At 66.8% G+C, this 56930-nt stretch carries 52 protein-coding genes, 3 tRNA genes, 1 pseudogene and 1 riboswitch (1 of these 57 running past the window's edge); of the genes and pseudogenes, 8 read left to right on the top strand and 48 right to left on the bottom strand.

The annotated features are described in order from the left end of the window. Positions 1 to 5 precede the first annotated feature (5 nt). The 10 genes from HLA91_RS06290 to HLA91_RS06245 form a co-directional block, all read right to left on the bottom strand. A complete protein-coding gene (locus HLA91_RS06290; RefSeq protein WP_239557204.1) occupies positions 6 to 1703 on the bottom strand; it encodes a sodium:solute symporter family protein in 1698 nt (565 codons plus the stop codon). 336 nt (positions 1704 to 2039) lie between these two features. Beyond that, positions 2040 to 3221: a molybdopterin-synthase adenylyltransferase MoeB gene (gene moeB / locus HLA91_RS06285; protein WP_170273997.1), complete on the bottom strand. Its 1182-nt coding sequence runs from the start codon at positions 3219 to 3221 to the stop codon at positions 2040 to 2042. Then, positions 3218 to 4039, bottom strand: a complete 822-nt coding sequence (locus tag HLA91_RS06280; protein WP_170273996.1) for a thiazole synthase — start codon at positions 4037 to 4039, stop codon at positions 3218 to 3220. Before HLA91_RS06280 ends, moeB begins: the two co-directional genes overlap by 4 nt. Before the next feature lie 5 nt (positions 4040 to 4044). Further along, complete coding sequence (thiS, locus tag HLA91_RS06275) at positions 4045 to 4323, bottom strand: sulfur carrier protein ThiS (RefSeq protein ID WP_102159833.1); 279 nt, start codon at positions 4321 to 4323, stop codon at positions 4045 to 4047. Beyond that, positions 4320 to 5579: a glycine oxidase ThiO gene (thiO, locus tag HLA91_RS06270; RefSeq protein ID WP_170273995.1), complete on the bottom strand. Its 1260-nt coding sequence runs from the start codon at positions 5577 to 5579 to the stop codon at positions 4320 to 4322. Before thiO ends, thiS begins: the two co-directional genes overlap by 4 nt. After that, positions 5577 to 5678: riboswitch (TPP riboswitch) on the bottom strand. Its footprint overlaps the gene before it by 3 nt. A 101-nt stretch (positions 5679 to 5779) precedes the next feature. Further along, the gene (locus HLA91_RS06265) at positions 5780 to 6232 is read right to left on the bottom strand and encodes a GNAT family N-acetyltransferase (RefSeq protein WP_170273994.1); all 453 of its coding nucleotides are present in this window, start codon (positions 6230 to 6232) and stop codon (positions 5780 to 5782) included. Positions 6233 to 6358: 126 nt separating this feature from the next. Beyond that, complete coding sequence (locus tag HLA91_RS06260) at positions 6359 to 6742, bottom strand: hypothetical protein (RefSeq protein WP_204514190.1); 384 nt, start codon at positions 6740 to 6742, stop codon at positions 6359 to 6361. 293 nt (positions 6743 to 7035) lie between these two features. After that, positions 7036 to 7311 (bottom strand): type II toxin-antitoxin system RelE family toxin, encoded by a 276-nt coding sequence (locus HLA91_RS06255; protein ID WP_170273993.1) that lies wholly within the window; start codon positions 7309 to 7311, stop codon positions 7036 to 7038. Positions 7312 to 7320: 9 nt separating this feature from the next. Continuing rightward, positions 7321 to 7566 (bottom strand): type II toxin-antitoxin system prevent-host-death family antitoxin, encoded by a 246-nt coding sequence (locus tag HLA91_RS06250; RefSeq protein WP_170273992.1) that lies wholly within the window; start codon positions 7564 to 7566, stop codon positions 7321 to 7323. 98 nt (positions 7567 to 7664) lie between these two features. Beyond that, positions 7665 to 7737 (bottom strand) — tRNA-Ala (locus HLA91_RS06245). A gap of 165 nt (positions 7738 to 7902) precedes the next feature. Here HLA91_RS06245 and HLA91_RS06240 point away from each other — a divergent pair. Next, the gene (locus HLA91_RS06240; protein WP_239557047.1) at positions 7903 to 8823 is read left to right on the top strand and encodes an alpha/beta fold hydrolase; all 921 of its coding nucleotides are present in this window, start codon (positions 7903 to 7905) and stop codon (positions 8821 to 8823) included. A gap of 4 nt (positions 8824 to 8827) precedes the next feature. Here the strand turns inward: HLA91_RS06240 and HLA91_RS06235 are convergent, their stop codons facing one another. Genes HLA91_RS06235 through HLA91_RS06210 form a run of 6 tightly spaced genes read right to left on the bottom strand, consistent with a single transcriptional unit; the run spans position 8828 to position 14734 of the window. Next, the gene (locus HLA91_RS06235; protein WP_170273991.1) at positions 8828 to 9208 is read right to left on the bottom strand and encodes a cation:proton antiporter; all 381 of its coding nucleotides are present in this window, start codon (positions 9206 to 9208) and stop codon (positions 8828 to 8830) included. Beyond that, positions 9205 to 9465 (bottom strand): transporter, encoded by a 261-nt coding sequence (locus tag HLA91_RS06230; RefSeq protein ID WP_170273990.1) that lies wholly within the window; start codon positions 9463 to 9465, stop codon positions 9205 to 9207. Before HLA91_RS06230 ends, HLA91_RS06235 begins: the two co-directional genes overlap by 4 nt. After that, positions 9462 to 9848, bottom strand: coding sequence for a Na+/H+ antiporter subunit E (locus tag HLA91_RS06225; protein WP_170273989.1), 387 nt, complete (start codon positions 9846 to 9848; stop codon positions 9462 to 9464). Before HLA91_RS06225 ends, HLA91_RS06230 begins: the two co-directional genes overlap by 4 nt. Continuing rightward, complete coding sequence (locus HLA91_RS06220) at positions 9841 to 11361, bottom strand: proton-conducting transporter transmembrane domain-containing protein (RefSeq protein WP_170273988.1); 1521 nt, start codon at positions 11359 to 11361, stop codon at positions 9841 to 9843. The genes HLA91_RS06225 and HLA91_RS06220 overlap by 8 nt, the downstream gene beginning before the upstream one ends. Further along, positions 11358 to 11690, bottom strand: a complete 333-nt coding sequence (locus HLA91_RS06215; RefSeq protein WP_165883080.1) for a sodium:proton antiporter — start codon at positions 11688 to 11690, stop codon at positions 11358 to 11360. The genes HLA91_RS06220 and HLA91_RS06215 overlap by 4 nt, the downstream gene beginning before the upstream one ends. Next, the gene (locus tag HLA91_RS06210) at positions 11687 to 14734 is read right to left on the bottom strand and encodes a DUF4040 family protein (protein WP_170273987.1); all 3048 of its coding nucleotides are present in this window, start codon (positions 14732 to 14734) and stop codon (positions 11687 to 11689) included. Before HLA91_RS06210 ends, HLA91_RS06215 begins: the two co-directional genes overlap by 4 nt. Positions 14735 to 14934: 200 nt before the next feature. Between HLA91_RS06210 and HLA91_RS06205 the strand changes: the two genes are divergently transcribed. After that, a complete protein-coding gene (locus HLA91_RS06205; RefSeq protein WP_170273986.1) occupies positions 14935 to 16038 on the top strand; it encodes a glycosyltransferase family 4 protein in 1104 nt (367 codons plus the stop codon). A 29-nt stretch (positions 16039 to 16067) separates the two neighbouring features. Here HLA91_RS06205 and HLA91_RS06200 read toward each other — a convergent pair whose 3' ends face one another. The 14 genes from HLA91_RS06200 to HLA91_RS06135 form a co-directional block, all read right to left on the bottom strand. Then, positions 16068 to 16685, bottom strand: a complete 618-nt coding sequence (locus HLA91_RS06200) for a histidine phosphatase family protein (RefSeq protein WP_170273985.1) — start codon at positions 16683 to 16685, stop codon at positions 16068 to 16070. Beyond that, entirely contained in the window at positions 16685 to 17098 is a 414-nt protein-coding gene (rsfS, locus tag HLA91_RS06195) for a ribosome silencing factor (protein WP_170273984.1), read from the bottom strand. Before rsfS ends, HLA91_RS06200 begins: the two co-directional genes overlap by 1 nt. A 26-nt stretch (positions 17099 to 17124) precedes the next feature. After that, entirely contained in the window at positions 17125 to 18768 is a 1644-nt protein-coding gene (locus tag HLA91_RS06190; RefSeq protein WP_170273983.1) for a hypothetical protein, read from the bottom strand. Next, a complete protein-coding gene (gene nadD / locus HLA91_RS06185) occupies positions 18761 to 19360 on the bottom strand; it encodes a nicotinate-nucleotide adenylyltransferase (RefSeq protein ID WP_170273982.1) in 600 nt (199 codons plus the stop codon). The genes HLA91_RS06190 and nadD overlap by 8 nt, the downstream gene beginning before the upstream one ends. A 1-nt stretch (position 19361) precedes the next feature. Then, positions 19362 to 19520, bottom strand: a complete 159-nt coding sequence (locus tag HLA91_RS06180; RefSeq protein WP_170273905.1) for a hypothetical protein — start codon at positions 19518 to 19520, stop codon at positions 19362 to 19364. 117 nt (positions 19521 to 19637) lie between these two features. Next, on the bottom strand, positions 19638 to 20933 hold the full coding sequence (locus tag HLA91_RS06175) for a glutamate-5-semialdehyde dehydrogenase (protein ID WP_170273981.1): 1296 nt from the start codon (positions 20931 to 20933) through the stop codon (positions 19638 to 19640). 12 nt (positions 20934 to 20945) lie between these two features. Continuing rightward, positions 20946 to 22091 (bottom strand): glutamate 5-kinase, encoded by a 1146-nt coding sequence (gene proB / locus HLA91_RS06170; protein ID WP_170273980.1) that lies wholly within the window; start codon positions 22089 to 22091, stop codon positions 20946 to 20948. Next, entirely contained in the window at positions 22088 to 23635 is a 1548-nt protein-coding gene (obgE, locus tag HLA91_RS06165; RefSeq protein WP_170273979.1) for a GTPase ObgE, read from the bottom strand. The genes proB and obgE overlap by 4 nt, the downstream gene beginning before the upstream one ends. A gap of 229 nt (positions 23636 to 23864) precedes the next feature. Further along, a complete protein-coding gene (rpmA, locus tag HLA91_RS06160; protein ID WP_102159802.1) occupies positions 23865 to 24116 on the bottom strand; it encodes a 50S ribosomal protein L27 in 252 nt (83 codons plus the stop codon). Positions 24117 to 24146: 30 nt separating this feature from the next. After that, positions 24147 to 24455, bottom strand: a complete 309-nt coding sequence (gene rplU / locus HLA91_RS06155; RefSeq protein ID WP_102159800.1) for a 50S ribosomal protein L21 — start codon at positions 24453 to 24455, stop codon at positions 24147 to 24149. A gap of 258 nt (positions 24456 to 24713) precedes the next feature. Continuing rightward, positions 24714 to 25082: a chorismate mutase gene (locus HLA91_RS06150; RefSeq protein WP_102159798.1), complete on the bottom strand. Its 369-nt coding sequence runs from the start codon at positions 25080 to 25082 to the stop codon at positions 24714 to 24716. After that, positions 25079 to 27403, bottom strand: coding sequence for a 4-alpha-glucanotransferase (locus tag HLA91_RS06145; protein ID WP_170273978.1), 2325 nt, complete (start codon positions 27401 to 27403; stop codon positions 25079 to 25081). The genes HLA91_RS06150 and HLA91_RS06145 overlap by 4 nt, the downstream gene beginning before the upstream one ends. A 110-nt stretch (positions 27404 to 27513) precedes the next feature. Further along, a complete protein-coding gene (locus tag HLA91_RS06140; protein ID WP_170273977.1) occupies positions 27514 to 29088 on the bottom strand; it encodes an alanine/glycine:cation symporter family protein in 1575 nt (524 codons plus the stop codon). Between the two features lie 268 nt (positions 29089 to 29356). Further along, positions 29357 to 32356, bottom strand: coding sequence for an Rne/Rng family ribonuclease (locus HLA91_RS06135; RefSeq protein ID WP_170273976.1), 3000 nt, complete (start codon positions 32354 to 32356; stop codon positions 29357 to 29359). Between the two features lie 365 nt (positions 32357 to 32721). Between HLA91_RS06135 and HLA91_RS06130 the strand changes: the two genes are divergently transcribed. Beyond that, positions 32722 to 33393 (top strand): vitamin K epoxide reductase family protein, encoded by a 672-nt coding sequence (locus HLA91_RS06130; protein ID WP_259835427.1) that lies wholly within the window; start codon positions 32722 to 32724, stop codon positions 33391 to 33393. 75 nt (positions 33394 to 33468) lie between these two features. On the opposite strand, the gene ndk is transcribed toward HLA91_RS06130, so the two are convergent. From ndk to HLA91_RS06095, 7 genes are all read right to left on the bottom strand, one after another. After that, positions 33469 to 33906: a nucleoside-diphosphate kinase gene (ndk, locus tag HLA91_RS06125; protein WP_170273974.1), complete on the bottom strand. Its 438-nt coding sequence runs from the start codon at positions 33904 to 33906 to the stop codon at positions 33469 to 33471. Positions 33907 to 34006: 100 nt separating this feature from the next. Further along, positions 34007 to 34447: a DUF4233 domain-containing protein gene (locus HLA91_RS06120; RefSeq protein ID WP_259835425.1), complete on the bottom strand. Its 441-nt coding sequence runs from the start codon at positions 34445 to 34447 to the stop codon at positions 34007 to 34009. After that, positions 34444 to 36015, bottom strand: coding sequence for a bifunctional folylpolyglutamate synthase/dihydrofolate synthase (locus HLA91_RS06115; RefSeq protein ID WP_170273973.1), 1572 nt, complete (start codon positions 36013 to 36015; stop codon positions 34444 to 34446). Before HLA91_RS06115 ends, HLA91_RS06120 begins: the two co-directional genes overlap by 4 nt. Next, complete coding sequence (gene ileS, locus HLA91_RS06110; protein ID WP_170273972.1) at positions 36012 to 39281, bottom strand: isoleucine--tRNA ligase; 3270 nt, start codon at positions 39279 to 39281, stop codon at positions 36012 to 36014. Before ileS ends, HLA91_RS06115 begins: the two co-directional genes overlap by 4 nt. Before the next feature lie 315 nt (positions 39282 to 39596). Next, positions 39597 to 40058: a hypothetical protein gene (locus HLA91_RS06105; RefSeq protein WP_170273971.1), complete on the bottom strand. Its 462-nt coding sequence runs from the start codon at positions 40056 to 40058 to the stop codon at positions 39597 to 39599. Positions 40059 to 40173: 115 nt separating this feature from the next. Continuing rightward, positions 40174 to 40926 (bottom strand): SDR family oxidoreductase, encoded by a 753-nt coding sequence (locus HLA91_RS06100; RefSeq protein ID WP_165883097.1) that lies wholly within the window; start codon positions 40924 to 40926, stop codon positions 40174 to 40176. A gap of 178 nt (positions 40927 to 41104) precedes the next feature. Next, complete coding sequence (locus tag HLA91_RS06095; protein ID WP_338076737.1) at positions 41105 to 42181, bottom strand: acyltransferase; 1077 nt, start codon at positions 42179 to 42181, stop codon at positions 41105 to 41107. A gap of 75 nt (positions 42182 to 42256) precedes the next feature. Here HLA91_RS06095 and valS point away from each other — a divergent pair, with 75 nt between their 5' ends. Together valS and HLA91_RS06085 are read left to right on the top strand one after the other, a co-directional pair. Continuing rightward, complete coding sequence (gene valS / locus HLA91_RS06090; protein WP_170273970.1) at positions 42257 to 44896, top strand: valine--tRNA ligase; 2640 nt, start codon at positions 42257 to 42259, stop codon at positions 44894 to 44896. Between the two features lie 140 nt (positions 44897 to 45036). Continuing rightward, positions 45037 to 45705 (top strand): AIM24 family protein, encoded by a 669-nt coding sequence (locus HLA91_RS06085; protein WP_102159776.1) that lies wholly within the window; start codon positions 45037 to 45039, stop codon positions 45703 to 45705. A 540-nt stretch (positions 45706 to 46245) separates the two neighbouring features. Here HLA91_RS06085 and HLA91_RS06080 read toward each other — a convergent pair. The 5 genes from HLA91_RS06080 to tig form a co-directional block, all read right to left on the bottom strand. Then, the gene (locus HLA91_RS06080; RefSeq protein WP_170273969.1) at positions 46246 to 46395 is read right to left on the bottom strand and encodes a hypothetical protein; all 150 of its coding nucleotides are present in this window, start codon (positions 46393 to 46395) and stop codon (positions 46246 to 46248) included. Between the two features lie 146 nt (positions 46396 to 46541). Further along, positions 46542 to 47807 (bottom strand): ATP-dependent Clp protease ATP-binding subunit ClpX, encoded by a 1266-nt coding sequence (gene clpX / locus HLA91_RS06075; RefSeq protein ID WP_170273968.1) that lies wholly within the window; start codon positions 47805 to 47807, stop codon positions 46542 to 46544. A 264-nt stretch (positions 47808 to 48071) separates the two neighbouring features. Beyond that, positions 48072 to 48716, bottom strand: a complete 645-nt coding sequence (locus HLA91_RS06070) for an ATP-dependent Clp protease proteolytic subunit (protein ID WP_102159772.1) — start codon at positions 48714 to 48716, stop codon at positions 48072 to 48074. Positions 48717 to 48726: 10 nt separating this feature from the next. Beyond that, positions 48727 to 49359, bottom strand: coding sequence for an ATP-dependent Clp protease proteolytic subunit (locus HLA91_RS06065; protein WP_102159770.1), 633 nt, complete (start codon positions 49357 to 49359; stop codon positions 48727 to 48729). Between the two features lie 173 nt (positions 49360 to 49532). After that, positions 49533 to 50909: a trigger factor gene (tig, locus tag HLA91_RS06060; RefSeq protein WP_170273967.1), complete on the bottom strand. Its 1377-nt coding sequence runs from the start codon at positions 50907 to 50909 to the stop codon at positions 49533 to 49535. Positions 50910 to 51115: 206 nt separating this feature from the next. Here tig and HLA91_RS06055 point away from each other — a divergent pair. Next, a pseudogene (locus HLA91_RS06055) lies at positions 51116 to 51364 on the top strand (LLM class flavin-dependent oxidoreductase); the annotation flags it as partial. A gap of 151 nt (positions 51365 to 51515) precedes the next feature. Here the strand turns inward: HLA91_RS06055 and HLA91_RS06050 are convergent. The 4 genes from HLA91_RS06050 to HLA91_RS06035 all read right to left on the bottom strand — a co-directional run bounded on the left by HLA91_RS06050 (position 51516) and on the right by HLA91_RS06035 (position 54583). Beyond that, positions 51516 to 51818, bottom strand: coding sequence for a hypothetical protein (locus HLA91_RS06050; RefSeq protein ID WP_007321360.1), 303 nt, complete (start codon positions 51816 to 51818; stop codon positions 51516 to 51518). A 12-nt stretch (positions 51819 to 51830) separates the two neighbouring features. Further along, positions 51831 to 53795: a heavy metal translocating P-type ATPase gene (locus HLA91_RS06045; protein WP_170273966.1), complete on the bottom strand. Its 1965-nt coding sequence runs from the start codon at positions 53793 to 53795 to the stop codon at positions 51831 to 51833. Continuing rightward, a complete protein-coding gene (gene cmtR, locus HLA91_RS06040; protein ID WP_165883108.1) occupies positions 53792 to 54160 on the bottom strand; it encodes a Cd(II)/Pb(II)-sensing metalloregulatory transcriptional regulator CmtR in 369 nt (122 codons plus the stop codon). The genes HLA91_RS06045 and cmtR overlap by 4 nt, the downstream gene beginning before the upstream one ends. 349 nt (positions 54161 to 54509) lie before the next feature. Further along, positions 54510 to 54583 (bottom strand) — tRNA-Pro (locus tag HLA91_RS06035). Positions 54584 to 54761: 178 nt separating this feature from the next. On the opposite strand from HLA91_RS06035, the gene HLA91_RS06030 reads away from it, so the two are divergent. Both HLA91_RS06030 and HLA91_RS06025 read left to right on the top strand, forming a co-directional pair. Next, positions 54762 to 54832, top strand: a tRNA-Gly gene (locus HLA91_RS06030). Between the two features lie 100 nt (positions 54833 to 54932). After that, entirely contained in the window at positions 54933 to 55775 is an 843-nt protein-coding gene (locus tag HLA91_RS06025) for a CPBP family intramembrane glutamic endopeptidase (protein ID WP_170273965.1), read from the top strand. 98 nt (positions 55776 to 55873) lie between these two features. Here the strand turns inward: HLA91_RS06025 and HLA91_RS06020 are convergent, their stop codons facing one another. Together HLA91_RS06020 and HLA91_RS06015 are read right to left on the bottom strand one after the other, a co-directional pair. Continuing rightward, positions 55874 to 56341, bottom strand: a complete 468-nt coding sequence (locus tag HLA91_RS06020; protein WP_102159750.1) for a ribose-5-phosphate isomerase — start codon at positions 56339 to 56341, stop codon at positions 55874 to 55876. Between the two features lie 33 nt (positions 56342 to 56374). Continuing rightward, positions 56375 to 56930, bottom strand: the 3' portion of a protein-coding gene (locus HLA91_RS06015; RefSeq protein WP_170273964.1) for a mycothiol-dependent nitroreductase Rv2466c family protein. The gene runs 53 nt beyond the window's last position; only the last 556 of its 609 coding nucleotides appear in the window; its start codon lies off the right edge, out of view; the stop codon is at positions 56375 to 56377.

Below are 56930 nucleotides of genomic sequence, written 5' to 3'. Positions count from 1 at the left end.
TGTGATCACTTCCTCTGATCGGAGTCGTTGCGGGTGGTGCGGTGGCTGGAGGTCTCGAACGGGCCGTCATCGGCTGCCTTCTCGTCCTCGTCCTGGAGTTCGCGCAGCTCGGCGTCGAGATCAGCGTCCTCGGTCTCGTCGCTGGGGTCGAAGTCACCGGTGACGCGCTGGATGATGCCGAAGTCGAAGTCCTGGTTCGAGCGCACGGACATCGACCAGCACACGAGGAAGGACACTGCGTAGGCGACCAGGGATGCCGAGAGCACCGTGTAGTCGCGCAGGAACCCGAAGCCGACGAAACCCGTGGCGACAGTGGCGAGAGCACCGACGATGATCGCCGGGCGGAGTCCGAAGAACCCGAAGGCCATGATGCCGAGCACCACTCCGACGCCGATGATCGCCAGCGCCTCGACGATGATCGCCCACGCACCGGTGACCGGGATGAGTTCGAAGCGCACGGGGATGAAGACTGCCAGTGCCGCGAGCACGGAGACGGTGAAGGCGCGGTTGGTGACCTTCTTCCAGTAGAACGAGGCGATGACGGGGAAGACGAGGCAGCCCCACAGCGCACCGACGAAGACGAGCAGGTCGAGGATGTTGAACCGGGCTGTCGCGAAGTACAGCGCGGCACCGGTGGCGACGATCATCGTCACCCGGCCGATGAGCAGCATGGTGCGTGGGTCAGCGTTGCGGCGGCCGACGGATTGGCCGTAGATGTCGGTCATGACGATCGAGCTGAGCGCCGACAGATCGGAGTCGGCTGTCGAGGACAGTGAGCCGATGATCATGATGAACGCGACGGCGACGAGGATGGCCGGCAGGTAGGTGGCGGCCATCTGCGGGAGCAGGTTGTTGACGTCTCCATCGAGCGGCTGCACACCGAGGTAGAGGGCCATGACGCCGATCATGCCGATGCCGATGACCGAGGCGCCGTAGCCGATGGTGGCGGTGACGAAGGTCGGCTTGATGAGGTCCTCGCGCACGGCGAACAACCGCTGGGCGATCGTCTGGTTGCCGATCGCGTAGGCGAGGACGGCAGCGATGTAGGGCGCGCCCTGGTTCATGAACGCCTCAGAGGAGAAGAAGCTCTCCTGGGCGGCGGTGACGTTGCCGGCCGCACGGCCGGCTTCGAACATGTCCGGTCCGCCGGCGGCGAAGAACACGATCGGAATGATGATGACGGTCGCGCCGAGCATTGCGCACACCTGGGCGAAATCGGTCAGCACCGAAGCGCGGAAACCCGACCACAGGGTGTACAGCAGCACGCCTGCGGCGACGATGATGATGCCGCCGCCGAAGCTGATGGGTGACAGAAGCGAGATGATCGCACCGCCGGCGATGAAATTCGAGGTCAGCGAGATGACCGAGCCGAGAACGTTGGATCCGGCGAGCATGAGCTGCGAGGACCGGCCGTGGCGGGCGTACATCACCTCGGCCAGTGTGTGGGCGCGCGGGGCGACGGCGCGGATACGGCGGCCGAAGGGGTAGATGAACAGGATCATGAGCGCGCCCCACAGCCCGTAGTGGATCGGGCCCGAGACACCGTAGGTGTATCCGGCGGTGACCGAGGCGTACATCGACGAGGCCCAGATCCAGGTCGCGGTCATCGAAGCTGCGGAGATGCCGAAGCCGATCCGGTTGCCGGCGGTCATGTAATCGTCTGCGTTCTCCTTCCTCTTCGATATCGCCATCGACATCCACATGGTTCCGCCGTAGAACAGCAGAAGTAGCAGCACGAGGCCGGGGATGCCGAGTTGGACAAGGTGTGAAGTATCAGAAGACGGCGGCACAGATTCTCCGTTTCGCAGGCGACGAGGGCGGCGTCTGCGCCGGCGCATCCGATCACATCAGACGTTCTCGGCGCAGAACGGCGCCGAAGCCAGAACTTGACCTCGGCACGCATTCGATAAAAGCACAAAGAACGCTGAGATTCGAATCGACGGCGTCTGAGAACCGGTTTTCGATTCCGCTGCTTCCCTTATGCGCGTAGGGCAAGGCGCGGTCGGAAAGAAACCCGTATTCTCCCCTGTCAGACGCCCTCAGTAACGCGCCATCTGCCCGTCGACGGTCTCTGCCCACGCGTCGATCCCACCACCCAGATTCACGAGTTCCGGATCCGGCTGCTGATCCCCGGCTCGTGTGCGGAGGATATCGATCGCCTGCTGGGAACGCACCCCGGATTTGCAGCAGAACACGTATGTCGCTGCGGCTGCAGTGGGTGGCAGCGCGTCCCAGCCGCGCTGTTCGATCTCACCGAGGGGGACGGCCACAGACTGCGGGATGGCAGCGATCGCCCGCTCCCACGGTTCGCGCACGTCGACGGCCACGGTGGTGCCGTCGTCCAGGCGGGCGCTGAGCTCGCGGGGTGTCATGCTCTCCCCCGTGCCCGAGGCGGTGGGCGGCAGCGCCTGGCAGTTCGCCTCGGCGGCGGGCTCGCCGATCGAGGTGACCTCGCCCGCGTCGGGATCGGGGGCCAGAGCGAGTTCGCGCCAGCTCATCGTCAGTGCGTCGAAGAGCAGCACGCGGCCGAGCAGCGGCTGGCCGATGCCGGTGAGCAGCTTGATCGCCTCGGTGGCCATGACCGAGCCGATGGTGCTCGGCAGCACGCCGAGCACGCCGCCTTCAGCGCAGCTGGGGACTTCGCCAGGCGGCGGGGGTTCGGGGTGCAGGTCGCGATAGGTGGGACCGTGTCCCGCCCAGAAGACGCTGACCTGCCCGTTGAAGCGCAGGATCGAGCCCCACACGCACGGCACGCCGGCCAGCGTGCAGGCATCTGAGGCGACATAGCGGGTGGCGAAGTTGTCGGTGCCGTCGATGACGACATCCCAGCCGTCGACCAGGTCGGCGGCATTGTCGGGACTGAGCCGTTCGATGAACGTCTCGACGGTGACGTGCGGATTGAGGTTCGTGATCTTCTCTGCTGCCGATGTCGCCTTGGCACGGCCGATGTCGGCGGTGGTGTGGATGACCTGGCGCTGCAGATTGGTGACCTCGACGGTGTCGTCGTCGACGATGCCGATGGTGCCGACCCCGGCTGCTGCAAGGTAGAGCAGCACCGGTGAGCCCAGTCCACCGGCGCCGATGACGAGCACGCGAGCGCTCTTGAGCCGCAGCTGGGCGTCGATCCCGAACCCGGGCAGGCTCAGGTGGCGGCTGGCCCGGTGCGCCTCAGCCTGGGTCAACCCGTCGGCAGGGGCGGCGAGCGGTCCTATGCCGGTCATGAGGCCGCCTCGGTGATCGGTTCGGCAGTCCCGAGCGGGGTCATGATGCCCTCCTGCGGTGAGCTGGCGATGGCGTGCCGGCGGGCCGGGATGCGCCCGGCACGGGCAGCGAGGCCGCCGGCGGTGACGGCGTGGCGCATCGCGGTGGCCATCGCGACGGGGTCCTGGGCGCGGGTGACGGCTGAGGCCAGCAGCACGGCGTCACAGCCGAGCTCCATGGACAGGGCGGCTTCTGAGGCGGTGCCGATGCCGGCGTCGAGGATGATCGGTACCCGGGCGCGGGCGCAGATGAGTTCGATGTTGTGCGGATTGAGGATGCCCAGGCCGGAGCCGATGGGAGCGCCGAGCGGCATGACGGCAGCGGCTCCGGCGTCTTCGAGTCGGCGGGCGACGGCGGGGTCGTCGGAGGTGTAGGCGAAGACGGTGAACCCGCGGTTGGCCAGCTGTTCGGTCGTGTCGACGAGTTCGACGACATCGGGCAGCAGCGTGTCCTCATCGGCGATGAGCTCGAGTTTGACCCAGTGGGTCTCGAGCGCTTCGCGGCCGAGTTCGGCGGTGAGGATGGCGTCGCGGGCGGTGTAGCAGCCGGCGGTGTTGGGCAGGATGCGGATATCGTTGCGCTCAAGCAGGGTGAACAGGCTGTCGCCGGTCTGCGGGGTGTAGCGGCGCATGGCGACGGTGGTGAGTTCCGTGCCTGAGGCGATGAGCGCGTCTTCAAGGACGCTCAGGGAGCTCAGGCCTCCGGTGCCCATGATGAGGCGTGAGTTCAGTTCGACGCCGTCGATGCTCAGCGGCGGCAGTGCGGGTGTATGGGTCATCGGGCTCAGCCTCCCTGCATCGCAGTGATGATCTCGATGTTCTGTCCATCGCGCAGACCGGTGGACGACCACCGGCTGCGCGGGACCACGGCCGCGTCGACGGCGACGGCGATACCGAGACGCTGGCCGTCTGCCGCGGTTCCGTCTGCCTGGAGCTGCCGTCCGGTGGTCTCGGCGATGATGTCGCTTAACGTCGTGTCCGCGTGAGCCGTGCGGGTCTCTCCATTGATGGTGACCGTCACCTCTGACTCCGTCGGGGTCGCAGGGCTGTGGTTCGCTGTCATGGTCTTCCTCCTTGTGGCTGATTCTCTGCAGCGTGATGTGCGATGCGGCGCGGGTCCATCGTCTGCAGATGGTGGTAGTCCGTGTCTGCGGTCTCCGCACTGCCGCCTGGTCGGGGCACGGCCTGCGGGTCGAGTTCGTGCAGCACGAGCTGGGCCGCCAGCCGTGAGGCGAGCGGGGTGAGCAGGATGCCGTGCCGGTAGAACCCGTTGGCAACGATGAGTCCCCCGACAGTGTCGCCTTCAGCGGTGGGCAAGGCGCCGAGGTAGGGGGCGTCGTCGTGGGTGCCGGGCCGGGCGCGGGCGGTGACTTCGGTCAGTTCGCTCTCGCCGATGCCGGGCACCAGGCGCTGGGCGTCGCGCAGCAGCTGTGCGACGCCTTCGACGCTGGGGCCTTCCCGGTTGTCTTCGCGGCTGGTGGCACCGATGACGATCTCCCCATCGGCCCGCGGCACGAGGTAGATGGGACGGCCTGTGACGATGCCGCGGATGGTGCGCTCCAGCAGCGGCGGCGCACCGTCCGGCAGGCGGGTGCGCAGCACCTCACCGCGGATCGGGCGCAGCGGCAGCGAGCGCTCCCTTGGCAGCAGCGTGATCGTCTGCGCCACTCCGGTGGCGAGCACAGTGACCGGAGTTGTGAGGGTTCTGCCGTCGTCGAGGCGGACTCCGGTCACCAGTGGCCCGCTGCTGTTCTCAGCTCGGATGAGTTCGACGGCCATCTGCCGGATGATGGTGGGCAGCACGGTCTGCAGGGCAGCGGTGATGCGGCGCGGGTTGACCTGGTGGTCACCGGCTGAGCGGAACACCCCGGACAGCGAGGGGCTCAAGGCGGGTTCGAGACGCCGGGCGGTACGGCCGGTCAGCGCTTCGACTACTCCGCCGGCGGCCTGCTGGTACTGCTGCAGATCCGCCAGCGCCTGCCGGTCTGCGGGGTCGGCAGCGCAGACGAGTGTCTCGGTCTCGCGGTAGTCGACGTCTGCCTGTGCATCGTCTTCAAGGTCTGCGACGAATGCTGGATATTCGGAAGCGGAGTCGCGCATGAGGGCGAAGAGCCGTTCATGCTGATAGCTCATCTCAGAGACCGGGGCGATCATCCCTGCCGCGGCGAAGCTGGCACCGGTTCCCGGGCTCGGATCGATGACGATTGTGCTGAGACCAGCACGGGCGAGGCGCCAGGCAGTGGCGAGGCCGATGATGCCACCGCCGACGACGGCGACGTCTGCTGTGAAAGTGTGTGCCTCATCTGCTGGCACGGGCATAGCGCATGCATCCTTTCCTCCGGCGGTCTCAACCGCATCAGGTTCAGCGGTCGGCGCTTAAGCCCTCTCAGCCCTCACCGGGCTCCCGCAGGATCGATCAGCGTTGATCGATGCCGTCAGTGTACATACGGCAGTGTCTTTGTGCAGTTCGCGGCTGAAATGCGGTCACATCGCGACAGACGCACGCAGATGAGAAGTCGTCAGCTCAGCTGCGAGGCATGGGCGCTGTATTCAGCCCAGCGTGTGCCGGTCCCTTCGCGCGGATAGCCGTTGCCGGTAGCACGGAAGCCCAAGCGCTCGTAGGAGCGGATTGCGGCCGCGTTGCTGTCATCGACGTCAAGCAGCAGTCTCGGTCTGCCCAGCTGCTCGGACAGGCGCGCAGCTTCGCGCACGATTGCGGCTGACACTCCCCTGCCTCGGGCGGCTGGACGCACCCAGATCTTGGTGAGAATCGCCTCGTCTTCGGCCAGCGGCATGTCCTCGGTGTACCCCTCAAGCAGCAGTACGAGGCATCCGAGCGGTTCGTCGCTTTCGCAATCGCGGACGTGCAGAACGATGCGAGCACCAGTGAGCTGCGCTCGCCAGTCCTCTGGGCTCAGCTGCAGGGCGTCGTCATAGCTGCCCCAGAACGCCTCGGGTGAGTCCTTGAGCATCGCCAGCCGAAGTGCACGATGAGTCTCCCAATCCGCTGGGCCAAGACGGACGATAGCCAGTGCTGTCGCCGGCGCATGGCTGCAACTGTGGCCTTTCATCGACAGTGATTCCTCACTCTTGTCGGGTCAACGACGGGCGAGATCGGACACGCCCACCCCGCCGCCGAAGGCTGCCAACGCGCCTCCCGACGCCTGGTCGAATCGGCGCAGCGTGCGCTTCTTGATGCCGCGCGCTGCGAGCAGCGTTCCTGATCCTGCCCAGAGCGGGGCCATCGCCGCTTCGCAGCTGATGTACAGCAGGCCGAGTACAGCCAACTGCACGCCGGAGGCCGCGAGGTTCGAGCTGGTGTCCACGGACGGTGGCAGGAACGCCGTGAATCGGCCAGCGAGTGCGAGCACCGCCCTGTTGAAACCGCTGCGCAGTCCGTTGCGAAACGCGAGCAGGTTGTCGGCACCGGGCGAGGCCGCCACGGCCAGAGCCGCGGGAATGAAGACCGCCAGCTGCGCCACGACAACATGGTCTCAGCTTACGTGTCCGGCGGTGGTCGCGACAGAGTGTTTTTGCTCATCACACGGCTCCCTTGAACCCTGTACTGCAGAAAGAGCACTGTGTACCGTTCGGCCAGCTCCTTTGAGCTTTCAGCGAGTAGTGCTCCAGGGTGAGCAAATTTTCTTAACGCGGCAAAGCGGCTGGCACGCAGTGCGCACGCGCCGATCCGGTGAGCTATGCCGCGCACAAGCCGAGGTGCCCGATACGAGGACAGTGCCCACCTGTCACCGTCTCAAGTCAGCCGGGCGCGCATCTACCTACGCTGAAGTGATGACCGGTAAACGTCCCGACGGTGGCCGACCGCGAGAACGAGGATCACGACTTCTGAATCGTGGACGTCATAGACCACCCGGTAGTCCCCGACTCGTATGCGCAACGCGCCGCCGCTGTTCTTCAGAGTCTTACAGCCGGGAGGACGAGGATCTCCCGCCAGTTCGCCGATTGCCGTGAGCAGACACCGCGCAACTGACGCGTCGAGCTTCTTCAGGGTCCTTGCGGCAGACCGTGCGTAGGTAATGGAATAGGGCATCGACCAAACTCAAAGACCAAGTTCGCGCAGCAGCTCCTCATGGGAGATCCGACCAGCCTCATCGCGGGCAGCGACTGCCTCTCGAGCATCGACCGCAGCCTCCAGAGCCTCGATTGCTCGGTCGAAGAATTCCGGCGACACGACGACGGCGCGTCGACCAACCCCACGCGAGGTGAGTTCGACCGGGGTGCGCTGAGCTTCGGCGATGTAATCGCTCTGACGGCTGCGGAACTGCGACAAAGTAACTGACGTCATGATCTAATAGTACAACTTGTACACGTCGTACTCAAGGCGGCAACTGCACAATAAAAAAACTCGGCCACCGCGTGTGCAGTGTCCGAGATTTCAGAACGTGGAGGTAAGGGGATTCGAACCCCTGACCTTCTCCATGCCATGGAGACGCGCTACCAACTGCGCCATACCCCCGTGTGGGTTGGTGTTCTCGCGAACGCCTGTACCGATGTTACTCACCCGCGCCCGAATTGCAAAATCCTTCAGGTGTGAGCTGCGCGACGTTGCGACCGGCCGGCTCGAAAGGGCGTGCCGGGCTCTGCTCACAGCGGCCATTGCCCGGCGCTAGACTCACACTCGATGGACTTCATGAACAGCTCCCGCAGCGATATCGCCGTGCCCTTCGGCGACGGCACGCACGCAACAGCGCTGTGGCACTACCCAGCCCGCAACGCTTCCGGCAGCGTCAGCCGCCGTCCGGTGCTGCTCATCCACGGCTTCCGCGGTGATCATCACGGTCTGTCGTTCATCGCCCATCATCTGCGCGCCCGCGACGCCTATGTGCCTGATCTGCCCGGGTTCGGCCAGACTCGGCCGCTGGCTGGCGGGCTGACTTTGGAGAGCTACCTCGACTTCATCGACGGACTCGTCACCGTGGTGACGTCGGCAGCCGGTGCTCCCCCAATGGTCATTGGCCATTCCTTCGGATCGATCCTCACCGCGCACTGGGCCGCCCGCACGGTCAGCCGCACCGACGATGCCCAGGCGCCCCCAGCCTCGGCGACGGCACCGCTCATCCTGCTCAACCCCATCGTCTCCCCCGCGCTCGCGGGCACGAACCGGATCATGACGCAGGCCGCTCGAGCCTACTACTGGGCCGGATCGCAGCTGCCAGAACGGGCCGGCAGCGCCCTGCTGCGCAACCGGGTTATCGTCAGGCTCATGAGCGAGATGATGGCCGCAACCTGCGATCCGGGGCTGCGGGCGTTCATCCATGACCAGCATCGTCAGCACTTCTCGACGTTTGCCGACCGCAGCTCGCTGGCTGAGGCCTTCGACGTCTCGATCCGGCATACCGTCACCGAGGCGGCAGGCGCGTTGAAGATGCCGGTTACCGTGGTCGCCGGGCGGGATGACGAGATCGCGCCGTTGGCAGCGACCGCGGCGTTCGCTGATTCGCTGCCGGATGCCGAGCTCGTGGTGTTCGATCGCGTCGGGCACCTGACGCACTATGAGCGCCCGGAGCAGATCGCAGGGATCATCGACGCGATCGAGGACTGACCACTCAGTCGAAGCCGGCGTCGTCTTCAGGGTGGCGCGGCTCGGCCAGCCGGTTCGGGTGCGTCTTGCGCCATACCGGTGAGCCGCCCATGAAGGTCGCCCGCGAGAGGGTGTTCGAGGCGACCGAGGACACCAGCAGCAGCGAGACGAACGCGACGAGGGCCATCAGCAGGCGCATGAGGCTGAAGCCGTCCTGCCACAGCGTGTAGATGTAGGCGGCGGCCAGGATGAGCGGCATGCCGAGGCCGGTGGCCGGTGAGAAAACACTGATGCGGGCCAGGGCGTCCTTGGCACGGAACATCGCGATGACGGAGAAGAACATGAGCAGGCTGCCGGTGATCCCGAAGATCCCGACGAACACGGCGGCCAGGGTGTCCGGGATCATCGGTGCCCCCTTGTCTGGATGCGGGCCAGCGCCACCGTGGCGAGGATGCCGAGCAGCGAGGACAGGAAGATGACGTCGAGGATGATCGACAGGTTCACGAGCATCGCGATGCAGGTGAGGATACCGATGGCTGCGAAGTACACGAGGTCGCCGATGATGGCTCGCGAACCCATATCGATAGCGGTGAGCGCACGCACCAGTCCGATGACGATGCTGGCAGCCAGCAGGGCGATGCAGATCCAGATGACGACGGTCATCGCACATCACCCGACTTCGTGCCCTCGCGGATGTCACCGGGTGCGCGCCCGCGGGTGACCTTGAGCAGTCGGCTCTCCATGTCGCGCAGCCCTTCGAGTGCTTCGTCCTCGCTGTCGGCGAAGAGGACGTGGACGAACAGGGTCGGCGGGCGGCGCTCGTCCCCGGCGCCGACGGCGACGACGAGGGTGCCCGGAGTGATGGTGATCGACGAGGCCATGAGGGTGACCTCGACATCGGTCACGCAGCGCAGCGGCAGTTCGACGATCATCGGGTGGCCGTAGCCGCCGGACTGGAAGATGTGGGTGATGACCTCGACGCTGCCGGCGACGACTTCCTTGAGGATCCACGCGGAGTATCCGACCGCGCTGATGGGATTAAACATGTCCGAGCACCGCCTCCAGGTAGGGGGTGATGTTGAGCAGGCTCTCGGCGGCGTGCTGTGTGAACGGGATGACGAGCTGGGCGCCGAAGAACAGGAACACCGAGACGGCGATCATGATCGCGCCGGGCATGAGCAACCGGTTCGGGATGCGCACATCGTCGGTCAGCTCCGTGGCTGGGGCGCGTCCGGTCTGCTTGGAGTCCGGGTGGTAGGTCGTCATGTCCTTGCCCCAGAACGTGTTCGACCACATCCGCTGCAGGGCCATGAGCCCGATGATCGAGCCGATGACGATCGCGGCGATGATGATCCAGGAGCCGGGCCGGTCTGCCGATGCCGAGGCGAGGATCAGCCCGACCTTGCCCCACAGGCCCGAGGTGGGTGGCAGGCCGATGATGCTGAAGAGCCCGAGCACCATGAGCACCGTGGCGAACTTCTCCCGCCGGGCCAGGCCCGAGAGCTTCTTGAACGCGCCGGTGCCGTAGGTCTGCTCAACGGCGCCGAGCACGAGCAGCAGCCCGGCCATCGTGATGATGTGGTGGATGAGGTAGTACATGCCCGCCGACAGTGCCGCGGCGGTCATGAGGGCGACACCGATGAGGATGTGGCCGACGCCGTTGGACATCGTGAACGCCAGCACGTTGCGGGCCCGGTGCTCGCCGAACGCGGAGATCACCGAGAGCAGGATCGTGAGGACGACAAGCGCGACGAGCACCCACGCCCACGGGGCCGGCTGGCCGAAGACTGCGGTGTAGACACGGTAGACGGCGTAGAGGCCGACTTTCGTGTGCAGGGCGGAGAACAGCGCCATCATGCCCGCCGAGGTGTTCGGATACGAGCGGATGAGCCAGCCGTGCATGGGAGCCGCGCCGGCCTTGCCGAGAAAGGCCACGAGCAGGAAGCCGACCGCCAGCGACAGCTGCGGGCTGACATGGCCGATCGCTGCGATGCCGGCGATGTTGACAGTGCCTGCAGCACCGTAGACGAAGCCGACGCCGATGACGAGGATCGTCGAGATGAGCAGGTTGACGATGACGAACATCCGCCCCACACCCAGGCGCCGCCAGGTGCCGGTCACGGCGATGAGCGCGTAGGACGGCAGCACCATGACCTCGATGAAGACGAAGAGGTTGAACAGATCGCCGGTGAGGAAGGCACCGTAGACGCCGGAGAGCATCATGAGCACCAGCGAGGGCACGAACCGGTACTGGTCCTCACCGGTGGTGATGAGGAACAGGCAGCACACGAACGCCGCCAGCGAGGTGACGGTGAGCATGAGCGCGGTGAACGTGTCGGACACGAACGGAATCGCCAGGCCGTCTTCGTATCCGCCGACCGAGTGGGCGATGACCGGCACCTGCTGGTGGTAGACGAGCAGCACGATGCCGAAGACGAAGACGAAGACCGGAACGGCGAGCAGCAGGGCGCGTTCGAAGACGCGCGAGCGGATGATGACGGTCATCGCCGAGGCGAACAGCGGCACGGCGATGATGAGGAGCAGAAGAGCGGGATTCACTGCTGGTGGGCCTCCCCTGTCTCCGGTGTGCGGTACTGGTCGTCATCGTGTCCGAGCACGGCCATCGCGAGCATGAAGATCGTCACCGCAAGGGTGATGACGATGGCGGTGAGCACGAAGGCCTGCGGCAGCGGATCGGCTGCGACCGCGATGTCGGTGCGGTCGGCCAGCGGCTCACCGCGCCAGGCGGGCACGCCGGAGGCCAGCAGCGCGAAATTCGCGGCATGGGAGATGAGCGTGAGACCGAAGACGGCACGCACCATGGAGCGCTGCAGCAGCAGGTACACCCCGCCTGCGGTGAGAACGCCGACTGTGACTGCCAGGATCATTCTCCACGCTCCTTCATCTGGGTTCCTGATCCGATGTGCCTCGATGATGTCGACAATCGGGTGTGGTCGCTGTCTTCTCTGAAGTAGTCCTCGGCTGTGGGCGGTTCGCCTCGCATGTTCTCCATCGGGCCGGCGAGCTCACCGTGGACCATCTCGTCGGTGCGTTCTCGGGTGCGCTCGTGATCGACGACGTCGCGGTGCATCTCACCGAGGTAGAGGACATCGTCACCGGCCGGGGTGAAGGCCGAGTCCGAGGTGCCGAGCAGGTTGAACGACACGAGGATGAGTCCGACGACCGCCATGTAGACGCCGACGTCGAAGATGAGCGAGGTCGAGAAGTGCTCGCCGAGGATGTAGCCGTGGATCGGCTCGAGGAACGACCCGGCGAAGATGAGTCCGACGATGCCGGTGAGCAGGGCGACGAGCACGCCGCCGCCGATGAGGAACAGCGGGGCGCGCGGCGGTCCGATCGCCCGGTCCTTCGACGTCGACATGTACAGCAGTCCGACGATCGCCGAGCCGACGAGCGCTGCGATGAAGCCGCCGCCGGGCTCGTTGTGCCCGCGCCAGAAGATGAGCGCCGAGGTGATCGCCAGGATCGGGCCGACGAGGCGGATCATGAGCTGCATGGCCACGACGTTCGGCCATGCCAGGGACACGGCACGGTGGGCCATGGAGCCGCGCGGACGCAGCACGATCCACGGCCGGCGCGGCATCTCGGGAACCTCGGAGGCCGGCGGGTCGATGTACTTGTCGCGCACCGTCGACATGACGGCGACGATGGCGATGCCGGCCATGCCGAGCACGGTGAGTTCGCCGAGGGTGTCGAGTGCACGGAACTCGACGAGGATGACGTTGACGATGTTGTTGCCCCCGGAGATCTCCGGGGCCTCATTCAGGTACCACATCGCGATGTCGGAGCGTTCGCGCCGGCCGGCCATCGCCCATGTCATGCCGCCGACGCCGATGCCGGCGAGGATGGCGAGCACACCGCGGCGGATCTGCATGCGCTTGGGGTACTTCCAGAAGGTGCGCGGCAGCTTCTGCAGCACGAGCATGATGACGATGATCGTCATCGCCTCGACGAGCAGCTGGGTGAGTGTGACGTCGGGTGCGCCGATTGCCATGATCTGGATGGTCGCGAGGATGCCGACGGCCGACAGCGCGACGGTGGCGGTCATGCGGGAGCGGGAGAAGCACACGGCGATGACGGAGAACCCGATGAGTCCCAGCAGCACGAAGTCGATCGGGCGCGACAGGTTCGCCTGAGCGGCCGGCAGCTCGTGGCCGGCCAGCACAGTGGCCAAGCCGCCGATCGAGACAACTGTCATGAACCCGATGAGTGCTGCGGTATGCGGGGCGCCGCGCTCATCGCCGATGAGACGGGTGGCCCGGGCGCCGAGCCGGCCGAGGAACCGGGTGATGAGGTCGATGACATCGGCGCCGTTGAACGGCAGGGTTGCGGCGGTGAAGAACTCCCAGGCGCGCTGGCGGATGAGGATGATGACGGTGCCGGCGACGATGATGAGGGCGGAGGCGATGAGCTCGGGGCTGATGCCATGCCATAGGGCCAGGTGCGGGTGCGGGTCGGTGCCCGGCAGCGCTGCCGCAGCGGCCGGGACGACGAGCTTCTCCAGTGTCGGCAGCATGAACGCCAGCGGCACGGACGCAAGGATCGGCAGGGCCGCGAAGGTGAGCATCACCTTGTCCTCGTGGCCGAGCTTCTCGACCGGCACCTCGGGCCCGTCGACGAAGCTGCCGAAGACGATCTTGGCGCAGTAGGCGAACGTCAGCACCGAGGCGGCAGCACCGGCGATGAGGGCGAGCCAGCCGAGCGCGGCAGCACCCGGAGTCTCACGCAGCGCCATGAACACCGTCTCCTTCGACGCGAAGCCCAGCAGCGGCGGGATGCCGGCCATCGAGGCAGTGCCGATGACGGTGACGGCGAACGAGATCGGGGCCACCCGAAACAGCTGTGGAATACGGCCGAACATGCGGGTGTGGCCCATGTGGTCGACGACGCCGACCATCATGAACAGCCCGGACTTGAACAGCGCGTGGGCGATGACGTGGAAGACAGCCGCGGCCAGGGCCAGTTCGCTGCCGACGCCGATTGCAGCGACGATGAGGCCCAGCTGGCTGACCGTCGAGTAGGCCATGAGCTTCTTCAGGTCCGCCTGGTTGAGGGCGAACCAGCCGCCGAGTGCCGTGGTGATGAGGCCAGCGGTGATGAGCAGGCCGTTCCAGGCCGGGGTGGTGTGGAAGGCCGGGCTGAAGCGGATGAGCAGGAAGATGCCGGCTTTGACGACGGCCGCGGCGTGCAGGTACGCGCTGACGGGGGTAGCGGCGGCCATCGCATCGGGCAGCCAGGTGTGGAACGGAAACTGTGCGGATTTCGTCATCGCTGCGATCGCCACGAGCAGTGCCACTGCCGTGGTGGCAGCCGGGTTGGCTGCCCAGAACGGGTCGGTCAGGGCGGTGAAGATGTTCGTGGTGCCGGTGAAGGCGATGATGAACCCGACGGCGACAAGCAGCAGCACACCGCCGATGAAGGTGATGAGCAGTGTGCGGAACGACGGCGCTTCCCCGGAAGAGCCGGACCGGGCGATGAGCATGAAGGACGCCAGGGACGTCAGCTCCCAGGCGATGAACAGGACGACGAGGTCGTTGGTCAGCACAAGAGCGACCATCGAGAAGGTGAAGGCGACCATCAGCCAGTAGAAGCTGAGGTTGCGGCCCTTATCGAGATAGTGTGTCGAGTAGAAGAGCACGGCCGCGCCGATGAGCAGCGCAATGTGGGTGAAGACCACGCCGATGCCGTCGATGCGGAAGGCGAGCTCGACGTTGAAGGCCGGCATCCACGGCAGCGCCCATTCCGGTGTGTCACCGGCGAGAACTGCCTGGGTGGCCGGGATGAAGGCGATGGCGGCTGCGACGTAGGCGGCACCGATGAGCCAGCCGGAGGCCCGGCCGAAGAGAGCGGTGATGACCGGGGTCAGAGCGACAAGACCGGCCAGCAGGGCCAGGGTCACAAGTCCTGTCATGGATGTTCCACCCGTCCACCCGTGATGGCGCTCTCAGGTTGAAGAGCTCGGAATGCGGCTGCTGGCACGGGTGCGGGAGTCGCTTGGAACATACGCAACATAATATCGACACTGAACGAAGCTGGCCAAAACGCTGAGAACCTGTGATGACCCTGCAACTGACCGCAGATCACCGGTAGCCGTGTCCTAGGCTGGTGGCGATGCGACTCTTCTTCGATGCCCGGTTCACCCGCATGACCCATCATGACGGGATCTCCCGGTACGGCGCCTCCCTGCTCACCTCCCTGCTCGAGCTCACCTCAGGCACCGACGTCGAGGTCACCGCGATCATCCACGACGACCGGCAGCTGGCTATGCTGCCCGAGGTCGAGTCGGTGAAGCTGAATTCTCCGCTGTCGCCTGCGGAACTGTGGATCGGCACGAAGCTCAACCGGCTCGGCGCCGATGTCGTCTTCTCCCCCATGCAGGTGATGGGCTCCTGGCCGCGTGACTACAAGCTCATCCTCACGATCCACGATCTCATCTACTACTCGCACCCGCTGCCGCCGCGTGACCTGCCGGCCCCGGTGCGGGGGCTGTGGCGGCTGTATCACAAGGCGCATTGGCCGCAGCGGCTGTTGCTCGACCGTGCTGACGCGGTCGCTGCGGTCTCGGAGACGACCGCCCGGCTGCTGGCCGAGCATGACTTCACCAGCCGCCCGATCACCGTCATCCGCAATGCCGCCACCCCGCCGGCCGAGCTGCCGCAGCGCAGCAGTGGCCATGATGCGCGCACGCTCGTCTACATGGGTTCGTTCCTGCCGTATAAGAACGTCGACACGCTCGTCCAGTCGCTGCACTGGCTGCCGGGCTGGACGCTGCACCTGGCCAGTGGGATCACCCCGCAGATCGAGGCGCGGCTGCGCAGCCTCACCCCGGACTGCGCTCGGGTGGTCTTCCACCGCGGGATCAGCGATGCGGACTATCAGCAGCTGCTCGACCGGGCGACCGCGCTCGTCATGCCGTCCTTCGATGAGGGCTTCGGTCTGCCGGTCGTCGAGGCGATGAGCCGCGGAGTTCCTGTCGCCCTGTCAGACATTCCGGTCTTTCATGAGCTCGCCGACGGGGTCGCGGAGTTCTTCGACCCGCACGATCCCGAGGCGATGGCCGCTGCCGTGCTCCGGTTCGCCGATGCGAAACGCTGGCAGGACGCCGCCCAGGCAGGACGCAGGCAGGCAGAGACGTTCAGCTGGGAGCGCTCAGCCCAGCAGCTGCTCGATCTCGCCCACCGGTTGATGAACGATAAGCACGCAGTCCAGGCCTGACACCGGCCGGCTGAGCCGGTCGGCACGCCTCAGGCTGGGGTGTCGGTGGCGCTCATCCCCCAGCTGCGAAGCACCCACGCATCCCGGCGCGGGGTGAGCACGCCGTAGGCGCAGTTGCCGAGCACGCCGAGGCTGCCGCTGCCGGCGCCCATGCCGAGGAGTTCCTCGGCAGCCCCGCGCAGCACGGCACCGTGGGCGACGATGGCGATCGCTCCGTCGACCTCGCCGATCTCTGCGACGAGGGATCGGATCGCCTGCACGACGCGGCTGGCTGATTCGCTGCGGCTCTCGCCCCCGGGTGGGCGCATGTCCTGGCCGCCGAGCCAGGCAGCGAGTTGCTCGGGCCAGATCTCGCTGATCTCCTGGCGGGTCTTGGCCTGCCAGTCGCCGACGTTGAGTTCGCGCAGCAGCGGGTTCTCCTTGACCTCGACGCCGAGGGCTTCGGCGATCGCATCAGCGGTCTCGCGGGCACGGGAGAGATCGGAGGAGACGATCGTGCGGATGTCGTGGCCGGCCAGCTCAGCGGCGACGGCTGCCGCCTGCTCAAGGCCGCGGGCGTTGAGCGGGATGTCGGCGTGGCCCTGGAAGCGGCCCTCGCGGTTGTAGTCGGTCTCGCCGTGGCGGACGAAGTACAGCGCCTGGACCATCAGGCCTGCTCCCCTGCCGCCGGCTCATCAGCCGCTGCCTCGTCGGTGTCTGCGTCGATGTCGAGTTGGATAACCGGGCAGTCCTTCCACAGGCTCTCAAGTGCGTAGAACTGCCGGTCCTCGGCGGTGAAGACGTGGACGACGACATCGCCGAAGTCGATGAGCGACCAGCCGGAGGAGCCCTTGCCCTCGCGCCGGGTCGGCTTGGCGTCGTAGGTTGTGCGCAGCGCCTCTTCGACGGCGTCGATGACGGCTCCGGCCTGCCGCTCATTGGACACGGAGGCGATGAGGAAGATGTCGGTGAGGTAGAGCTGCTCGCTGACGTCGAGGGCGACGATGTCGGTGCCGAGCTTGTCGGCGGCGGCCTGCCCAGCAGTCCGGGCCAGTGCGATCGCGTGGTCGGTAGCCGTCACGCAGTTCCTTTCGTTGCGAGGAGACCTCAGAAGATGAGGATGAGGGCGAAGATGATGAGGATGAGTGCGGCGACTCCTGCGCCTCCCAGCACGATGAACGGCAGCTTCGACGGCTCGCCGTCGTAGAGGATGTCGCCGTCTTCGTGAGTGATCTGGCGCGCGCTCATCGGCGGGGCCGGCGGGCTGGCGAGTTCATCTCCCTCCCCGGCATCCGGGGCGTCCCACGATTCGACGGCGTCGCCTTCGACCTCCTTGTCGAGGTCCTCCTGCGGGATCGCGTCGATCGGGGTGGTCATCGGGCCGGAGGCGCGCAGCCGCAGTGCGTGGTCGTCGGGTTCGGCGCTGGGGTCGGTCTGGGTGCCGGCGGCCGTACCCGAGGCGGTGGGCGTCTGGGCGTCGTCGGCGCGCCGGGCCTCGTCGATCGCCGCTTGGGTGCGGGCGAGCTGGGTGGCGCCGGTGACGACGCGGATGCCCTCTGTCTGCGGGGGCTTGACGACCGGTGCGCGGCGCTGGCGTCGTGCTGTGAGGTCCGCATCTCCTGCCGTCGGCGGGGTCGTGCCGGCGACCGGGCGGGCATGCTCGGGCACCGGGGTTGCTGTGGCGGCCCGTTCGGGTGCTGCGGTCTGCTGGGCAGACGGCGTGGGCATCGGCCGGGCTGAGGGCAGCGGTGAGGCGGCTGGCTGGGTGGCAGCCGGCGGGGAGGCGACGACCGCATCGGGCCTGGCTTCTGGCGACATGCGCTGCGTGCCGATGTGCTCGACGGGCATCCCGCCGGATCCTTGACCCGGGGCCGCAGGGGTGCCTGGCTGGCTCGTGGCATAGGCACCGGGGCTCATGGTGTGCGGGCGCTCGTCTGCGACGTCGTCGCTGAGGTCGCCGGCGAGATTGCTCGCCGTGGCCTGCCGGGCCGGAGCCGAGGGGTACGGACGCTGGTCTGCGGCTGCGCTGCGCTCCTCGACCGGCGGGGCCGGTGGACGCGGAGTCATCGCCGCAGCCTGCTCGGTGTCATCGCTCGCTGCTGCCGGGTTGTCCTGTGCGGTCGGTCCGGTGCCGCCGGTGTTCTCACCGGTGCCGGCGGCGCTCTCACCGGTGCCGGCGGCGCTCTCACCGGTGGCGGCGTCGGCCGGTGCGGGCACGAGGCCATGCTCACGCAGGTAGCGGCGTCGTTCGGCGCGGGTGGCGAATGCCGGTAGGTCTGTTGCTGAGGGAGGCGGTGCGTGCTCGGGCTTTGGCGGTGAGGGCACCGGCTGTGAGGGTGAGGGTGTCGACTGGATTTCCTGCACCTGCGGCTGCGCAGCCGCGTGCTGCTGAACCGGCTGGCTCTGCTGCGGCTGCCGCCGCTGCCGTTCGGCTTCGCGCACCGGTGCCGAGGCGTCGTCGTAGCGGCGGCGGTTGGCTGCGGTCTGCGGGGGTGCTTCTTCGACCGGCCGGTCGGCTGCCAGCGGACCGCGCTCGTGGCGCACCGGCGGCACCTCGGCGGCGTCGAAGGACGGGATGGCTTGCTGCCCGGCTGCCGGCTGGGCGGCAGGCTCCTGGGTCTGCTGTACCGGCGTCGTGTCTGCCGGAGGCTGCCCGGGCTGTCCGCTGCTCTGCCGGGCTTCGAAAGCCTGCTCGGCGGCGCGCCGCTCTGCTTCGCGGCGCGCCTTGCGGGACATGAACTCGTCAGCCATCCTCACTCCTGTACAGCTCGTGCTTTGCGATGTACTGCACGACACCATCGGGCACCAGGTACCAGACCGGCAGGCCCCTCTCCACACGTGCCCGGCAGTCGGTCGAGGAGATCGCCAGGGCCGGGATCTGCAGTTGGCTCAGCTCATCGGTCGGGAGGCCATCGCCGTTGAGGTCGTGTCCTGGCCGGGTGACGCCGACGAAGTGAGCCAGCGAGAACAGCTCCTCGACGTCTTTCCACGTCAGGATCTGCTCGACCGCGTCGGCGCCGGTGATGAAGTACAGCTCGGTTTCTTCACCATACACCTCAGCAAGATCGCGCAGCGTGTCGATGGTGTACGTCTCCCCAGGCCGATCGATGTCGACCCGGGAGACGGTGAACCGCGGATTCGAGGCGGTCGCGATGACCGTCATGAGGTAACGGTGCTCAGCAGCGGTGACGTGCTGCTTCTGATACGGGATGCCGGTGGGTACGAACACGACCTCATCGAGGTCGAACGTGGCCGCCACCTCGCTGGCGGCGACCAGGTGACCGTTGTGAATGGGGTCGAAGGTGCCACCCATGACACCGACTCTGCGCGGACCTGATGACATGTCAGTGGCGGTGCGAGATGCCCTTCCACGACATCGTGACGAACATGAGGAACATCAGGATGCCGAATGCGATGAGGCCGAAGTAGATCGGGTCCATCGGCAGGTCGATCACGACATGGTGCTCAGGTGCTGCCTGGGCGAGCAGGATGGCGGTCTTCACTCAGTTTCTCCTTGTGTCAGATGGTGTCGGCTGACGCGCGGGCGCGACAGTCATCACCAGTTTCTCATGAAATGCAGGTCAGCGCGCACCCGGGGCGCGGCGTGGCTGACCGTCGGTTCAGGTGCGCAGCTGTCCGCTGCCGCGCATGATCCACTTGCTCGTCGTCAGGTGGGTCAGACCCATCGGCCCGCGCGCGTGCAGCTTCTGCGTCGAGATGCCGACCTCCGCTCCGAGGCCGAACTGCCCGCCGTCGGTGAACCGGGTTGAGACGTTGACGCCGACAGCGGCGGCATCGACGGCACCGACGAAGGCGTCGGCGTTGGAGATGTCGTTGGTGACGATGACCTCGGTGTGGCCGGAGGTGTAGGCGCGGATGTGCTCGATGGCCTCGTCCAGGCTGGAGACGAGCTTGACGGCGATCTCCAGGCCGAGGTACTCCTTGGCCCAGTCACGGCGCGAGACCCGCCGGACCTTGACGCCCTCAGGTGCGTGTTCACCAACATCGGAACCAGCGTGGATCGTCACGCCGTGGGCGTCGAGTTCGCCGAGGATCTTCGGCAGCACGCGCCGGGCGGCCTTCTCATGCACCAGTAGGGTCTCCAGGGCGTTGCACACGCTCGGCCGGTGGGTCTTGGAGTTGACGACCAGGTCGGTGGACTGCCGCGCCGTGGCCGAGGCGTCGAGGAACATGTGCACATTGCCGACCCCGGTCTCGATGACCGGCACGATCGACTCGTGAACAACGGTGGAGATGAGCTCGGCACCGCCGCGCGGAATGAGCAGGTCGACGAAGTCACGCGACTGCATGAGCACCTTCGCGCCGTCACGGCCGTACTCATCGATGCCGGCGACGGTCGCTGCCCGCAGACCCGTGCTCTCGACCGCTGTGCGCAGCAGTTCGATGAGCAGCGTATTGGAGGACTTGGCTGCCGAGCCGCCGCGCAGCACGACGGCGTTGCCGGCCTTGATCGCCAGGGCGGCGATGTCGACGGTGACGTTCGGGCGGGCTTCGTAGATCGCGCCGATGACGCCCATCGGCACGCGCTGTTCGGTCAGCTGGATGCCGTTGAGCAGGGTGCGCCCCTGGATGACGGTGCCGACCGGATCGTCGAGCGCGATGACATCGCGTACGGCACCGGCGATGTCGGCGATGCGCTCCTCGGTCAGCCGCAGCCGGTCGAGCAGTGCCTCAGCCGTGCCCTTCTTCTCCGCCATCTCCAGGTCCTCTGCGTTGGCCAGCAGAATGTCAGCGGTGTTCTCCTCCAGTGTCCGGGCGATCGCCTCGAGCGCGGCGTTCTTCACCGCAGTCGAGGTGGTGGCCAGCTCGGTGGAGGCATCCTTGGCGCTCTTGGCGATGCGGGTGACCGCGCGCACGGTCTTGGGATGGATCTCAGAAGTCGCAGTTTCCGTCATGGTCAGTGCTTTCTAGAAGACGGCGTCGGTGAGAACCAGGTCGTTGCGGTGGATGATCTCCTTGCGGTAGTCATCCCCGAAGCGCCGACCCAGTTCATCAGTGGACAGCCCGAACATGTCTGGGAGTTCGTGAGTGGCGAAATTCACCAGCCCACGCGCCACCAGCCTACCCTCAGAGTCGCGAACATCAACTGGATCTCCGGCTTCGAACTCCCCGTCGATGCCGGTGACCCCGGCTGCCAGCAGGGAGGTGCCGCGCCGCGAGATCGCGCGCACGGCGCCGTCGTCGATGCGGATGGAGCCGAGCGTCTGGGCCAGGTGCGCCAGCCACAGCAGGCGGGTCTGGCGGCGCCGGTGAGTGACGGCGAAGTAAGTGCCGATGTCCTCTCCGGCCAGTGCCCGGTAGACGTTGTCGGCTGCTGTCAGCACGGTCGGGATGCCGGAGTCGGCGGCCATCGTCGCCGCCTGCACCTTCGTCAGCATCCCGCCGGTGCCAGTGCCGGCCGCCCCGGTGCCGCCGATGCCGTAGGCGGCCAGTGCGTCCTGGTCCGGGACGAAGTCGACGCGGCGGGAGTCCGGGTCGCCCGGGGGTGCGGTGTACAGGGCGTCGACGTCGGAGAGCAGCACGAGCGCATCGGCGTGCGTCAGGTGGGCCACAAGCGCAGCGAGCCGGTCGTTGTCGCCGAAGCGGATCTCGTGGGTGGCCACAGCATCGTTCTCGTTGACGATCGGCATGACGCCCAGCGCCAGGAGGCGTTCGATGGCCCGCTGGGCGTTGCGGTACTGGGTGCGGCGGATGAGGTCATCGGCGGTCAGCAGCACCTGGCCGGGCACAACGGCGTGCTCGCGCAGCACGGTGGTGTAGGCGGCCATGAGCAGGCCCTGGCCGACGCCCGCGGCGGCCTGCTGGGTGGCGAGGTCCTTCGGCCGTTTGGGCAGCCCGGCCGGTTCGAGGCCGGCGGCGATCGCGCCGGAGGAGACCAGGATGACCTCGTGGCCGGCAGCCCGGTGCTGAGCCAGTGCGGTCGTCAGGGCGCGCAGATGGTCGCGGTTGAGGCCGCCTGCCACCGAGGTCAGCGACGAGGAGCCGATCTTGACGACGACGCGCTTGGCGCGGCGCACCGCCTCGCGGGTGGCCCCCAGGGTCACATCGCTCACCCCTGTTCTCCTTCCTCCCGCAGGGCCTTCTCGGCCAGCCGCTCGGCTTCGAACTCGGCGCGCGTGGCGGCCTTGGCGTCCATCCGCTCGTGGAAGGCGGCCTTGCGCTCCCGGCGGGTGGCGCGGCCGCTCTCTTCGAGCCGGGCGTCGCCGCCGCGCGGGGCGGCGAGCAGTTCGGCTCCGCCGACCATGGTCGGATCCCAGTCGAAGACCACCCCGTCATCGGGTCCGATGACGATCGTCTCACCGGGCTTGGCTCCGGCCCGGAACAGCTCATCTTCGACACCGAGGCGCTCGAGCCGGTCGGCAAGGTAGCCGACGGCTTCGTCGTTGCCGAAGTCGGTCTGGCGCACCCAGCGTTCGGGCTTGGCGCCGAGGATCCGGAAGACCGGACCGTCAGCGGAGCGCTCTTCGACGATCTGGAATCCGGTGTCGTCGACGGCGACCGGGCGGATGACGGTGCGCACCGGTTCCTTCGCTTCGGCGGCGCGGCGTTCGCGCTCGGCGGCGACGATGTCGGCCAGCGCGTACGACAGTTCCTTCAGTCCCTTGTGGGTGGCAGCCGAGACGTCGAAGACCCGGTAGCCGGCGGCCTCGACGTCCTCGCGGACAATGTCGGCCAGATCCTGTGCATCGGGCACATCGACCTTGTTGAAGGCCACGAGGGTGGGCCGTTCGGTCAGCGGCAGCAGGTCGCCTGCGGTGTTGTCGTCTCCGGGTGCCACGTCGACCTCGTAGGCGGCGAGTTCGGCTTCGATGGTCGCAAGGTCGCTGACCGGGTCGCGGTCGGTCTCCCAGGTGGCCATGTCGATGACGTGGACGAGGACTGCGCAGCGTTCGACGTGGCGGAGGAACTCGTGGCCGAGACCGCGGCCCTGTGCGGCTCCGGGGATGAGCCCGGGCACATCGGCGATCGTGTAGCGGGTGTCGCCGGCCTGCACGACGCCGAGGTTGGGCACGAGCGTGGTGAAGGGGTAGTCGGCGATCTTCGGCTTCGCTGCTGACAGAGCGGCGATGAGGCTGGACTTGCCGGCTGACGGGTAGCCGATGAGGGCGACGTCGGCGACGGTCTTGACTTCGAGGATGAGGTCGCGGGTCTCACCGGGTTCGCCGAGCAGGGCGAAGCCGGGTGCCTTGCGCTTCTTCGAGGCAAGGGCTGCGTTGCCGAGCCCGCCGCGGCCGCCGGCGGCGGCGATGAACCGGGTGCCCGGCTCGACAAGGTCGGCCAGCAGGGTGCCATCAGCGGCTTTCACGACCGTGCCGGAGGGCACGGCCAGAATGAGGTCCTCACCGTCGGCGCCATGCCGCAGGTCGCCTTTGCCGATCCCACCGCTGGGGGCGCTGCGATGCGGTGAGCGCTGGTACGGCAGCAGCGTGGTGGTCTGGTCGTCGACTTCGAGGATAACGTCGCCGCCGTTACCGCCGTTGGCGCCGTCGGGGCCGCCGAGGGGCTTGAACTTCTCACGCCGCACCGACGTGCAGCCGTTGCCGCCGTCGCCTGCGGAGACGTGCAGAGTCACACGGTCAATGAATTCGATGGCCATAGCGTCCTGTCATCCTGTGGTTGCCGACTAGCTGTGGTGCCTGGTCTGAGTGCTGGCACGACTGTGCTGTTGCCCGCTCAAGCCTAGCGGGCGCAGCGTCGCGGTGGGTGGTGCACCCGCGGGGCGAACGGAGCGGGAGATGCGCAAAGGGGTGAGTCCGTGCGGACTCACCCCTCCGTGCGCTCACCGTCGTGGTGAGCTGGCAGCTGGGCTGCCGGAATGTCTGTTATCAGCCGGCGACGATGTTGACGACCTTGCGGCCGCCCTTTGCGCCGAACTCAACGGTGCCTGCCGAGAGGGCGAACAGCGTGTCGTCGCCGCCCTTGCCGACATTGGCGCCCGGGTGGAAACGGGTGCCGCGCTGACGGACGAGGATCTCGCCGGCGTTGACGGTCTGGCCGCCGAAGCGCTTGACACCCAGTCGCTGGGCGTTTGAGTCGCGACCGTTCTTGGTCGAGCTCGCTCCCTTTTTCGTTGCCATAGTGTGTCTCCTAGAAAGAGCTGGGTGTGCTTACTTGATACCGGTGATCTTCAGGCGGGTGAGATCCTGGCGGTGACCGATCCGCTTCTTGTATCCAGTCTTGTTCTTGTACTTCTGGATGACGATCTTCGGTCCGCGGGTCTCGTCGACGACCTCGGCGGTCACGGTGATCTTGGCAAGCGAGTCAGAGTCGTGGGTGACGGTGTCGCCGTCGACGTGCAGAACTGCTTCGAGTTCGACGTTGTCGCCTGCTGCGGCCTTCATACGGTTGACGGTGATGATATCGCCGACGCTGACCTTCTCCTGATGGCCGCCGGCACGGACGATGGCATAGACCATGTGCGAACCCCTTCTTAGCATTCTGCGCGCCCAGCCGGATGCTGCGGCGACTTCCCTAAACGGCAATACTTCCTTGGTCCGTCTCCTTCTGCAGGCTGCGCGGCAACCGGCAGGAGGATCCGACCCATTGAGAGGAAGGATCGACCGTGGTGCTTTCTGCACCGACGCAACAGTCTAGCGCGCCTGGCCACCGGATTCAAAGCAGCCGGGCGGCCCTGTCACCGACGCCTCTCCCCTGGCAGCCGGCGCCGCACCGGCTCAGGCTGAGCTGTCGCGGTTCTCCTCGGCGATCCGCTCATGGTGGCGGATGACCTCGGCGACGATGAATGTGAGGAACTTCTCAGCGAATTCGGGATCGAGGTGGCTCTCCTCGGCCAGGGAGCGCAGCCGTTCGACCTGCCGGGCCTCACGTGCCGGGTCGGCGGGCGGCAAGTCGCTGCTGGCTTTGAGCCGGCCGACGGCTTCGGTGAGCTTGAACCGTTCGGCGAGGATGTGGATGAGCGCGGCGTCGACGTTGTCGATGCTGTTGCGCAGTCGCGTGAGCTCCGCAGGCGCCTCGGCGTGGGCGTCTGCCGGCACACCGGTCGCGCTGCCGGCTGACTGCGCATTCGCGGATTCGCTGGTCATCTGTCCTCCTCACGGGTGCGGGCGCTGGCAGCTGTCGAGCCGGTGGTCTGCCGTTCGCTGCCCGATGCGCCCTCTCCGGCATCGGCCTGGAGTTCGTCGGCGGCCGTCGAACCGGTGTCTGCGGCGAAGCCGGCGGCCGGCTCGGTGGCCTCCAGCCTAAGGCCGCCGGAGACCTGTTCGCTCAGCGTGTTCGCGATCTGGGCGAAGCCGGGATGCTGGTCGAGTTCCTCGATGAGGACCGCTTGGGCGTTCGCGTCCTGGAGCACCACCGACCAGTTCGGGTGGGACTCCCCCGCGCCCGGAATGTGCGGCGGGGCCTCCTGGCCGACGATATCCATGAGGGAGGCTCCGAGGTAGGCGGCGTTGAGCTGTCCGAGGTAGGTGTGCAGCCCGGCGACGACCGGCCAGGGTTCGTCGATCGTGCCGACCATCGTCTCGGTCGGGGCCAGCGCACCGAGTTCGGCGGCTTCCTTGAGCACCTCCTGGCGGGCAGTGCGGGCGTCGCTGGTGAGCTGGTGGACGTCGCCGTCGAGGGCCTTGTGCTTCTGCGCGGCCTCGATGTCGCCGAGGTTGATGTAGCTGGCCAGCGGTGTGTGGGTCGGCGGGGTGAGCACGGCGATCGTCTCAACCGGCGCGGTCCCGTCAGCGAAGCTGTGGCGCAGCTCGGGGTCCTCCCACACCGAGGTGGTTGAAAGGATGTCAAGGCCGAGGCGTTCGGATTCGAGGGCGAGCACCGCATCGATCGCCTCGCTCCCGAGGTCCACTTCGGCCCAGGCATCTTCCTCGGCGTCGGTGACGGCCCACCGCTGCCGGCCGAGGCTGGAGAAGCGCTCGATGCTGATCGCCCCGGCTCCGGCCGCGGCGGTGCGCAGCATGTCGCGCACCGCGGTGTAGCCGTCTGCGGCGAGCAGATGCGGATTCCACGGGCGCAGGGCGGCATCGCCGCTGGAGGCCGAGCCGTCGCGGCGTTCGATGCCGTCGAGGTACAGGCTCTGACCGCCGGAGTCGGCGTCCTCGCCGGGCAGGCCCGCCCACCAGTCTCCGCCCTCGGCGCTGATGCCCGGGGCGATGTCGGTGATGAGCCCGACCCGCATGCCGACCTGTGCGGCCACAGCCTTGACCTGGCGCAGCTGTTCGACGGCCAGGAACTGGGTCCACAGCCAGAACTCGACATCGGTGCGGTGCTCTTCGGAGAACTCCGCGGCTTTCCTGCTGTGCGGGTGCGGCATCTTCTCCCGCCACGCATCCGGGTTCCGCCCGGTGGCGTAGTGGGCGGCTGCCGCGCTCATGAGCGCCCAGCGTTTGAGCGACTCCGGGGCCTGCCGGCAGAAGTCGGCGAACAGCCGGCGCCGCGTCGGCGTCGGGGGCATGCTGTAGAGGATGCGCAGGGCGGCGAGCTTGTCGCCGAGCACCTTGGCGCGCGGGATCGGCTCGGCGGCAGCATTCGGCCGGCCCCAGCCGCGGCCGAGTGACTGGATCGCCTCGCGCTGGGCGGCGGGAACGTGGCCGATCTCCGGGACGTCTTCGATGCGCAGGTAGATCGGGTCGATCGCCACCCGGCTGGAGGGCACGTAGGGAGATGGGGTGCCCAGTGGGCTGGCCTTCGAGCTCTTGACGTTGGTCTCGCGGATCGGCAGTGCGTGGATGGGACCCAGTCGGATGAAGTCGGCACCGCGGTCGGCGGCGGCGATGACGAGGTCGCTGAGGTCGCCGAAGTCCCCGACTCCCCAGGAGCGGTGGGACCGGATCGCGTAGAGGTCAGCGCACAGGCCCCACATCCGCTCGCGGGCATCCCCGGCCTGCCCTGCACGGCTGCCGGGACCGGGTGTGGCGGCGGGGGCGACGATGAGCGGGCAGCGGTGCTCGGCGTCGCCGTCGGTGAGCACGAGGGTGTGGTAGCCGGTCGGCAGCCCTTCGGGCAGAACGGCGGTGCGGCACTGACGCAGCTGCGGTGTCCCGTCGACCATCACCGAGGTGGTCGCGGTCGCCTCGCCGATCAACTCGACCGGCAGCACGGCGCCGTCTTCGGTCTCGGTGACCAGCTGGTGGGGCGCTCCCTCGCGCACGTGGATCGGCACGCCTTCGGGTGCGCCTGCCCGCATCGTCACGCAGCGCGGCAGTCCCCGGCGCACCTCGTCATCGGCGAGCTGCTGCAGGCTGGCGGCGACGTCGTCGTCGGTGGTGGCGGCCACCCCGAGAGCTTCGAGCAGGCCGGTGAGCACCGCCTCGGGAACGGGGCGCTGGGTGCCGTCATCATCGCGGGTCACCGGGCTGATGCCGTAGCGGGCGGCGAGGTCGTACAGCGGAGTCATATGCGCCATGCCTTCAGATTAGTGGATAGACGTGAGCGCGGGAGGACAGGCTGGCTGTCCTCCCGCGCTCGGGGTCGGGCTCGGTTCCGGTCAGGTGCTCACCGGCGCCGAAGCGGTGGTCACTTCAGGCCCTGGTCCTGACGGATCTCCTCCAGGTGCGCCTCGTCCTCAGCACCGAGCTCGTAGAGCTTGCCGTGCTTGCGGTCGGCGAGGTACTGCTTCATCTCGCGCTTGACGACCGGCATGAGGATGTAGAGGCCGAGGATGTTGATGAAGGCACACATGAACAGTGCTGCGTCAGCGAAGGCGATGACCTTGCCGAACGAGGCGACCGAGCCGATGACGATGAACGCCATGAGGATGAGGCGGTAGACCAGGTCGGTGGACTTGCGGCGACCGAACAGGAAGTGCCAGGCCTTCTCGCCGTAGTACGCCCAGGTGATGAGGGTGGAGAAGGCGAAAAGCACAACCGCGACGGTCAGCAGGATCGGCCACCAGCCGGTGATGGTCGAGAACGCATCCGAAGCCAGGGTGACACCGTCGACCGAGCCGCCGGCAGCGGTGGTCTCGATGGCCTCGCTGTAGGACGGCTGGTTGGCGATGATGATCGTCAGGGCGGTCATGAGGCAGACGATGACGGTGTCGAGGAACGGCTCGAGCAGGGCGACGAAGCCCTCCGAGACCGGGCGGCGGGTCTTGACCGCCGAGTGGGCGATAGGTGCCGAGCCGATGCCGGCCTCGTTGGAGAAGGCCGAGCGCTGGAAGCCGACGATCATGACACCGACAACACCGCCGGCGACGCCCTCAGGGCTGAAGGCGCCGCTGATGATGATGCCGATGGCGGTCGGGACGAAGCCGATGTTGCCGAGGATGACGATGAGGCAGGAGACGACGTAGAAGATCGCCATGCCCGGAACGAGCTTGTCGGTGACCTTGCCGATCGACTTGATGCCGCCGATGATGACGAGGCCGACGAGCAGTGCGATGGCGATGCCGATGATGAGGCGGACCATGCCGTCGCCGAGCGGGCCGTCGGCACCGCCGGCGGAGTTCTGCATCTGCACGACGGTCTGGTTGGCCTGGAACATACCGCCGCCGGCGACGCCGAACAGCAGGATGGCGATGGCGAAGACGCCGGTCAGCGCCTTTGCGACCGGGCGGCTCAGGAACTTGAAGGCGATGGGCAGGTACTTGAACGGACCACCGTGGACAACGCCGTCCTGGTCGATCTCGCGGTACTTGACGCCCAGGGTGCACTCGACGAACTTCGTGGCCATGCCGAGGATACCGGCGACGACCATCCAGAACGCGGCACCCGGACCGCCCATGGCGATCGCGGCACCGACACCGGCGATGTTGCCCAGGCCCACGGTGCCCGAGACCGCCGAGGACAGCGCCTGGAAGTGGGTGACCTCACCCGGGTCGTCCTTGGAGGAGAACTTGCCGCGCACGACTTCGAGCGCGACGCCGAATCCGCGGAACTGGATGAAGCCGAAGTAGATGGTGAAGACGCAGGCTGCGATGATCAGCCAGGCGACGACGATCGGAAAGGACACTGCTCCGATTGAGACGGGGTAGAAGATGACTGTTTCGAAACGGTCGACGAACGGAGCAAGGATGCCGTCGACCTTTTCTTCGATGGACGCATTTGCCGCCAGAGGTAGGAGTGTGGCGGCGATCACAAAGGTGCTCATGAAGCTATAAGTTCCACTAAAACAAGGCTGACCGCAACTGCAGAAGTGCCGATGCGGCTTTCAGTTATCCAACTGTTATCTACCTCACCTCCGACAGTTGGCGAACCGCTGAAATGGCGCAAATCTGTGTTGTGAGCTCCTGTTGATCTCGCGTCTGCGCACCCCTGCGACGCCCGACTCACCCTGGAACGCCTGGTGAGAGCGCTGCAGGGCCTGTTGTCGCGGTGATGCGGCAACAGGCCCTGCGCATGCGTCGGAGACGCTGAGCTCAGTCGTCGGCGCCGATGATGAGGATCGGGGGCGCCTCGGCCTTCTTCTCCGACTGCGTGCTCTCCTGCTGCTCAGCGGCAGGCTGACGGGTCTCGGAGCTGTCCGTGCGCTCCGGCTGCGCAGCCGGGCGCGCCGGTGCTTCCTGAACCCGGGTCTCGGTCTCGGCACCGATCATGAGCGGTGCCGGGCCGCTGGTCTCGGCGGGCTGGCGCGGAGCGCGACGCGCCGGGGCCGGCTCTGACTCCGTTTCAGGCTGCTGGGGACTCTGAGCCTCGCCGTCGGCCTGCTGCTGGCCGGTGTCGTCGGACTTCTTCGAATGGCGGGAGCGGCTGCGCCGTGAGCTCTTGCCGCCCTGCTCGTCGCTGCCTGTGTCGCCGGAGGCACCGTCGTCCCGCTTGCCGCGGCCCTTGCGCCGTGAGCCAGTGTCCTCGTCGCCTGCGGAGCTGGAATCCTGGCCGGCTGCTGTCGACTCTGCTCTGTCGTCGTCATCGGCCTTCAGCGTTGCCTTGGCGATCGCAGCGACAGCTGAGCGTGAGGCAGACTGCTTCTCTTCCTCCTCGCGTGACTGCGCGTCCTTGTTCGAACGGCGGTTTTCCTGTCCGCGGCGCTTGCGCGACTTGTACTGGCCGCGCGAGGAGCCGTCGTCCTCGGTGCCCGGCAGAACGAGGCCGCGCCCGGAGAGGTCCTCACCGGCGGCAGCCAGCGATTCGGCCAGCCCGGTGCCGATGCGCTTGCGGGTCATCTGCACCAGGCCCAGGGAGGTCACCTCGGCGACCTGGTGGCGGGTCCGGTCGCGGCCGAGGCATTCGACAAGCCGACGGACGACGAGATCGCGGTTGGATTCGAGGACCATGTCGATGAAGTCGACGACGATGATGCCGCCGATGTCGCGCAGCCGCAGTTGGCGGATGACCTCTTCTGCTGCTTCGAGGTTGTTCTTCGTCACCGTCTCTTCGAGGTTGCCGCCGGAGCCGGTGAACTTCCCGGTGTTGACGTCGATGACGGTCATCGCCTCGGTGCGGTCGATGACCAGCGAACCACCGGAGGGCAGCATGACCTTGCGCTGCAGGGCCTTGTCGATCTGCTCGGACACACGATAGTGGTCGAAGATGTCTCCGTCCTCCTCGTAGCGGCTCAGCCGCTCGACCAGGTCGGGGGCGACGGCTTCGACGTATTCGTGGATCGTGTCCCAGGACTCGTCGCCGTCGACGACGAGGGCGCTGAAGTCCTCGTTGAAGACATCGCGGATGATCCGGACGATCATGTCCGGTTCCTTGTACAGCAGCTGCGGGGCAGTCGTCTTCGTCGATTTCGACTTCTTCTCGATCGACTCCCAGCGCTTCGACAGCCGCTCGATGTCGCGGCCGAGCTCGGTCTCCGAGGCGCCCTCGGCGGCGGTGCGGACGATGACGCCGGCGGATTCGGGCACCATCTGCTTGAGCAGCTTCTTCAGCCGCTGACGCTCGTTGTCCGGCAGCTTGCGGGAGATGCCGGTCATGTCGTTGCCGGGCACGTAGACGAGGAACCGGCCGGGCAGGGAGATCTGCGCAGTCAGGCGCGCGCCCTTGTGCCCGATCGGGTCCTTGGTCACCTGCACCAGCACGGAATCGCCGGGACTGAGCGCGAGCTCGATGCGGCGCGGCTTGCCGTCCATACCGAGGGCATCCCAGTTGACTTCACCGGCGTAGAGGACGGCGTTGCGGCCCTTGCCGATGTCGACGAAGGCAGCCTCCATGCTCGGGAGCACGTTCTGCACCTTGCCGAGGTAGACGTTGCCGATGAGCGAGGCCTGGGCCTTCGACTCGCTGAGGTAGTGCTCGACGGCGATGCCGTCTTCGGTGACGACGAGCTGGGTGCGGTCGTCGCGGTCGCGGACGAGCATGGTGCGCTCAACGGATTCGCGGCGTGCGAGGAACTCCGCTTCGGAGATCACCGGGCGGCGGCGACCTGCTTCGCGGCCCTCACGGCGGCGCTGGCGCTTGGCCTCCAGGCGGGTTGAGCCCTTGACGCCGGTGACTTCCGAGGCGCTGGTGCCGCTGCCGGAGCCGGAGCCCGACCGGCTGCGGCGACGGCGACGACGGCGCGAGCTGCTCGAGTCGTCGTCAGAGTCACCGGAATCGTCGCTGCGGTCCTGCTTCTGATCATCGCGGTCATTCTGGCTGCCGCGGCTGCCGGAGTCGGTACTGTCGTCGGACTTGCTGTGGTCGTCCTGGCTGGAGTCGCTGTCGTCGCCGCGCTGGCGGCGGCTGCCGCGGTTGTCGTTATCGGAACCGGAGTCGCCGTCGTTCTGACCGCCTCGGCCGCGGGAGCGCTTGCCCCGTCCTCCGCGCCGGCGGCGGCGCGGCTGGTCGTCATCGCTGTCGTCGTCACTGTCAGAGCGGTCATCACGATCGCTGTCATCCGTGTCGTCGTCATCATCATCGTCGTCGTCATCCGGGGTCCAGTCAGGATCGACCTGCTGACCGAGCTCTGCCTGCGGGGTCTGGAACAGCAGGCCACCGCCGGCCGGAACGCTCACCGGCTGCAGCGGCTCGTCATCCGTTTCCTCCCGCGCGGCATTGAACCCGAACGAGAACGGGTTGCGCACGTCAAGGGTGACGGCCTGCTGTGCTGGGGTGTCGTCATCATCGTCGTCGGAGTCGTCGTCATCGTCCTCGGTGGAGTCACCGACGTAGGATTCGAAGATCAGGCCGCGGTTGGCGACAGCCGAACGCGCTGACTTTGGAAGCCCGGAGCCCTTGCGGCGAGTGGCTGCAGGTGCTGTCTGCTCCTCGGCAGCATCGGATTCATCGGCGCTGTCGTCGTCATCGGCTGCGTCACTCTGACCGGCGCGCAGCGATTCGGCTTTTTCGGCTATTTCGTCGAGGACGGCGAGTGCGTCATCGCGTGAGCTGGCGTCGTCTTCGGTGCGCTTGGCTTCGGACTGCGCACGCAGGTTTTCGAGATCGGCGAGAATGCCCTCTGTCGGATTCTGCTGATCCTCGGGTTCATGATTCATCTGTATAGAGCTCCTTGCCCACCGCAGCCGGCACACCTTCCAGCTGCGCCATGGGCGATGGCGGTGCCCGTCTCGCGGCGTCGCAGCCGTGCCGGCGGGCAGAAAAACTGTGGGTACACATGGGCTCGCGCGAATTGCGTCAGCGCGGTGGCACGCATGTGCCGCTTCAGCTTTGACCTGCGGGAGTCAGACCTCCGCTCGGTGGAAGCGGGCAACTGGCCGGGTGTGTTCAGCCTGTCGCCATCATCATTATGTCACAGGCACAGTGTGCCGTCCTGCAGCGGCGCAGGTTCAACTGTGGGCAGATCAGCCTCGGCATCCGGGCACACTTGTCGCGGACCGAACCGACACGGCATGCTGTTGGGGTGAATACTCCTCCTGCCCAGACACGTCCTGCGGCGTCCTCCCCTGCTTCATCCCCTGCAGCCGGACTGGCTGCCGATGCATGGTTCCTGCGCCGGCTGCCCTTCGGGATCTTCCTCATCATCGGATCGGTCATCGGTCTGTGGATGTCGTTCCTGCTCTCGATCGACAAGCTGCGCAAGCTGGAGAATCCCGGCATCACACTGTCGTGCGATCTCAACCCGTTCTTCTCATGCGGGTCGGTCATGGAGTACCCGCAGGCACAGCTGCTGGGATTTCCCAATCAGTTCCTCGGCATCGTGGCCTTCGTCGTGCCGCTCATGTTTGGAGTGCTCGTCCTTGCCCGGGTCGAACTCCCCGGCTGGCTGTGGACGGGCCTGGCTGCCGGTCTCGGGGCGGGTGCGCTGCTGTGCATGTACCTCTTCTACACCTCGATCTTCGCCATCGGTGTCGGTTGCCCGTGGTGCATCGTGGTGTGGACGGTGACGATTCCGATGTTCTGCGTCGTGACCGGGTATGCGGCGCTGCGCGGTTTCTTCGGCGCCGGCGTGACGGCCAGTCCTTATGCCCGTGTGTTCGCCCAGCATGCGCTGCTCATCGGCGTGCTGTGGATGTGCATCGTCTACGGGCTCATCATCGTGAAGTTCTGGACGTTCTTCTCCGGGCTGCTCTGAAGCACTCGGCAACGACGTCGGGGCGGGATGCGCTGTGCGCGTCCCACCCCGAATCTGTCTGCGAAGCTGTCTGTCTCAGTCCTCTGGGAACCAGATGGCGATCTCGCGTGCAGCTGATTCCTCGGAGTCGGAACCGTGGACGAGGTTCTTCTGCACGTTGACGCCCCAGTCGCGGGCGAAGTCGCCGCGGATGGTGCCCGGTGCAGCGGTCGTCGGGTCGGTGGTTCCGGCCAGTGACCGGAATCCGGGGATGACGCCGTGGCCGGAGGCCACGAGTGCGACGAGCGGTCCTTCGGACATGAAGTCCACGAGAGGCTGGTAGAACGGCTTGCCCTCGTGTTCTTCGTAGTGGGCGGCGAGCTGCTCCGCGGTTGCGTGGACGAGCTCGAGCTTCTCGATGCTGTATCCCTTGGCTTCGATGCGTGCGATGATCTGGCCGATGAGGCCGCGCTGCACACCATCTGGCTTGACGAGCACGAGCGTGCGTTCGGTCACCAGGTTCTCCTTCGTCATCAGTCGACGTTCCGTGCGCCGAGCAGGGCAATGCGGTGCCAGTCTATTGCATCACCACCGGGCGCACCCGGCCGGTGAGAATCAGCTCACACCGCGGGTATCAGGTGGTGGCTTCTCCCCCGCCGGTGCTGAAGTACTCGACGACCTCGCGGTCGATGCGCTTGCCCCAGTACACGGCGGCCGCGTAGAGGGCGGTGAAGACGAGACCGATGAAGAACATTGCCGGCAGCACGAATCCGCACGCGACGATGAGCACCTGACCGATCCACCCGAGCAGGATGCCAGGGCGCTTCTGGCCGATCCGGCGGGGCAGCAGGATCGCTGCGGCCAGCAGCACAACGGTGATGACTGCGACGCCGGCGATGAGCAGCGGCAGGCTGACCGGTTTCAGCCCGATGCCGGTGAGACCGGCGAAGTAGACGACGCAGATCTCTGAGATGAGGATCGAACCGCACAGCACCGGCAGCTTCGACTTCAGCGGCCCGTCGGGCTTGGGTCCCGGGTTGTCCCGTCCTGCGGCGTTCGGATGCTCGGCGGTCACTGGATGCCTCCCTTGCCCAGCAGTGTGCGGGCCTCGGCGACGGTCAGCATCGAACCGGTCACGACGATCCCGGCGTGCCGGCTGTCCTGGCTGTTGACCAGGTCGATCGCGGCCATGAGAGCAGCGTTGAGTTCGGGGGTGTCGGTGACGTCCTCCGGGTCGAACCACTCAGCGGCAGCTGCTGCGAGTTCGCCGTGTTCGAGGGCTCGCGGAGAGAGCGCTTCGGAGACGACGATGCGGTCGGCGAACCGGTGGACGTATTCGAGGACTCCGTGCGGGTCCTTGTCGGCGAACATCGCGACGACAGCGACGACGAATTCGAAGTCGAACGCCTCGTCGATCGTGTCAGCGAGCACCTCGGCTGCGGCGGGATTGTGTGCCCCGTCGACGAGGATCGTCGGTTCGGTGCGCAGGATCTCCGCGCGTCCCGGCGAGGTCACCTGGGACATTCCCTCGGCGACGATCTCGCTGTTCAGCGGCTTGTCGGCATCGGCGAGGAACGCCTCGCACATGGCGATCGCCAAGGCGGCGTTGTGCGCCTGGTGCTCCCCGTGCAGCGGCAGGAACAGGTCCGGGTATCCGGAGTAGAGTCCCTGCACGTCGATGAGCTGGCCGTCGACGGCGCGTTCGCGCCCGCGCAACCCGAAGTTCTGCCCCGCCCACAGCGCAGGCGCACCCCGTGCAGCTGTCTGGACTGCCAGCGCCTCGGCGGCCTCCGCAGTCTGCTCTGCGATGACTGCCACCGGGTCTGGGGACGGAGTCGGGTCGATCGAGCGGTTGAGGATTCCCGCCTTCGTCGCGGCGATCTCGGCGAGCGTGTCACCGAGGTAGGCCTGGTGGTCATAGCCGATCGGCGCGAAACCGCACACGGCGGCATCGGCGACGTTGGTGGAGTCCCATTCGCCGCCCATCCCGACCTCGATGACCATGACGTCGACGGGCGCCTCAGCGAAGATCGCAAAGGCGAGCACCGTCAGCGCTTCGAAGAAGGTGAGCTTCGGACGGTCGGCGGCGACGAGCTCCGCGTCGACCATCTCCAGGATCGGAGCGGCAGCGTCATAGGCATCGACGAAGACGCGTTCGCTGACCTCCTCACCGTCGACGGCGATGCGTTCGGTGACCCGGTGCAGGTGCGGGCTCGTGAAGCGCCCGACCCGCAGCCCGGCCGCTGAGAGGATCGCATCGACCATCCGCGCCGTCGAGGACTTGCCGTTGGTGCCGGTGAGCATGACGACCGGAGCGCTTTTGTGCACGTCGCCGAGCAGTCGGCAGGCTCGTTCGGTCGCATCGAGTCGGCGCTCGACCTGTGTCTCCCCCTGCCGGGAGAGCAGCGCGGAGTACACGCGGGCCAGCGCCGAGGTGCCGCGTGCCTCAGCGGGCACAGCGGCCTCGGGCTCATCGTCGCCCTGGGAGGCGGCGACGAGCGCATCGACCTCGGCTGCGTCCGGGTCGTCGGGGACGAGTGGGACGAGCGGGCTGTCCTCGAAATCCGGCAGCTGCGGCACCTCGGTGCCATCGGGCCCAATGTCTGCAGCGTCAGTGCCGTGGACGGGGTCGTGTTCGCTCATGCGCGCTTCACCTGGACGGCCGCATCGGAGGCGAGTTCGCCGGCGGTGAAGACCTCCTCACCGCTGAGCCGCTCGCTCGTGGTGCCGAATTCGACGGCGAGCACCTCACCGGCAACCATGTCGCGGTGGGAGTCGACGGCCGCACGGACCTGCTCGGGGGCCGAGAGCAGCACCGTGATCCGGTCGGCGACGTCGAGGTCGAGCTGCTTGCGCACGTTCTGGATCGCTCGGATCGCATCACGAGCGACGCCTTCGGCGCGCAGCTCGTCGGTGACCTCGATGTCAAGGGCGACGAAGCCGCGATCCATCGCTGCCAGGGCAGCGCTCGTTGCCCCGGCGTCGGCGACTTCGTCGAGGGTGTATTCGCCTTCCTCGAGCTCGATCCCGCCGGCAGTGACGGTGCCATCATCGGCGACTGACCAGTCGCCGGCCTTCGAGCCCTTGATCGCCGCCTGCACGTTCCTGCCCAGGCGCGGGCCGGCGACGCGGGCGTTGACGGTGAGCTTCTGTTCGAGGGTGAAGCCGGCGGCAGCGGCCTGGTCGACGCCCATGACGGTGACGTCCCGGACGTTGAGCTCATCGGCAATGATCGACCGGAAGTCGGCGCCGAGCTCCTCATCGGTGGCCACCGTCAGGGAGGCCAGCGGCAGGCGCACGCGCAGGTTGTTGGCCTTGCGCAGCGAGGAGCCGGTCGAGCAGACCTGACGGGTGCGATCCATCGCGGTGACGAGATCGGCATCGGCGGTGAAAGCCTCAGCGTCGGGGTAGTCAGCCAGATGGACGGAGCGCTCACCGGTGAGCCCGCGGAAGATCTCCTCTGCGGTGAAGGGCAGCAGCGGGGCCGCCACACGCAGGAACGCCTCGAAGCAGGTGTAGAAGACGTCGAAGGACTCCCGCACTTCGGCGGTGCCCTCCCAGAAGCGCCGCCGCGAGCGGCGGATGTACCAGTTGGTGAACATGTCGAGGTGCTCGCGGACCAGTTCGCAGGCCGCCCACACGTCGTAGTCGTCCATCGCCTGCTGGAAGTCGACGATGAGGTCGTGGGTCTTGGCGATGAGGTAGCGGTCGAGCACGCGGGTGGACTCGTGACGCGGCTGCGCGGCATAGCCGCGGGTGCCGGCATCTCCGTCGGCGTTGTTGGAGTAGGTGGCGAAGAAGTGCCAAGCATTCCACAGCGGCAGGATCACCTGGCGCACGCCGTCGCGGATCCCCTGCTCGGTGACGACGAGGTTGCCGCCGCGCAGGATCGGGCTCGACATCAGGAACCAGCGCATCGCATCGGAGCCGTCGCGGTCGAAGACCTCGTTGACGTCCGGGTAGTTGCGCAGGCTTTTGGACATCTTCTGCCCATCGGAGCCGAGCACGATGCCGTGGCTGATGCAGTTGCGGAAGGCCGGGCGGTCGAACACTGCGGTGGCAAGGATGTGGAGGGTGTAGAACCAGCCGCGGGTCTGGCCGATGTACTCGACGATGAAGTCGCCTGGGAAGTGGTGTTCGAACCAGTCGGCGTTCTCGAACGGGTAGTGGACCTGGGCATAGCTCATCGAACCGGAGTCGAACCACACATCGAGGACATCGGGCACGCGGCGCATCGTCGACTGGCCGGTCGGATCATCCGGATTCGGGCGGGTGAGGTCGTCGATCCATGGCCGGTGCAGGTCCGGTTCGCCCTTGTCGTTGAGCGGCAGCCGGCCGAAGTCGGCTTCGAGTTCGGCCAGCGACCCGTAGACGTCGGTGCGCGGGTATTCGGGGTTGTCCGAGACCCACACCGGGATCGGCGACCCCCAGAACCGGTTGCGAGAGATCGACCAGTCGCGGGCGTTCTCCAGCCACTTGCCGAACTGGCCGTGCTTGACGTTCTCCGGCACCCAGTTGATCTGCTCATTGAGCTCGACCATCCGGTCCTTGAAGTCGGTGACCTTGACGAACCACGAGGACACCGCCCGGTAGATGAGCGGGGTGCGGCAGCGCCAGCAGTGTGGGTAGGAGTGCTCGTAGGTCTCATGCCGCACAAGCAGCGCCGAACGTCCGGCCAGCGGGCCGGTGTGGTCGCGCAGGTCGCGGATGATCGCCTTGTTCGCCTCGAAGACCTGCTGGCCGGCGTAGTCGGTGACCGGGGCTTCGAAGCAGCCGGCGTCGTCGACGGGACGAACGGCGTGGATCCCGGCGGCATCGGTGAGCACCTTGTCCTCCTCACCGAAGGCCGGTGACTGGTGGACGATGCCGGTGCCGTCATCGGTGGTGACGAAGTCGGCGGCGAGGATCGAGTGCATCGCCTCGCCGAACTCCTCCTGCCGGCCCTCGAAGTACCCGAAGGGCGGTTCGTAGCGCAGGCCGAGCAGATCGGTGCCGGTCATCTCGCGCACCACCTCGGGGTCCTCGCCGAGCTCGCGCGCGTAGGCGGCCACCCGGTCCTTGGCCATGATGAGGGTGATGCCGCGCAGGTGCTCAGCCGGCGCCTCGGGCCCGGGACGCACCGCGACATACTGGACGTCCGGGTGGACGGCCACCGCCTGGTTGCTCGGCACGGTCCACGGGGTGGTGGTCCAGATGACGACGTACTCATCGGAGTCGGCGAGTTTGTAACCGATCGTCACCGCGGGGTCCTGGCGGGACTTGTAGACTTCCTCGTCCATGCGCAGCTCGTGGTTCGACAGCGGCGTCTGGTCCTTCCAACAGTACGGCAGGACGCGGTAGCCCTCGTAGACGTAGCCCTTGTCCCACAGCTGCTTGAACGCCCAGATGACCGATTCCATGTACTCGACGTTCAGCGTCTTGTAGTCGTTGTCGAAGTCTACCCAGCGGCCCTGACGGGTGACGTACTCCTCCCACTCCTTCGTGTACGTCAGCACCGAGGAGCGGCACACTTCGTTGAAGCGGGCGATGCCCATGTCGCCGATCTCGGACTTGTCGGTGATGCCGAGCTGGCGTTCGGCTTCGAGTTCGGCGGGCAGTCCGTGGGTGTCCCAGCCGAAGCGGCGTTCGACGCGCTTGCCGCGCATCGTCTGGTAGCGCGGGACGACGTCCTTGACGTAGCCGGTGAGCAGGTGGCCGTAGTGCGGCAGGCCGTTGGCAAACGGCGGGCCGTCGTAGAAGACGAATTCGTTCTGGCCCTCGGAACCGGCCTCACGCTGGTCGATGCTCGCCTGGAAGGTGTTGTCGGCGTTCCAGAAGCGCAGCACGTCGTCTTCGATGGCAGGGAACGACGGCGATGCGGTCAGGCCTGCAGCGGAGGTCTTCTGCTTGGGATAGATCTGATCGGTCATGAGCGTCCTTGGGTGCGGTCGGCGGTCCGGTGACGAGGACGACGCTTCCGCCGCGGTACCACCTCGCTTATCGGAGTTCTTCCCGCCGCCGAGGCGTGACCCGGGTGGGCGTGGGAGCTCTCCGATCGCTCATTTCCAGGCTGTGACGGGCCTACCCGTCCGGGTCTAGTGGGGCACCGGTTCCAGTTGTCTGGAGTGGTGCCTGTTCTTCCGGATGCTCCCCGGTGATGGCCGGATCATCGCAGGAAACATCTTAGCGCAGATGCATGCGGAATCCGAACCGTCCTGGTGGGGTGGTCAGCCCAGTTGTTCAGCTCAGTCTGGGAGGTGCGAGGCGGCGGTCTCAGCTGTCTGGTCAGCAGTTGCGGAGCTGTGTGCGCGGCGGTCGCGGATGAGCCGGACGGCCGAGGCCAGCAGCATAATGAGAAGCACGCCCGTGTACCCCCAGGCGAAGGACATGCTGAGTTCAGTTGCGGCGGAGAGGTAGATGTGCCAGGCGAACTCGCCTGCGGCGAAGATGAGCGCTGCAGCATAGAGGAAGGCGCGAGCGCGTCCCGGCTGCATGCGGGGGCTGAGGTCGCTCGCGAGCACGAAGAGTGCCACGGTGAGCACGCGCAGACTAGCGTCGAGGACGCTGAGTGGCGGCAGCGAGGAGAACCAGCCGGCGAGGAACAGCCCCGAGAGCGTCAGCAGGAACGCGACACGACCGGCCACGCGCCAGCGCGCGCCGGTGGCATGGGTAGTGCCGGGGTGCCTCTCCAGGGCTGCGTGCGACATCAGGTTCCTCTCCACACCTTGCCCGGCGCCAGAGGACGCGGCACAGGGCGGGTGCGTCCAGGCTACGCCGGGGCAGTCGCGGTGTCGTTACGACTTTCGTCGTAGACGCAGGCGGTCACAGCCCCTGGTGGCGGGCCACCTTGTGCTGGGCGGCCTGGGCAAGCGGCCGGACGACCATGAGGTCGACGTTGACGTGATGCGGGCGGCTGAGCATCCAGTCCACCGCGTCGGCAATGTCCTCAGCCGTCAGGGGATTCTCGACGCCCTCGTAGATCTTGTCGGCGGCTTCCTGTGAACCGAAGCGCTTACGATTGAATTCCTCAGTCCTGACCATGCCCGGGGCGATCTCCATGACGCGCACCGGACTGCCCGCCAGCTCGAGTCGCAGGGTCTGCGCGATGGCATGCACCGCATGCTTTGAGGCGGTGTAGGCACCGGCTGCCTCATAGGTGACGAGTCCGGCGGTCGAGCCCATGATGAGCACGTCTCCGCGCCCCGAGGCGGTCAGAGCAGGCAGCAGGGCGTTGATGCTGCGCAGCAGTCCGAACGCGTTGATGTCCATGGTCTTCTGCCAGTCGGTCACCGCGGCGTCGGCGATCTCTGCATGACCGTAGGCAGCGCCCGCGTTGGCGATGAGAGCGTGGACAGGGCCTGCAGCGATGACCTGCTCAGCCATCGCTGCGACGTCGTCATCACTGGTGAGGTCGGCGGTGATGACAGTACACCCGGTCTCGTCGGCGAGCACGGCGAGCTTCTCGGTTCGGCGGGCGACTGCGGTGACGTGCCAGCCGCTGGCGGTCAGGCGGCGGACGGTGGCTGCTCCGATCCCGGAGCTGGCTCCGGTCACTACTGCGCGCAGGGTCGTCATCGTAGCATCTCCTTATGAGCCGGATGTGGTGTCGTCTCCATCCTTGCCGCAGGCCTGGCCCTGCACAAGGTGGCGAGCGTCCTCCCGCTGCCGGTAACGACCGCGCGCCGGCCTGCCGTCGTCCCGACAGTCGGCGGGCTGAAGACGAGCACGAGCATGGCTGGTCTCCCCCGGTGTCTCAGCCGCGGGTGCGGAACGGTTTGCCGGCGCCGAAGGCTCCGCGTACGAACGGGATCTTGAGCAGCAGCCAGGTGATGGCCGTGCAGACAAGCGTGTAGATGATCGGCAGGACGAGTCCGTGGAACAGCACAGAGCCGACCGTGTTGGGGTGGCCGATGACCTGCCGCATGGGGAACAGGATGAGCGGGTGGAGGAGGAAGACGCCGAATGAGTACGGGTAGATCCTGGTGAGGAACCGCCAGCCGGTGCGCATGTGAGTGTGCAGCAGCACATAGGCGGCCAGCGACATCGGCACCACGAACGGGGAGACGTATTCGTAGGCGAACCGCCATGGCCTGTCCCCCGGCCCGATCGCAGACCATGCCAGGATCGCACTGTATGAGGCGAAGAAGACGAGCCACGCCAGGATCGTCTGTTTGCGGGTGAGGATCCAGTCGCGCAGCACGAAGCCCAGCACATAGTAGCCCATGAGCGGCAGGAACCGAGTGGCGGCGTTGGGCTCGCCGACGTCGAAGAACGTCGAGATGACGTGATCGGCCATCCCGATCGCCAGCAGAATCCCGGCAGTGCCCCACTGCAGGCGCTTCGTTCCGTGCAGCGACAGAAGCCGCATGAACGGGGTGAGCAGGATCAGTCCGGCGAGCACGTAGAGGAAGTACAGCTGCACATACGGGGAGCCGGTGAGGATCGCGGCGATCGGGCTCCAGGTGGTGTGGATGCGACCTTCGTAGAAGAGACGGAAGAGGATGTAGACGAATGTCCACACCACCAGCGGGATGCCGATGCGGTAGAAGCGTTTGATGAGGAATTCGCGTGGCCGCACGCCGCGATCGGGGTCGAGGGCGAGCGCGCCGGAGATCATGAGGAACACCGGCACTGACCAGCGGGCGGTCGCGTCGATGAGGTTGGCAGACCACCATGTGGCGTCGCCGTGGGAGCTCAGATCGGTCTCGACGGTGGCGCTGACACTGTGGATGGCCACGACGAAGAGGATCGCCAGAGAGCGGGCCGGGTTCATCCAGGCAGTCGACGTTGCGTTCTCGGCGTAGCGCGGGGTCGGCGGCAGGGGGCTCACACTCCTATCCTGACATGAAGCCGCTGGTCGCCGGTGGTTTGAGTTCGGCTGCGCGGTGCGGGGATAATCACCGGTATGACTCAACCTGCCTCACGCACACATGACTCGGTGCACCTCCCGGACAGACCCGCTCTCGAAGGCCTGAAGGACAAGTGGGACTCCCGCTGGTCCGAGCAGCAGACCTACGCCTTCGACCCTGAGACCTCCCGCCAGGAGGTCTACTCGATCGACACTCCCCCGCCGACGGCGTCGGGATCGCTGCATGTGGGGCACGTCTTCTCCTACACCCAGACCGACATCATCGCCCGCTATCAGCGGATGATGGGCAAGAACGTCTTCTACCCCCTCGGCTGGGACGACAACGGCCTGCCGACTGAGCGCCGCACCCAGAACTACTACGGGGTGCGCTGCGAGCCGACTCTGCCGTACGACCCAGGCTTCACGCCGCCCGCCAAGCCGGCGAGGAACCCACGGGACTTCGTACCGGTCTCGCGCCGGAACTTCATCGAACTGTGCGAGAAGCTCGCCAGCTCCGATGGTGAGGTATTCGAAGCGCTGTTCCGCTCGGTGGGCCTCTCGGTCGACTGGAATCACTCCTACCGCACCATCGACGCCGACTGCCGCGCTGTGTCTCAACGGGCGTTCCTCAAGGACCTCGCCGGCGGTCATGTGTACTCGCAGGAAGCCCCGACGATGTGGGACGTCACCTTCGGCACCGCTGTGGCGCAGGCTGAGCTGGAGGACCGGGAGCGCGAAGGCGCATACCACAGGGTCGCGTTCTACCCGGCTGCTGCTGACGGCACGGCTGACACGTCGGTTGAGCCGATCGTGATCGTCACCTCGCGTCCGGAGCTCATCCCGGCGGTGGCGGCACTCGTCGCTCACCCGGATGATGAGCGCTACCAGGACTACTTCGGCACCCAGGTCGTCTCCCCGCTGTTCGGCGTGGCCGTCGACGTGCGTGCCCACCAGCTGGCCAAGCCGGAGAAGGGCACCGGCATCGCCATGGTGTGTACCTTCGGTGACCTCACCGACGTCACGTGGTGGCGTGAGCTTCAGCTGCCCACCCGCGCGGTCATCACCCGCGATGGCCGTCTGCAGCGCGAGGTCCCGGAATGGATCGCCTCCTCCCCCGCTCCCGAGGCGGTGGCCAACTATGAGCAGCTGGCCGGGAAGACGACGTTCACCGCACGCAAGACGATCGCCGAGATGCTCGCTGAGTCCGGCGATCTGCTCGCTGAGCCGGAGGCGATCACGCACCCAGTGCCGTTCTACGAGAAGGGCGACAAGCCGCTGGAGGTCGTGACGTCCCGGCAGTGGTACATCCGCAACGGCGGCACCGACGACAGCCTGCGCGACAAGCTCATCGCCCGCGGCCGCGAACTCGACTGGTACCCCTCGTTCATGCGCTCGCGCTACGAGAACTGGGTGGAGGGACTCAACGGCGATTGGCTCATCTCCCGCCAGCGCTACTTCGGTGTCGCGATCCCGCTGTGGTATCGCCTTGATGAGGCCGGCGAGCCCGATTACGACAACCCGATCGTGCCCGATGACGCCTCGCTGCCGGTCGATCCGCAGGCCGATGTGCCCGACGGGTTCACCGCCGGGCAGCGCGATCAGCCCGGTGGCTTCACCGGTGAGCCGGATGTGCTCGACACGTGGGCGACCTCGTCGCTGACCCCGCAGATCGCCGGCGGCTGGTCGCGGGACGAGAAGCTGTGGTCCCAGACGGCACCGTTCGACCTGCGCCCGCAGGGCCATGACATCATCCGCACCTGGCTGTTCTCGACCGTCGTGCGCGCCAATTCGCTCAATGACAATGTGCCGTGGACCCGGGCTGCGCTCTCAGGCTGGATCCTCGATCCGGACCGCAAGAAGATGTCGAAGTCCAAGGGCAATGTCGTCGTGCCCAGCGACATCCTCGAGGAGTCCAAGCCCGGCTTCGGACCGGATGCCGTGCGCTACTGGGCCGGTTCGGCCCGGCTCGGTGCCGACACCGCCTATGAGGTCACGCAGATGCAGATCGGCCGGCGCCTGGCGATGAAGATCCTCAACGCCTCGAAGTTCGCACTCGCCCAGGGTGTGCACACCGATCTCATCGGCCGCACCGACCTCATCACCGAAAGCCTCGACCAGGCTGTGCTGGCGGCGCTGCGCGAGACCGCAGCCGAGTGCTCGGCTTTCATGGCCGAGTACGACTACGCTCATGCGCTGCGCACCGCCGAGTCGTTCTTCTGGGCTTTCACCGACGACTACGTCGAACTGGCCAAGGACCGCTCCTACGGTTCGGTCGGCGAAGCCGGCCAGTTCTCGGCGCACGCGACTCTGGCGACCGCCCTCGATGTGCTGCTGCGTCTCTTCGCCCCGTTCATGCCGTTCGTGACCGAAGAGGTGTGGTCGTGGTGGCGGTCCGGTTCCGTTCACCGAGCTGTCTGGCCACAGGCGGACGACCTGCCGGTATTCGACGCCGACACTCAGGCTCTCGGGCACGTCGGCGATGTGCTCGGCGAGCTGCGCCGCGCGAAGACCGAGGCAAAGGTCTCACAGAAGACCCCGATCACCTCGGTGACCGTGACCGTTCCCGAGGCAGTGCTCGCCGCCGCACAGGGTGCTGAGAGTGACATCATGGCCGCCGGCCGCGTGCAGGCGTGGACACTGTCGGCCGGCGGTGACGACATCACGGTCGCCGACGTCGAGTTCGAGACCGCCGAGTGAGTGTTGCCGAACAGCCACACTGAAGCGGCTCGCTGAGCCTGATGTGGGCTTAAGCTGGGGGCGTGCAGTCGATCTGCACGCCCCCAGCTACATATCCCCCAGTCGGGCACCGGCCCGGCGCGCACGACCAGGAGACAGCGATGCGCAGCGAACTCTTCGCCAAACAGCACCAGGAGCAGGAGCTCAATCAGCGATGGACGATGCAGTCCAGCCGGATGGTGCGAGGGGTGGTGACCCCGCAGGAGCCGATGATCGCCACGAAGGGTGCGATGGTCGCCTACCAGGGCAACGTCAACTTCAAGCACCAGGGTTCGACCTCGGTTGGGCAGTTCATGAAGAAGGCTGCCACGGGTGAGGGCGGCCAGCTCATGCGTGTCGAAGGCCACGGCGAGATCTTCTTCGCCCGGATGGCCGCGAACATCTTCATGATGCAGCTCGAAGGTCCGCAGGACGCGCTGACTGTGAACACGACGAGCATGCTCGCCTTCGACGCCTCGCTGCGCTGGGACATCCAGCCGCTGCGCGGCATCGGCGCGCTCACCTCGGGTTCCGGGCTGTTCAACCTTGAACTCTCCGGTCACGGCACGGCGGCGATCTGTGCGCAGGGCCAGCCGATGGTCCTCGACTGCTCGCGCACGCCCACCTTCGTCGACCCGCAGGCGGCGGTGTGCTGGTCGGCGAACCTCGCTCCGGACATCCACACCGATGTCACCCTCGGCTCATTCTTCGGCCGGGGTTCGGGTGAGGGCATCCAGATGCGCTTCCACGGTCCGGGCTTCGTCGTCGTGCAGCCAGCGGAGACGTCCTGAGCCGGCACAGGTCAGCACAGCCGCTCAGTCTGCGGCGCTCTCGCCGGTCTCTGCGGCTCGTCTGATCGCAGCCAGGCACCGGTTCTGCTGAGCTCTTCGAGCGCAGCAGCGATGTCGCCGAGGCGTGCCGGTGCCACCTGATAGACAACGGCCCGCCCGTCACGCTCGGCCGAGACGAGACCCGCCTCGCGCAGAATCTCCAGGTGCTTCATGATGCCCGGCGGGAGATGCTGAGTTCGTGCTGCAGCCCTGAGGCCGATGCCGGTGCCTGCCCGAGCCGGAGTATGAGCTCCCACCTGGTGTTCTCTCCCCCCCTGACGCGCGCAGGACTTGCACTGTCTCGTCGGTGCCGAGGCGGCTCATCGCGCCTCTGCCCCCGCATCTGCGTACGGGCCAGCAGTCTGCTCCAAGGCGGCTTTGGCCAGGACGAGCTCCAGGCCCGCAGGGCCATGCCGCCGGCATCGAGGTTGTCAAATCCGGGTTCGCGCACACGCAGCGTCACACCCTCGGGTCCTTCAGTGATGAAGAACTCGATGAGCGTCACCGAAAGCTCCCCGGCGACGACGGCTTCAGCGGGCCGTCGAGCGGCTCTCCGCCGTTGATGAACCACCCGCGCTGTGAGATCAGCGGGAGGGCGGCTGGAGCGGACGCAGCGATCTCAATGCCGCGGTTGATGATGAGATGTGCCATGACTGCTCCCTGAGGCAATAGTGCAACCATTCAGCTGCTGTAGCTTAATGGTTGACTATGCGTCATGGGCGTCAAGGCCCAGCGACTGCAGAACGGTCTACTGAGTGCACACCTGACCTCACGCAGACTCTTCCGAGAGTGAGGGGTCAGGCCGACTTCTTCCGGCGGGCCGGCTGCGCCTTGCGCGGTACGATCGTCGGAGCGACATTCGAGTCGACGACATCCTTGGTGATGACGACGCGTTCGACGTCGTCGCGGCTGGGCACATCGAACATGACCGGCTGCAGGACCTCTTCCATGATGGAGCGCAGGCCGCGAGCGCCGGTGCCGCGCAGCAGCGCGAGGTCGGCGATCGCCTCAAGGGCCTCGTGCTCGAACTCGAGTTCGACGTTGTCGAACTCGAACATCCGCTGGTACTGCTTGACCAGTGCGTTGCGGGGTTCGGTCAGGATCGTCATGAGCGCATCGCGGTCGAGGTTGGAAACGGTGGCGATGACCGGCAGACGGCCGATGAACTCGGGGATGAGCCCGAACTTCAACAGGTCTTCGGGCAGCATCTGGCTGTAGATGTCCTCAGCGTCGTTCTTCGACTGCAGCATCGCGCCGAAGCCGATGCCGTGCTTGCCCTTCCGAGAGGAGATGATCTCCTCCAGACCGGCGAACGCGCCGGCGACGATGAAGAGCACATTGGTCGTGTCGATCTGGATGAAGTCCTGATGCGGGTGCTTGCGCCCACCCTGCGGCGGCACCGACGCCTGGGTGCCTTCGAGGATCTTCAGCAGCGCCTGCTGCACGCCCTCACCGGAGACATCGCGGGTGATGGAGGGATTCTCGGCCTTGCGGGCGATCTTGTCGATCTCGTCGATGTAGATGATGCCGGTCTGGGCGCGCTCGACATCGAAGTCAGCGGCCTGGATGAGCTTGAGCAGGATGTTCTCAACATCCTCACCGACGTAGCCGGCCTCGGTCAGGGCGGTGGCATCGGCGACAGCGAAGGGCACATTCAGCTTCTTCGCCAGCGTCTGAGCGAGATAGGTCTTGCCAGAACCGGTCGGACCGACGAGCAGGATGTTGGACTTGGAGATCTCGATGTCGTCGTCATCGAGGCTGCGGGAGGCGCGGATGCGCTTGTAGTGGTTGTACACCGCCACGGCGAGGGCCTTCTTCGCGGGCTCCTGACCGACGATGTACTTCTGCAGGAAATCGTAGATCTCCTGCGGCTTGGGCAGCTCGGTCTCCTCGACCTCGGCCAGCGGCTGATTGAGCTCCTCTTCGATGATCTCGTTGCACAGCCCGATGCACTCATCGCAGATGTAGACACCGCCACCGGCAATGAGCTTGCGAACCTGCTTCTGCGACTTGCCGCAGAAATTGCAGTTGAGAAGATCTGCACTATCGCTCTTGCGCGCCACGGTCACAACCTTTCCAAGGGGCACACGCTATCAGCCTAACCCGCTTCTGTTCAGTACCTCAACAGCATGTCACACGGCACAGACATCGCCTGCCACCTGAGGAGGCGCGTGTCGGCACAGCCCCGGAGAACTGCTCGGACACCGCTACGGCGGCGACCGTGAGGTGCGCGTCTGGGCCGATCAGGCCGCTGCTTCGCAGACGGCGCCGGCCCGCACTCCGAAACGGGGTGCGGGCCGGCGAGGCTGCGCTGTCGGCGGCTGTCCTCAGGCGTTCTTGCGCGAGGAGAGCACCTGGTCAACCAGGCCGTACTCCTTGGCCTGCTCGGCGGTGAGGAACAGGTCGCGTTCGATGTCATTGGAGATCTGGTCAGCGGACTTGTTCGTGTGCCTGGCCAGCGTCTCCTCCAGCCAAGTGCGCATGCGCAGCACCTCGGCGGCCTGGATCTCGATGTCCGAGGCCTGGCCGTGGCCCTGGCCCTGCATGGCCGGCTGGTGGATGAGCACACGGGCGTTCGGCAGCGCCAGGCGCTTGCCCGGGGTGCCGGCAGCCAGCAGCACAGCGGCAGCCGAGGCGGCCTGACCGAGGCAGACGGTCTGGATCTCGGGCTTGATGTACTGCATCGTGTCGTAGATCGCCGTCAGCGCGGTGAACGAACCGCCCGGAGAGTTGATGTAGAGCGTGATATCACGGTCCGGATCCTGCGATTCGAGGACGAGCAGCTGGGCCATGACGTCATCGGCAGACGTGTCGTCGACCTGCACGCCGAGGAAGATGACACGGTCCTCGAACAGCTTGGTGTAGGGGTCCTGCCGCTTGAAGCCGTACGGAGTGCGCTCTTCGAACTGCGGCATGACATAGCGCGAGGTCGGCATCGCACCGGCGGTGCTCCAGGGATCGATACGAGTCATCTATGTCTCCTTATGCTTCGTTGAGCGAGGTTTCGCCGTCGAGGTCGTCGGACTTCGTGATGACCTTGTCGATGAACCCGTAGTCGAGGGCCTCATCAGCGGTGAACCAGTGGTCGCGGTCATTGTCCTTGAGGATCTGCTCCAGGGACTTGCCGGTCTGCTCGGCGGTCAGCTCGGCCATCTGCTTCTTCATGTGCAGGATGAGCTCGGCCTGGATCTTGATGTCGGTGGCGGTGCCGCCGATGCCGCCCAGCGGCTGGTGCATGAGGATCCGGGCGTGCGGGGTGGCGTAGCGCTTGCCCTTCGCACCCGAGGACAGCAGGAACTGTCCCATCGAGGCGGCCATACCCATGGCGACGGTGCCGACGTCGGGGCGGATGTACTGCATGGTGTCGTAGATCGCCATGCCCGCGGTGACCGAGCCGCCGGGTGAGTTGATGTAGAGCCAGATATCGCGGTCGGGATCCTCGGCTGCCAGCAGCATCATCTGCGCGCAGATGGCGTTGGCGTTCTCGTCGCGCACCTCTGAACCCAACCAGATGATGCGCTCCTTGAGCAGCCGGTTGAAGATGTGATCATCCAGTCCCAGTCCTGCCGGCTTGTCCTGCGCGACCGGCTGGGAGGCGTACTCGTGTGTCGTCACGTGTCACTCCTGTGGTTCGGTTCCATGCTTACTGGACTCTAACCCGTCGGCACCGGGTTTTAGTCCCGCACCGCCTTGTGTTCGCCCTCAGCATATGAGGGTTGATCACAGACGGCGCAGGGCGGGCACGGTCTCCCGTGCCCGCCCTGTCTCAGCGGCTGGTGAGCAGCAGGTCAGTCCTGCTTCTCAGCCTCGGCGTCGTCGGCTGCCTCAGCAGTCTCGTCGGCCTCAGCGTCGTCGGTGTCGTCGCCTTCCTCGTCGTCCTCTTCGGACTCCGGGGTGACGAACTTCGTCATGTCGACGGCGTTGCCGTCGGTGTCGACGACCTTGGCCTCAGCGAGGACAGCAGCCAGGCCCTTGCGGCGGGCGACCTCTCCGCTGATGGCCGGCACCTGGCCGGAGGACTGCAGCATCTGGATGAACTCCTGGGGCTGCATGCCGTACTGCTGGGCCATCGCCATGATGTACTCGATGAGCTCGGCCTGGGAGACCTCGACCTCTTCCTTCTCAGCGATCGCGTCGAGCAGGAACTGGGTGCGGACGGCCCTGGCAGTCTCGTCCTGGATCTCCTGGTAGCGCTCGTCGCCCTCTTCGACACCGGCGGCCTCAGCCTGGCGGGAGACCTCCTCGGCGAGGAACTTCTCCGGCAGCGGCAGCTCGACCGTCTCCAGCAGGGCGTCGAGAACCTTCTCGCGCGCCTGGACGCTCTGCTCGAGCTCCTTCTGCTTGGCGACGCTCTCGCGGGTCTCCTCGCGCAGCTCCTCGATGGTGTCCGAACCAGAGGCCATCTGAGCGAAGTCGTCATCGGCATCAGCGAGGACGCGCTCCTTGACGGCGTTGAGCTTGACGGTGACGACTCCCTCAGAACCCTTGTGCTCTCCACCGGCCAACGTCGTGTTGAAGGTGGTCTCCTCGCCCTCGGACAGGTCGACAAGAGCATCGTCGAGACCGTCGATCATGGTGCCGGCGCCGACCTCGTAGGAGATGTCGGTGGCCTCGTCGATGACCTCGTCATCGACCTTGGCGGTCAGGTCGATGGTGACGAAGTCGCCTTCAGCGGCCGGACGGTCGACCGGGTTGAGGGTGCCGAAGCGGGCACGCAGCTCGTCGATCTCCTTGTCGATGTCCTCGTCGGTGACCTCGTAGGTGTCGACCTCGACCTCGATGGAGTCGTAGGCCGGCAGCTCGATGCTCGGCATGCAGTCCACCTCGACGGTGAAGACGAGGTTGCCCTCTTCGGCTCCGTCGAGTCCGGGGATCTCGGAGACCTCGACCTCGGGGCTGCCGAGCGGGCGGACGTCGTTCTCGTTCAGAGCCTGGCGGTAGAAATCGTCCAGGCTGTTGTTGACGGCCTCCTGCAGGACGGCCGGACGGCCGACGCGCTGGTCGATGATGCGGGCCGGAACCTTGCCGCGGCGGAAGCCGGGGACGGTGATCTGCTTGGAGATCTCCTTGTATGCCTCGTCGATGCTCGGCTTGAGTTCGGCATAAGGCGCTTCAACGCTGAGCTTGACCCGAGTCGGGTCGAGATTCTCGACGGAGCTCTTCACGATGTACCTCTCGTTCGGACGGTGGGATCGGCGGAGGCGATCCGCCTAAGTCATGAGTCTCATCACCGCACAGACTCCGGCGGCAACGCACAGCTCTCCAGTCTAGTCATGGAGGCCGCCGTTTTGCACATCGGACCGGTGCAGCGCCGCGGGCTCCCGTCGGCACCGCAGGGGAACAGTTGAGAGTTCAATTGTGTTGGCTGGGTATGAGAGCTTTCGGATTCCTGTCATTCGGTCATTACGGTCACGGGCGCGGGCTTGGTGATCCCGATGCCCGGCAGATGCTCCACGATGCCATCACCATCGCCGAACGGGCCGATGAGCTCGGTGTCAACGGCGCGTACTTCCGGGTGCATCATTTCGCCCGCCAGTCGGCTGCCCCGATGCCGCTGCTGGCCGCCATCGCTGCGCGCACGCAGCGCATCGAGGTGGGCACAGGCGTCATCGATCTGCGCTAGCGCATGCCCGGGTTGTAGCACCCGTTGTCAGCGTCGGCGCGCTTTACAGCACAACGCTGACGGCAATCCTGGCTGGTTTTCGATGAAGGCGGCTCTTCCTGCGCTGAGCGTCGGTGCGATGATCGCGCAACCCGGCGGTGCTCCACCCTCATAGAGGCGCATCAAGTACTTCGCGCAGCTGATCGACGGTGGGCGAACCAGCCAGCCCGGCAGGAGTGCGGAACACTCGACAGGCGAGCCCCACCGGCGTGTGCTCGTCGGCGAAGGGGTCGGAACCGTCAATGAGGACGGTCGGGGACCCGTGGAACCCGAGGCGGGCGGCGTCCTCGGCAGTCTCGACTCGCTGATGCACGACGCGGACGTCCGATCGGCCGTCGAGGGCCTCGGTGAGACGCCGGTCGAGCACCTCCCAGTTCGGGCACCCGTCGAAGTACTGCAACGTGATCTCCATGATCCACTCCTCTCAGGCTCTGTCCGCGCGGACCGCGGCCGGTGACGCCGTCTCAGGCGACGCGGCCGCCGCTTGGCTCTTGCGGGCACGCGCGGCGCGCAGCCCGTTGGCGATGACGACGACCTCGGCGACCTCGTGGACGAGGACGACCGCGGCCAGGCCGAGCACGCCGGTGATGGCCAGCGGCAGCAGCACGGCGATGATCGCCAGGGACAGCACGATGTTCTGGTTCATGATCGCCCGGCCGCGGCGGGCATGCCGCAGCGCCTGCGGGATCAGGCCGAGGTCGTGCCCGGTGAAGGCGACATCGGCGGACTCGATCGCGGCGTCGGAGCCGGTCGCGCCCATCGCGATGCCCACAGTCGCACCGGCCAGGGCGGGGGCGTCGTTGATGCCGTCGCCGATCATCGCCGTCGGCGAGGCCTCGGAGAGCTGGGCGACGATGCGGGCCTTGTCCTCGGGCCGCAGCTCGGCGTGCACGTCGCCGATCCCGGCGATCTGCGCGAGCGCGTGGGCGGTGCGGGCGTTGTCGCCGGTGAGCATGCTCACCTCAACCCCCTGCCCTCGCAGCGTGCGCACGGCCTCGGGGACCTCGGGGCGCAGCTCGTCGCGGACGCCGATCGCCCCGGCCAGGCGGCCGTCGACGGCCACGAGCACGCAGGTCTGGCCCTCGGCCTCCAGGTCCTCGACCCGGGCCTTGAGCGGTCCGGCGTCGATCCAGCGGGGGCTGCCCACCGTCACCCGGCGGCCGTCGACGGTGCCGCCGATGCCGTGCCCGGCCTCCTCCGTCACGTCCTGCGCGGCGAGGGCCCCCTGGCCCGCGGCGGCGATGGCGGCGGCGAGAGGGTGCGTCGAGTGCTGCTCGACGGACGCCGCCCAGGCGAGCACCTGCGCGTCGTCGAACCCGTCGGCGGCGACGACGGCGGTGACCTCGGGCCGGTTGCGGGTCAGGGTGCCGGTCTTGTCCACGGCGAGGTGGCGGATGCCGCCGAGGCGCTCGAACGCGGCACCGCTCTTGATGACGACGCCGAACTTCGTCGCCGCCCCGATCGCGGACACTACGGTGACCGGCACCGCGATCGCCAGCGCGCACGGGCTGGCGGCGACGAGGACGACCAGGGCGCGGGTGATCCAGGTCTCGGGGTCGCCGAGCAGCGATCCGAGCACGCCGACCAGGACGGCGAGGACCATCACGCCGGGCACCAGCGGGCGGGCGATCTGGTCGGCGATGCGCGCACGCTCGCCCTTCTCTGCCTGGGCCTGCTCGACCAGCTCCACGATGGTGGTCAGCGAGTTGTCGGTGCCCGCCGCGGTCGCCTCGACCTCCAGCACGCCGGCGGTGTTGATCGCCCCCGCCGAGACCGCGTCATCGGGGGCGACCTCGACCGGGATCGACTCGCCGGTGATCGCGGAGGTGTCCAGGCTGGAGCGTCCGACGCGGACGATCCCGTCGGTGGCGACCCGCTCGCCCGGACGGACCAGCAGCACGTCGCCGACGGCGATCTCCTTGGCCGGGACCTCGACCGAGGCACCGTCGCGCAGCACGGTCGCGGTCTCCGGCACGAGCTTGAGCAGCGCGCGCAGGCCGCCGCGGGCGCGGTCCATCGCCTTGTCCTCCAGGGCCTCGGCGAGCGAGTACAGGAACGCCAGCGCGGCGGCCTCCTCCACGTAGCCGAGGATGACCGCGCCGACGGCACTGATCGTCATCAGCAGCGCGATCCCGAGCTTCCGCTTGGCGAACAGGTTCCGCAGCGCGCCGGGCACGAACGTGTACGCGCCCAGCAGCAGGCCCGCCCAGAACGCGACCAGCGCCGCGACGTGCATCCCCGACCACTCCAGCACCAGGCCGGTGCCGAACGCGACCCCGGAGAGGATCGGCACCACCAGGCCCGGGTCGCGCCACCACGGGCGCTCGGTCTCCTCTGCCTCTTCGGCGGCGTTGGTGGTCGGCTCGTCGCAGCCGCAGGCGGCGCTCACGAGGCGTCCTCGGAGCCGCTCGGGCCGCAGCAGCCGGGCACCGAGCAGTGCGGGTCGATGCACGGGGCGCTCTCGTCCACCGCCAGCGTCACGTCCACCAGCGCCGTCAGCGCCGCGGCCAGGTGCGGGTCGGCGATCTCGTAGCGAGTCTGCCGCCCCTCGGGCTCGGCGACCACGATGCCGCAGTCGCGCAGACAGGTCAGATGGTTGGACACGTTCGAGCGGGTCAGCCCCAGCTCGCGCGAGAGCACGGCGGGGTGGCTCGGGCCGTCGAGCAGGGACATCAGGATCTTGGAGCGCGTCGGGTCGGCCATGGCCCGGCCAAGCCGGTTCATCACGTCGAGGCGCGAAGCAATAGTCAGCATGCACTGAACTATACAGTGCACGCTGACCAATCGTCCAGATGCAGGGGCTGCCGCACGCGCTCCGCGCGCTTGCCCTCGGGAACCGCGGTCACCTCTTGCGCCAGCTCGACCACGTCGGCATCCCAGGTGCGCCAGGACTTCCAAGGCGGCTACATCACGTGGACGCGCAGCGAAGGCGCACGCATCCGCTACACCTGAGCGCATGGTCGTGCCCACAGCATTCGCACGCAAGCTCCTGTTCCAAGCTTCCAACCCACCCGAAACCGATGCCGGCCCCGGGTCTGGAAACACAACACGCGGCGTGTGAATAGACGAAGTGCCGCGAGAGAACCCGCGGCACTTCGCTCCGTCGGGGTGACAGGATTTGAACCTGCGACCCTCCGCTCCCAAAGCGGATGCGCTACCAAGCTGCGCCACACCCCGGCTCAACGAGACACTACTCTAGCCGCCTGCGCAGTCTTCCTCCTAATCTGCAGCGCGGCTGCCGGCATCGCACATCAGCCCACGTCACGGTGTCACCACCACTCGGCCAGCCCTCTCCTCGCTTTGCATTCGGAGCTGATCTGTTCTAACATTTCTACAGCGCTCACACGGGCGCATCGGGGATGTAGCTCAATGGTAGAGCCTCAGTCTTCCAAACTGATGGTGCGGGTTCGATTCCCGTCATCCCCTCCGCATTCCGCCGGTCCACATGTGGGCCGGCGGTTCTCTATCCCCGTACGCCGACATGTGCCCGATTCTGCGACTGCTGGGTCTTTGGCACAATGAGTCCGTGAGCGAACACAAACCCTCCCATGCAGGTCCTGCATCCTACCGCCCGCGTCAGCACCGCGCGCTCAGCCCGGCGTCTGCAGCGGTGGCGTGTGTCTCTGCTGCAGCGGTGCTGCTTTTCGGCTTCGAGTCGGACTGGGGCTATCTCCCGCTTGCCGTCGGGCTCATCGGATCATGGGCGATCGACCGGGCGCTGGGCCGGGACGTGCTGCTCATCTGCCTGGCGCTGGCGCTCATCTCGACGATCTCACTCAAGGCCGATATCTCCTGGGGCAACATCGCATTGATGGGGGCCGTACTCTCCGGCGCGGTCATCATCCCCTATGCCATCAGCCGTTGGATCTACCGCGATCATGCCGTGAGGTTCCCGCGGCGGATCGGCCAGCCGTGGTCGAAGCTCGAATGGTCGTGGCTGTTCATCGTGCTGTTCCTCGGCTGGCTCATCCTGCCGCGGTACTTCATCAGCTCCGGGGTCTACACCAACTGGCCTGCCGTCGAGACCCCAAGTGAGATCATCCGGCTGTTCCTCGGCGTCAACGCCGTGGGCATCTGGGATGAGCTGTTCTTCATCTGCACCGTCTTCACGCTGCTGTACCGGCACTTCTCGTTCTGGACGGCCAACGTGCTCACCTCGGTAATCTTCGTGTCCTTCCTGTGGGAGCTGGGCTACCAGGCCTGGGGTCCGGTGCTCACGATCCCGTTCGCGCTCATCCAGGCGCTCATCTTCACCCGCACGAAGTCACTGCCCTACACGATCTGCGTGCACCTGCTCTTCGACCTCATCGTCTTCCTCACCATCGTGCATGCCCACCATCCCGGTGCCCTGCCGATCTTCTGGTACTGAACCGGTCGGCGCTGGGCACTCGCTCCCTGGGCATGACTGAGCCCGCCTGACCGGGACGGCCAGGCGGGCTCAGCTCAGGGCTCGCTCAAGCGTCAGCCTCAGATGGTCTCACCGTTCTCATAGGCGGCCATGATGCCGATGCGGCGCTCATGGCGCTCATCGCCGGAGAACGGCTCGGTCAGGAACGCGTCGACGATGGCGAATGCGTCAGCCTCGGTGTGCTGGCGTGCGCCGATCGAGACGATCTGGGCGTTGTTGTGCTGGCGGGCCAGCCGGGCGATCTCCGGGTTCCAGGCCAGGGCCGCGCGGGCGCCTTCGACCTTGTTGGCAGCCATCTGCTCGCCGTTGCCCGAACCGCCGATGACGACACCCAGTGCGGGGGTGCCCGAGGCGTTGTCGGTCACCACCGCCTCGGCGGCGGCGATGCAGAAGGCCGGGTAGTCATCGAGTGCATCGTATTCGTGGGCGCCGTGGTCGACGACGTCGTAGTCCTGGGCTGCGAGGTGCGCCTTGAGCGCCTCCTTGAACTCGAAGCCAGCGTGGTCGGTGCCGAGATGAACTTTCATTGCCTGCCCTTTCGCAGCGTGTCAGTCGGAGACTCAGTCGAAGATCGGGCCGACCGTGCGGGTGCGCTTGAGTTCGAAGAACCCGTCGGTGCTTGCCACGGCCAGCACTCCATCGAACAGCTTACCGGCAGCCTCGCCCTTGGGGGCAGGGCTGACGACCGGGCCGAAGAAGGCGACCTCGCCCAGCGAGATGACCGGGGTGCCGACGTCTTCGCCGACCTTGCCGATGCCCTCCTTGTGGGAGGCGCGCAGCTGCTCGTCGTACTTATCGGTGTTGGCGGCCTGAGCGAGTTCGGCCGGCAGTCCTGCCTCGGCGAGCGCGGCGGGGATGACCTCGTCGAAGTCGCGGCGGCCCTCGACGTGGATGAGGGTGCCCAGGGCGGTGTAGAGATCGGCGAGCACCTCGGGTCCGTGTTCGACCATCGCGGCGGTGACGACGCGGGCCGGGCCCCAGGCGAGCTTCATGTTCTCCTTGTACTCCTCGGGCAGCTCCTCACGGCCCTCGTTGAGCACTGAGAGGCTCATCGGGTGGAAGGCGACCTTGACGTCGCGGACCTTCTCGACCTCGAGTGCCCAGCGGGAGGTCATC

Origin of the sequence: Brevibacterium luteolum (genome assembly GCF_013004595.1) — a bacterium.
Lineage (GTDB): Bacteria > Actinomycetota > Actinomycetes > Actinomycetales > Brevibacteriaceae > Brevibacterium > Brevibacterium luteolum.
The sequence above is the reverse complement of the archived record's forward strand: the minus strand, read 5'-3'. Positions and strand labels throughout refer to the sequence as shown.

Bases quoted from the DNA above. Each gene is read 5' to 3' on its own strand.
- HLA91_RS06200 (WP_170273985.1), bottom strand. From the start codon at position 16,685: ATGGTCCAGGCGCTGTACTTCGTCCGCCACGGCGAGACCGACTACAAC.
- thiS (WP_102159833.1), bottom strand. From the start codon at position 4,323: ATGACAGCGAACCACAGCCCTGCGACCCCGACGGAGTCAGAGGTGACG.
- HLA91_RS06280 (WP_170273996.1), bottom strand. From the start codon at position 4,039: ATGACCCATACACCCGCACTGCCGCCGCTGAGCATCGACGGCGTCGAA.
- HLA91_RS06235 (WP_170273991.1), bottom strand. From the start codon at position 9,208: ATGATCCCGGACACCCTGGCCGCCGTGTTCGTCGGGATCTTCGGGATC.
- HLA91_RS06050 (WP_007321360.1), bottom strand. From the start codon at position 51,818: ATGGAGATCACGTTGCAGTACTTCGACGGGTGCCCGAACTGGGAGGTG.
- HLA91_RS06250 (WP_170273992.1), bottom strand. From the start codon at position 7,566: ATGACGTCAGTTACTTTGTCGCAGTTCCGCAGCCGTCAGAGCGATTAC.
- ndk (WP_170273974.1), bottom strand. From the start codon at position 33,906: ATGACGAAGGAGAACCTGGTGACCGAACGCACGCTCGTGCTCGTCAAG.
- HLA91_RS06230 (WP_170273990.1), bottom strand. From the start codon at position 9,465: ATGACCGTCGTCATCTGGATCTGCATCGCCCTGCTGGCTGCCAGCATC.
- HLA91_RS06070 (WP_102159772.1), bottom strand. From the start codon at position 48,716: ATGACTCGTATCGATCCCTGGAGCACCGCCGGTGCGATGCCGACCTCG.
- HLA91_RS06255 (WP_170273993.1), bottom strand. From the start codon at position 7,311: ATGCCCTATTCCATTACCTACGCACGGTCTGCCGCAAGGACCCTGAAG.
- HLA91_RS06225 (WP_170273989.1), bottom strand. From the start codon at position 9,848: ATGTTTAATCCCATCAGCGCGGTCGGATACTCCGCGTGGATCCTCAAG.
- rplU (WP_102159800.1), bottom strand. From the start codon at position 24,455: ATGGTCTATGCCATCGTCCGTGCCGGCGGCCATCAGGAGAAGGTCAGC.
- HLA91_RS06265 (WP_170273994.1), bottom strand. From the start codon at position 6,232: ATGCTCAAGGACTCACCCGAGGCGTTCTGGGGCAGCTATGACGACGCC.
- HLA91_RS06240 (WP_239557047.1), top strand. From the start codon at position 7,903: ATGGACTTCATGAACAGCTCCCGCAGCGATATCGCCGTGCCCTTCGGC.
- ileS (WP_170273972.1), bottom strand. From the start codon at position 39,281: ATGACCGATCAGATCTATCCCAAGCAGAAGACCTCCGCTGCAGGCCTG.
- HLA91_RS06150 (WP_102159798.1), bottom strand. From the start codon at position 25,082: ATGACCAGCGAATCCGCGAATGCGCAGTCAGCCGGCAGCGCGACCGGT.
- thiO (WP_170273995.1), bottom strand. From the start codon at position 5,579: ATGCCCGTGCCAGCAGATGAGGCACACACTTTCACAGCAGACGTCGCC.
- HLA91_RS06210 (WP_170273987.1), bottom strand. From the start codon at position 14,734: ATGACAGGACTTGTGACCCTGGCCCTGCTGGCCGGTCTTGTCGCTCTG.
- nadD (WP_170273982.1), bottom strand. From the start codon at position 19,360: ATGTCATCAGGTCCGCGCAGAGTCGGTGTCATGGGTGGCACCTTCGAC.
- HLA91_RS06085 (WP_102159776.1), top strand. From the start codon at position 45,037: ATGCGCAGCGAACTCTTCGCCAAACAGCACCAGGAGCAGGAGCTCAAT.
- rpmA (WP_102159802.1), bottom strand. From the start codon at position 24,116: ATGGCAACGAAAAAGGGAGCGAGCTCGACCAAGAACGGTCGCGACTCA.
- HLA91_RS06215 (WP_165883080.1), bottom strand. From the start codon at position 11,690: ATGATCCTGGCAGTCACAGTCGGCGTTCTCACCGCAGGCGGGGTGTAC.
- HLA91_RS06205 (WP_170273986.1), top strand. From the start codon at position 14,935: ATGCGACTCTTCTTCGATGCCCGGTTCACCCGCATGACCCATCATGAC.
- HLA91_RS06105 (WP_170273971.1), bottom strand. From the start codon at position 40,058: ATGTCGCACGCAGCCCTGGAGAGGCACCCCGGCACTACCCATGCCACC.
- HLA91_RS06290 (WP_239557204.1), bottom strand. From the start codon at position 1,703: ATGTGGATGTCGATGGCGATATCGAAGAGGAAGGAGAACGCAGACGAT.
- cmtR (WP_165883108.1), bottom strand. From the start codon at position 54,160: ATGCTGACTATTGCTTCGCGCCTCGACGTGATGAACCGGCTTGGCCGG.
- valS (WP_170273970.1), top strand. From the start codon at position 42,257: ATGACTCAACCTGCCTCACGCACACATGACTCGGTGCACCTCCCGGAC.
- obgE (WP_170273979.1), bottom strand. From the start codon at position 23,635: ATGGCCATCGAATTCATTGACCGTGTGACTCTGCACGTCTCCGCAGGC.
- moeB (WP_170273997.1), bottom strand. From the start codon at position 3,221: ATGACCGGCATAGGACCGCTCGCCGCCCCTGCCGACGGGTTGACCCAG.
- HLA91_RS06100 (WP_165883097.1), bottom strand. From the start codon at position 40,926: ATGACGACCCTGCGCGCAGTAGTGACCGGAGCCAGCTCCGGGATCGGA.
- HLA91_RS06080 (WP_170273969.1), bottom strand. From the start codon at position 46,395: ATGGCACATCTCATCATCAACCGCGGCATTGAGATCGCTGCGTCCGCT.
- HLA91_RS06115 (WP_170273973.1), bottom strand. From the start codon at position 36,015: ATGAGCGAACACGACCCCGTCCACGGCACTGACGCTGCAGACATTGGG.
- HLA91_RS06135 (WP_170273976.1), bottom strand. From the start codon at position 32,356: ATGAATCATGAACCCGAGGATCAGCAGAATCCGACAGAGGGCATTCTC.
- HLA91_RS06140 (WP_170273977.1), bottom strand. From the start codon at position 29,088: ATGAGCACCTTTGTGATCGCCGCCACACTCCTACCTCTGGCGGCAAAT.
- HLA91_RS06175 (WP_170273981.1), bottom strand. From the start codon at position 20,933: ATGACGGAAACTGCGACTTCTGAGATCCATCCCAAGACCGTGCGCGCG.
- HLA91_RS06020 (WP_102159750.1), bottom strand. From the start codon at position 56,341: ATGAAAGTTCATCTCGGCACCGACCACGCTGGCTTCGAGTTCAAGGAG.
- HLA91_RS06190 (WP_170273983.1), bottom strand. From the start codon at position 18,768: ATGGCTGACGAGTTCATGTCCCGCAAGGCGCGCCGCGAAGCAGAGCGG.
- HLA91_RS06145 (WP_170273978.1), bottom strand. From the start codon at position 27,403: ATGGCGCATATGACTCCGCTGTACGACCTCGCCGCCCGCTACGGCATC.